Below are 57,671 nucleotides of genomic sequence, written 5' to 3' on the forward strand. Positions count from 1 at the left end.
CCTGGTGCCTGCCGAAGTCGTACACATCGTCACGGCAGTGATCGCCCGCATGAAGCTGGAGGCACTGCAGCGCTACCGCAAGCTGCACCACGGCAAGACCCTGCCCACCGTGCTGGTGATGGAAGAGGCACACACTTTCATCAAGCGCTACAAGGACGACGCGGAAAACCAAAACTCGGCCGCCATTTGCTGCCAGGTGTTCGAGAAGATCGCCCGCGAAGGGCGCAAGTTCGGGCTGGGACTGGTGCTGTCCTCACAGCGTCCAAGCGAGCTATCGCCGACTGTACTGTCCCAGTGCAATAGCTATCTATTGCACCGCATCAGCAACGACCGTGACCAGGAACTGGTACACAAACTGGTGCCCGACAATCTGCGTGGCCTGCTGCGCGATTTGCCCTCGCTACCCTCACGCCACGCTATTTTGCTCGGCTGGGCGTCGGAGCTGCCGGTCCTCGTTCAGATGAACGCGTTGCCCGAGCAACACCGGCCGAAATCGGACGACCCTGATTTCTGGGCGGTGTGGTCAGGCCAGGACAGCGACGGTCAGGCGGTTGAGCGCAGCGTAGATTGGAAAGCGATTGCAGATGACTGGCAGCAGATCGGTGCGTCAGTACAAGAACAGGATTCGGAGAGTAGCGATGAGTAACAACCAAGTCAGCAAGGTCGAACAAGGTGCAGAGAAGTTTTTTTTTCGCGCCTCGTCAGAGAGTTTTTCGAAAGTGCCTGGTGCACCAATAGCCTACTGGACAACAGACCCTTTTCGAGCGACTTACAATTCAAGTGAGTTGCTTGGGTCTGCGGTTCGTATTTGTGCTGGATTGCAGACGGGTGATAACAACAGGTTTCTTAGGTTCTGGCATGAGACGGCGCTTGAAAAGCAGAATCTAGCCAATGGGTCGCGAGACTCGGGAAAGTGGTTTCCTTACAACAAAGGGGGAGAGCTGAGGAAGTGGTATGGAAATCGCGACTACGTTGTTAATTGGGAGTCGGAGGGGAAGGAAATATACGAGTTTCGCCCCCGCTCAGTATTGAGGAATCCTGATTTTTATTTTTTGGAAGGAATTACGTGGTCAGATATTACGACTAGGTCATTTGCTGCCCGTTACACTCCCTCTGGTTGTTTGTTCGATGTTAAAGGGTCTTCCGCATTTCCTTCGGCGGATAAATTGGGGCTAGTGCTTGCGCTGATGAACTCTTGCTTGACTAACAAGTATATGCATGTGCTCAACCCGACAGTTACGTTTCAAGTTGGTGATATCTCTCGTATTCCATTGAGGTATGTGGCATCAGTGGATGGGAAGGTCAAGAAGTTAATAGAGTTCGCGAAGAATGACTGGGATTCCTACGAGACCTCTTGGGACTTCACCAGCCTCCCGTTGCTGCACCACGACCACCGACAGCCCACACTCAAGGCCAGCTACCAAAGCCTCCGCACTCACTGGCTTGAGATGACGTTGGAGATGAAGAGCTTGGAAGAAGAGAACAACCGTATCTTCATTGACGCCTATGGCCTGCATGATGAGCTTGATGAGAAGGTTGATATCAGTGAAATCACGCTCACCTGCAATCCGCACTATCGCTACGGCGGCGACAAGAGCGTGGAGGAGCTTGAAGCCCAGCTGCTGGCCGACACAATGCGAGAGCTGGTGTCTTACGGCGTGGGCTGCATGTTCGGCCGCTACAGTCTCGACAAGCCGGGGCTGATCCTGGCCAACCAGGGTGAAACCCTGATGGACTATTTGGCCAAGGTGCCGCAGCCCAGCTTTCCGGCCGAAGACGACACCGTCATCCCGCTGCTAGATGGTGACTGGTTCCCAGACGACATCACCCTACGTTTTCGTCAGTTCCTGCGCGTGGCATTTGGCGATGTGTCCTACGAGGACAACTTGGCTTTCATCGAGCAAGCGCTCAATGTCAAGGGCAAGCGCAACTACAGCCTGCGCGACTACTTCTTGGGTGAGTTCTATGCAGATCATGTGAAACGCTACAAGAAACGCCCCATCTACTGGCTGTTTAGCAGCCCGAAGGGGACGTTCAGCGCACTGGTTTATTTGCACCGTTACCGCCCGGACACTGTCAGTGTGGTGCTCAACTATCTGCGTGATTTTCGCAAAAAGCTCACCTCGCGTCTGGATTATCTGCAGCAGGTGGCCATCAGCACTTCCGTCAGCCAAAGCGAAAAGACCAAGGCCAACAAGGAAGCTGAGATCATCAAAAAACAGCTCATTGAGCTGGACGACTACGAGCGCGATACGCTCTATCCGTTGGCGACCGAACAGGTCGAACTGTATCTAGACGATGGAGTTAAGTTCAACTACCTCAAGCTGGGCGGAGCCCTAAAGAAGATCGTCGGGTTAGACGCCAAGGCTGAGGATTGATCCGCTCATGAGTAATACCAAGATCATCCAGGCGCTGACCAACCTGTTCGAGAAGCAGCGCATCGTATTCTGGTACGACAATCGCCTGGAGTTCCGTGCGGATTTCGAATCACTAGAGCTACCTGGTATCGAGAAAATCGAGCTGGCCAATAACGAGTTCGGTGTTAAGTACCGCATCCTGCGCGAGCAGCCCGAGCAGAAGTTTCTGCTTTATCGGGAAGGTGCCGAACCAGCCTATCTGGATAACTGGTTGCTTGATGTGCAGCTGGCCAGTGGCAATACTTTCCGCACGGATCAGCTTGCCCTGTGGCTGGCTGAGCTGGAGTTGGGGCCGGACTGCTATCCGGTGCTGGAGGAGCATGCAGCCTTCTTCACTGCGGCCAAGCGGCGTGAGCAGTTGCATAAGCTGCTGCAACCAGGCGACTCGCAGAGCATGCTACGTTTCAAGATGCTTGCTGTCTGCGCTGGCGCAAAGGGTGAGCCGCGACTGGATGTGATTGTTGAAGAGCTGCTGGCTGAGCTCGCCAATGTTGAAAATGCGTGCATCAAGCTCATTGAAACAAGCGGCCTGGATAGCTTCCTCTGGGAGCAGATGAAGCGCGCCTACGGTTATGTGTCGGAGCAGCCGGGACTGCACGATTTCGTGATCGAGCTTTTCAAGGCTTGCTTCATGATGGGCACGGATCCTGAGTACAAGGCGCGCTTGTCAGCCGAGTCTTTGGTTTTTCTCCGACGCTGGAAAGACAGTCGTTCACATGAGAGCAGCTTCGAGCTGCTTTCTGCTCAGTGTGCAGAGATACTACAGATTGGTGACAAGCTGCATAAGCTTGATTACCGGATCCTCCTGGAGCTCGACTACTTCGAGCTGATCGACCGCAAGATCCTCAGTGAGCTTGTTCGCGCGACGGTAGCTCGGACGGCGACAGCTGCCGATGTTGAGCAGTCTGTTCGTCAGCGACGCCAGAGTCATTGGTTCAGCCATTTCGAGGATGTCTATCTGGCGCTGGACCATGCCGCGCAGTTTCTGCAAACATTGGATGCAGCAAAGCTGGAAATGACCTCCTTGGCCGATGGCGTGGCGAAATATGCGAAGAGCTGGTATCGGCTGGATCAGCTGTATCGCAAATTCGTCCATCACGCGCGCAAGTCTGGCCAGGCTTCCTTGCTGGAGGAGCTCAGCACCCAGATCGAAAACCAGTACACTAACAACTATCTGGCGCGTCTCAATGATCGTTGGCAGCAGTTTGTGGACTCTGCTCCGAGCTGGACGGCTGCTCCGATCATGCTGCAGCGGAATTTCTTCAGCCGCTGCGTAAAATCCTTCCTGGAGCGCAAGACCAAGGTCTGCGTGCTGATCTCGGATGCCTTCCGTTATGAAGTGGGTGAAGAGCTGCAGAGCCTGATTCGCCGTGAAGACCGCTTTGAGGCCGAGTTGGAGCCGGCGCTTTCCATGTTGCCGAGCTTCACGCAGCTTGGTATGGCCGCACTGCTTCCTAACCAGGCATTGCAGCTGGCTGAAAATGACAGCGGTGATGCGATAGTGGATGGTCAGAGCGCTCAGGGCTCGGCCAATCGCGGCAAGATCCTTGCCGCTGCGGTGACGAGTTCTGCTGTTGTGTTGGCCAAAGACCTGCTGGCTATGAATCAGGCGGATTCACGGGCACTGCTGCGTGATAACGATGTGGTTTACGTATACCACAACCTGATCGACAAGACTGGCGATACGCGAGATACCGAGGAGCGGGTGTTTGCTGCGGCAGAAGAGACATTGTCCGAGCTTGTCCGCCTGGTGAAGAAGCTGACCAACGCCAATGCCAGCAACCTTTTGGTCACCGCAGACCATGGTTTCATCTACCAGCACCGACCGCTGGAAGAGAGCGATTTTCTCAGCAATGTGCCGGATGGTGATGAGGTGCTCTATCGCGACCGGCGTTTTGTCCTTGGGCGCGGTCTGCGTAGTCAAGCAGGTTTCCGGACATTCACCCCTGAACAGCTGGGGCTTGAAGGATCGCTGGATGTACAGATCCCTAAGTCGATCAATCGCTTGCGTCTCAAAGGTTCTGGCAGCCGGTTCGTGCATGGTGGTGCCACGTTGCAAGAGGTGGTGATCCCGGTTGTGCGCATCAACAAAAAGCGCCAGAGCGATGTTGGAAGTGTGGAAGTAGAGTTTATCGGAGGCGGGAGCAGAAGCATCACGACTGGCCAATTGGCTGTTGTGCTGTATCAGTCCGAGGCGGTCACTGAGAAGAAACAAGCTCGCCGGTTGCGTGCTGGGCTGTACACCTTGGACGGTGAGTTAATCTCCGACTCGCATGAACTGACGTTCGATTTCGCGTCCGAAAATCCGCGTGAGCGAGAGCTGTCGGTGCGCTTCATCCTGAGCCGGAAAGCTGATGAAGCAAACAACCAGCAGGTTGAGCTGCGGCTCGAAGAGCAGATTGAAGGCACCTCACATGTAACCCAGTACAAGGTCACTCGGTATACGATTCGTCGTTCGTTCACCAGTGAATTCGATTTTTAAGCGGGAGCCCTCATGAGTCAGCTCGATGAGAAGATCAACCAGCATTTTGCGGGCTTAGTCGTTCGCAAGGATCTGGTCAAAGCTGTTAAGGGCAACGCCATCGTGCCGTCTTATGTACTGGAGTACCTGCTGGGCCAGTACTGCGCAACGAATGATGAGTCGACGATTCAAACCGGTATCGAGACGGTTAAGGAAATCCTGCGCAAGCACTATGTGCATCGCAACGAAGCGGGGTTGGTACGTTCGATCATCAAGGAGAAGGGGCGTCACAAGGTCATCGACCGGGTCAGCGTTTCTCTCAACGACAAAGACGATGTGTACGAGGCTGAGTTTGCTAACCTCGGGGTAAAAAAGGTGCTGATCGACTCCAGCACGGTGAAGGCACATCAGAAGCTGTTGGTTGGAGGGGTGTGGTGCATCGCTGATCTTGAGTATGACTACACAGAGGATAAATCCGCCTCTCCCTGGGTGCTGGCCTCGCTCAAGCCTATCCAGATCTCCCGTTTCGATTTCGACGGTTATCTGGAGGCCCGCAAGCAGTTCACGACGGATGAGTGGATTGATCTGCTTATTCAGAGCATCGGCTTCAATCCCCAGATGTTCGGCAAGCGCAACAAGCTCTTGCAACTGATCCGACTGATTCCATTCTGCGAGCGGAACTACAACCTGATTGAGCTAGGGCCGAAGGGCACCGGTAAGTCGCACGTTTACTCCGAGTTCTCCCCTCACGGGATCCTGATCTCCGGTGGCGAGGTAACGGTGCCTAAGCTGTTCGTCCACAACGGCACAGGCAAGCTCGGCCTAGTGGGCTACTGGGATGTGGTGGCCTTCGACGAGTTCGCCGGCAAGCAGAAGCGGGTGGACAAGGCACTGGTCGACATCATGAAGAACTACATGGCCAACAAGTCGTTCTCGCGGGGAGTGGAAACCCTTGGGGCCGAGGCCAGCATGGTGTTCGTGGGCAACACCGATCACACAGTGCCGTACATGCTCAAGCACAGCGACCTGTTCGATCCGCTGCCGGAGAAGTTCCACGACTCGGCCTTCCTCGACCGTCTTCACAGCTACATTCCGGGCTGGGAGGTGGACGTGATCCGTGGGGAGATGTTCTCCACGAACTACGGCTTTGTAGTGGATTACCTTGCCGAAATTCTTCGCTCCTTGCGTAGCCATGACTTCTCGGATCGCTACAAAGGTCTGTTCACGTTGTCGGATGAAATCTCCACACGTGATCGTGACGGCATCAATAAAACCTTCTCCGGTCTGATGAAGATCCTCTTCCCACAGGGTGAGGCGACTGAGTCGGAGGTCGAAGATGTACTGCGCTGTGCCATCGAAGGGCGCAAGCGAGTCAAGGATCAGCTGCTGCGCATAGACACCACCTACCCAGCTGTGCGTTTTGCTTATCAAGGAAAAGATGGCGTGGAGAGGCTGGTCAGCGCCCTTGAGGAAGGGGAGTACCCGAACCAATACCACCGGCGAGTGGCGAGTGAAGTCTCGGAGTCGGATCTGCTCGATATTGATAAGGTCCTTCCCAGCGAGCCGGATAACGATGCAGCCAGTCCTCAGCCCATTCAACAACTTGCTGTTTCGGCGAGCAAAGAGCTAGAGCTGAAGCCTCAGCATCTGGTTATTCAGGAGAATCAGCGCGGCGTTACCTTCGATAAGTTGTTTGGGCCCTATTTAAAAGGGGCCAAGCGGATCATCGTTATAGATCCGTACCTGCGGATGTTCCATCAACTGCGCAACCTCATGGAGCTGCTGGAGACGATCAGCAAGCAGCTGATCCCAGGTGAGGAAGTGGCTGTACATGTGGTCACCGTGGCGGATGAGTTCAACGGTGATCGTCAAACCGAAAGTCTGCAGAAAATTGCCGACGCCTGTGCGGGGGTGGGTATTCAGTTCAGTTGGGCGTATGACACGACAGGGACTAAGCATGATCGTGACATCACTACCGACACTGGCTGGAAAATTATTCTTGGACGTGGGTTGGACATCTTCCAGCGCTTCGAGCTGAACGATGCGTTTAGCTTTGCCAATCGTTTACAGCAACATCGCCAATGCAAGGAGTTCAGCGCGACGTTCGTCAGGGTTGGGGATGCCGGAGAGTGAGAGGCCGTGGTTGCGTCTCCGTAGATCAGCAGCTCTTAGGGGCGTGGCACGGGACAGGCCCAGTGATTCGGTATGACTGCAGCGTTGTCACATCAAGACAAAAAAAACTTCCTGTTCGGAGTGTTTACCCCTGGGGATCCCCAGGGGCAACCTTCATATGCCGCATTGGTTAGAGGTCACCTCGTTCGGCCAAGGATACGCAACCTTCATGGCCCACCACCACATGATCCAATATCCGGGTGCCGACCATGTTCAGAGCGTTCTTGAGGGTGGTGGTCAGGGTGCGATCAGCTTGACTGGGCTCAGGATCGCCGGAGGGATGATTGTGAACCATAATGACGGCCGCAGCGTTGTGTTCCAATGCGATTTTGACCACTTCTCGTGGGTACACGCAAGCCCCGTCCAGCGTGCCTCTGAACAGTTCTCTAAAGCCTATAACCCGGTGTTTGGAATCGAGTAGCAGGAGGGCGAAAACTTCGTGCTCGTGGTACTGCAGTAGTGTTTGTAGATGGTTGAAGACCTGCTTCGGCTCAGTCAGTGCGCGGCCTTTAGACAGGCGACTCATGGCCAGTTGCTGCGCCATCTGCAGGATATCGGCCTCGGTGACGGGTGATTCCATGACGTAGGTTCCGCTCGCCTCACCGGCTTTGAGCTTGTGATATTTCATGACGGTACTCCTGTGTGAATTGGGAAGCATGCTGGGGAGGTTGAGATGAGCGTTACTGGACTGAAGGCCTAGTGCTGTGCTGGATAGTCTGAGCCTCTAGCTTCTGAGCCAGTGAGGGCTTTGAAGGGGCTGGCGGTTGGAGCTCGGCGTTGTTAGGTTGGTTTTCAGCAGTGGGAAAGAACTCCTCGACGATGGCGTCGGTGTCCTCCTCGCTGTATTCAAAGGCGCCATTGATAAGGCCCTGTCGGGCCGCGTGATCCAAGGCGCTTTGGTCAAAGCCCGTGGCTTGTCGGTTTTCATCCAGTTGTTTGGCGGCGAGCAAGGCCTCTTCTAAGGTCAGTCCACTGCGCACCGTGATGTCGACGTAGAAGATCGGTGTGCCGTGGCTCTGACGAGTGGATTTGCCACGCAGACGCAGCTCTAGGGGGAGACATGCCAAGCGATTGCCAGAGATGGCTTGCAGGTAATGCAGGCGCGCTGTCAAGGTGCGGATGCTGTTGAATCCAGTGGTCCGGAAGACAAAACTGCCCAGTGGGTCGTCATCGCCAATCACCACGTTCAGCCGACCGTAAGGCTTACAGGCATTGCCTTGGGCCATTGGGCAGCCATCGGGTGAAGGGCAGGGCAGCGACTGGATGCCGTCCTTGGTCAAACGCTTGCACGTTTCACCGTTGCCGACGCATAACGGTCTGCCGGTGGTACGGTCGAACAGGCTGTAGTCCGCGCGAAAGTTGAGGTCCGGTTCGTTGAACAGCAATCGGATCGGAATGCTGCGCAGCTTGCCATCCAGGCCATTGCGCAGTTCCTCATTGAGTGGATGCAGTAACCAGCCGTCACGGCTCTGGACTTGCGAGGTGATGGTGAACTGATCATCTTTCTCGGGCAGGCGCTTGCCGTTTTTCTCGACGATCTTACCGATGGAAATGCGCCCGAGTACCGGCGGAGTGATGGCTAAACCTTTGAGCATGGTGGTGCTCCTTGATCTGAAAATAAAAAAGCCACCGGGACGTGAACGGTCCGGGTGGCTAGGGTGAGCAGGTTGTTTCAGGCGAGCAGGAAGCGACGAGTGCCTGCTTTGGCCTTGGGGTAGCGAGCCTGCAGGTAGGGCTTGTCTTTGAGTATCTGTTCGACATCCAGACCAATGCTGTCCTTGGATTTCTTCCAGCTGATGTAGCCCTCAGCAAACTCTGCACGGGTGGCTTCCCCCATGGCCTGCTGCAGAATTTGCTTGAGCTGCGCCTCACGCGTTTCCTCCTGAGCAATGTTCTGACGAACTGACTTGAGCTCCAGGAAGGTGCTGGTCAGCGCCGGGTGCTGGCTGAAGTCCAAGGTCTGTCCGTTATCCTCGGGATAGAGGCAGCGCAATGCCGCTTCCGCAGATGCTGTGCCATCGGCCGGTGGCGGGGTGTCACTGATGACGTAATCCCAGAACAGCCGTTCCAGATCAATCAGCCGAGCAATCAGCGCCTCGTCGCGTGTGATGCGATGGATTTCCAGATGCTGGCCACCGAGCAGCACCGCCACATCAGCGGCCTGCTTGCCTGTGACTGCAAGCTGGTGCATGACTTGCAACTGCACATATTCGGGCACGCCCTCTTTCCAGAGGCGCGCCCCGTTTATGCCGGCAGTTTTGCATTCGAGGATTTGCACCTCTGGAGCACCGATTACCTCGCGGTCGATATTGGCGAGCATCCACGGGAGCGCCGGATCGGGATGCTGTAGTACAGCGTTGATCCGTCGAACCTTGTTCTGGCTGCGTTTGCTGTAGTGCCAGGCCACGATGGGTTCCAGCACATTGCCCCAGTACAGCGGGCTTTCCTCATCGTGAGGATCGGCCTTCGGTAGCCCAGCATCGCGACCGGTCTTCTCTAGCCACAGCTCCAACTGCGACTTGTAGGGGTTCAGACCTACTGCAGCGGCGGCATCCGAACTGCCGATGCCTTGCTTGCGGATCTGCAACCAGTCCTCGCGGGGCAGCTCCATGGTGTTGACCAGGCGCAGGGCAGGGCGTTTCTTACGGGTGCTACTATTCAATGACGTTGCTTTCATCGTCTTTACCTGTTGGCATAAAAACGCCCGACCAGCACAAGGCTGACCGGGCGCGAGGATTGATGTGAGTGAGGGTTAGGCGGCGAGTTGCAGAGCGGCATCCAGGGCGCGTTGCTTGATCTGCGCCCCCTGACCGAACCATGCCGAGTCCAGGCGGTACTCGTTACTGCGGGCACGGCGTTCGTGGTCGACATACTCGGTCACGGCATTCAGCAGGCCCCAAGCGGTGCCGCGTGCCGACTCTAGCTGACTGCCTCGACCACGCCCTTCGTACAACTCCTGCACCTTGCGCAGGGCTCGCTCATTGGGGAGTTGCTCCGGCAGAGCACCGGTTGGGCTGGTCTCACACATCACGTTCATGAAGAAACCCAGCGCCTCATGCCACTGCACCTTGCGTTCAGCCAAAGCCCTCATGCGATACATAAATTCGTCCCAGCCAGAGACGGCGATGCCCAGTTGCTTCTTCACCGTCTTCGGTTCAAAGCGAGTGTTGTGGGGCACCTTGATGGCGCGGCTGCTGCCGTCCAAGGCGATGGTCAGGGTGTTGTTGCACACCACACGCACGGTGGTTGGCGTTGCTGTGGTAGCCAGAGTGCCGTCACAGGAGGTGGCGAGCAGGAGGTAGCCGTTGACCTGGTCGTTACCCTTGAGCGTTGCGCCTTGCCCGGTGCGCGCCAGCGCCCAGAACTTGCGACCACCCTTGAGCACGCCGGCCGTTTCCAACTCGTAGCCGGAGACCTCGGTGAGATCGCGGTAGAACTCCAGCACCTCTCTCGGCTGCACGGTGTGGTAACGTTGCGAGACCACCGACAGAGGGGCCTTGGTGTCGGAGCGGTAGAGCACTTTCTGCTCGGGGAAGGAATGGATGGTGCCCAGGTGGCCGATGGCGTCAGACTTAAAATGGACCGGGCTTTCCTGAATCTCCCAGTCCATGCCGGCTTCACGCTGCCAGACCTCAATAGGTTGTTTGCGGGGCAGGTTGTTGCCCAGGCCATGCCAGGGAGTAGCGCCAGCGTAGGCCATGGTTTCAACGAGATGAGCCATGAGAATGATTCCTTGCGGATGAAGGGGAAAGAGCGTCGCTTCATCAACGAGCGACGCCTGTTCACAAAGGCTTAACGGCTGGCGCTGAAGCTGTAACCGCACTCCAGACATTGGTAATTGGCCAGCACCTTGTCGTCGATCTGCTCGCCCAGCGTGGCCCCGGCGATGCCGCCAGCGACCCCGCCAAACAGGCCACCCAAAATCGCCCCGGCGATGCTGCCGATAGCAATGCCCACCGGCCCACCGACTACACCCAGTACCGCGCCGGCTTCCGCACCTGACAGGGCACCGGCGGCGCCACTGGCTGCACCGCCTGCGGCACCAATCAAACCTCCCGTTTGTTTACCGATATTTTTAGTGATGACGCGTCCAGAGTTACAGCTTGGGCAAGGTGTATACATACGCAGATCCTCTCAAGTGATGAGCGTGCCGAGGTAGAAGCTGGCACGCCAAATCCCCCAGCAGCAGTCGATACTGCGGGGTGTTCATTGAGGTGATATAGGTTTGAAATATTTTTGGATCCAATTTCGATTAATCTAGCGCTGTAGACGTAACCGGATAGTGGTCCCTCAGGCTTTGAGAAGGGCGAGGAAGGTCGATAATTAAATTATGAGGAAGTGGGGCGCTGGCGGTCTTGAGCGAAAACTGATCCAAGTGAACCACAGCACATGGGTCACCATCGGCAACCCTGTGAGGTAGCATCATGTCCGTAGCCTTGGGCTAGGGCTGACGTTGGGTCAACGTATCGAGACGACTTTTTTATCTTGATTTTCTCTGATGGCTGACACCGACAGGTTGCCTGTAGCAGCTTCCTGAATGTGGTCGCTCCACCACGCCATCAGAGGACGTCTGCGTTCTATGTAATCTGCTCGGTTGTACGCGCTACGTACCTCGTCTTTATCGACGTGGGCAAGCGCAACCTCGATCAATTCAGGATCCCAGCCGTGCTCGTTGAGGATGGTGCTCGCCATAGAGCGCATCCCATGGCTTACCAAGCGCCCTTCGAAACCCATGCGCTTTAGCGCCATGTTGGCGGTTTGGCTATTGCAGTGGGTACGAGGGTTTCGGTCTGCGGGAAACACAAATTCCCGATGTCCACTGTAAGGCTTGATCGCTTCTAGGAGTGCAAGAGCCTGGTCCGTGAGTGGGACAATGTGCGCGCGGCGCTTCTTCATGCGCTCCGCAGGAATCGTCCAAATCTTCTTCTCGAAGTCGATATCTGCCCAGCGGGTGGTTGCTGCCTCGACTGGCCGGGTCATGGTGTGGAGCTGCCACTCAATCAGGCAGCGGGTAGTTCTTTTTATGCTGGCATTGGCGATTGCCACCATGAGCTCTTTCAGCTCATCGGGGGGTAGTGCCGCCATGTTTTTCTTTTTCGGTTTCTTGAAGACGGAGCGGATACCGCTGAGCGGGTTCGCGTGAATCAGTCCCGAGTTGACCCCGTAGGTCATGATCTCGTTGAGCCGCTGCGTCAGCCGCTTCACGGTTTCAAGGCTGCCCTTGGTTTCGAGTGGCCGGAGCAGGTTGATGACTTGAGGTGCGCTGATGGCTGAGATCGGTGTGGCGCCCAAGTCCGGGAATATGTGCAATGTTAACGAGCGCCAGATGTCCTCAGCGTAGGCCGGCGTCACAGCATCCTTCTTCAGTTCATACCAGGACGTCGCCACATTCTGGAATGTGTGCTCAGTCGCAGCTTGTTTAGCTTGCAGCACAGCGTCCCGTTTCTCTTTAGGGTCGATGCCGTGGGCAAGGGCTTCCCTCGCTTCAACGGAACCCTTGCGTGCTTGCGCTAACGAGACTTCGGGGAAGGTTCCTAGTCCCATGTTGATCCGCTTCTTCGTCACGGGGTGTCGATAGTTGAAGTTCCACAGCTTAGAGCCATTGCTTCTCACTCGCATTTGAAGCCCGCCGCCATCAAATAGGACGTAGTCCTTTTCAGCAGGCTTGGCAGATTTGACTTTGAGTTCAGAGAGGCGGGTAGCTTGTGCGCACATTGGCATTCCAGACTTGATTTCGGCATTCCAAAAATTAGCACCTACGGGCTTGGAATGCCATTTGGAATGCCAAAAGGCGTAGCTGCTCATGGACGTCCGTGGACGCCGATGGCGTTGAAAGCCTTGTATTTACTGGCTTTCAGGCACAAAAAAAGACGTCCGTGGACGTCTTTAGATGTGAATTTGGTGGAGCCGGGGGGATTTGAACCCCCGTCCGCCAGTACTCCGCTGTCGGTACTACATGCGTAGCCGTGTCTATTGAGTTAACCCTCAGCGACCCGACGGGCAGGGTGCTTTGGGCGAGTTGTGTAAGTTTTAGCCGCTTCGTCCACAACGTACTGCACGGCGATTCTGTTCTATATGACAATCATTTTGGGTTTACAGACATCCCCTGATGATTGCTGGGCCCGAAGGCACCAGGAGTGCATGTCAGCTGCAATTAAGCAGCGAGAGCAGCACCGTATTGGTCGTCATTGGCAACTATAAGAAGTTGCAACAGTGGATTTACGAGTTCTGTTACCAACTCGGCATGCACCTAAAGTTTCGCAACCGGCGTCGAATCCTAAACGGCCCCGTGCTTGTAACTCATTGTTTCTTGGTGAGTGACAAGCCTGTGCAGTGTACGCCAAACGGTCACGGAAGGCCAACCCGAAGGTTGGCCTTGAGCGTTCGGGCTATTGGCCGCCTTTGGCCATGTTCTTCAGGTCTTGAATGGCCTTGGCGGATATTTCGATACATTTTTTATCGTCGCCGGCTGCCTGGGCGGCCTTGGCTTGTGATTCGGCGGTGTTGATTTCGCCACTTTTCCCGGTGCTGTCCGTGGCCAGTGTGGCTTTGCCGTCGTTGATTTGCTGCAGGTTGATCTGGCATAGGTCCTTTTCGTTACCGGCTGCAAAAACAGGGGAGGCCAGCATCGCAGCGGTAATGAACAAGCCAGCAAGAGCGGAACGCTTCATAGGGTATCTCCTTGCGAAAAAGGGCTCGACGCTGCTGGCGTTTGACCGCGGCCAGCGACATCACGGTTGAGCCTCGTGCGTCGAGGCCTATGCAGATGACTGCGCCGGCGCGCAGGGGTTCGGTTTTTTTGCAGGTTCAATGGGCGCGAGGCCGGGTTACCCGGTCTACCAGGTAGACGAGCCCGTGATAATCGATGCCGCCGTGCTGGCTCAGGCCGATCTCGCAGGTGCGGCTGGTGGAGATGCCTTCGCTGCAATATTGCACGGCGTCCTTGAGGGAGCGCAGTGAGTGAGCGTTGAGCTCCGGCGTGGTGAAGCCTTTGTCGCCGGCAAACCCGCAACAGTGGATGCCTTCCGGAATCACCACGGTGCTGGCGCAACGCCGCGCGAGGTCGATCAGCGCCTGGCTTTCTCCCAGGTGCTGGGTGCTGCACGTGACATGGACGGCAATCGGCGCCTCCTGGGGGATGAAGTCGAGGCGATCCATCAGGTAGGTGCGGATGAAACGCACCGGGTCGTAGAGGTCCAGGCGGGTGTCGCCGAGGTCTTGAACCAGGCGCAGGGTGCAGGGGCTGGTGTCGCAATAGATCGGGTCGAGCCCGCCACGGCTGGCGTGGAGCAGGGCGCCGATCAGTTCCTGGCGCTTGTGCTCGGCTTGTTCGGCGTAGCCTTTGGAGGCAAAGGGCTGGCCGCAGCACAGGTTGTCCTGGTTGTCGGGAAAGACGACCTGGTAACCGGCCTTTTCCAGCAGCCCACGGGTTTTGTCGTACAGCGACATTTGCTCTTTATCCCCGGCGGCCGGGCCCATGGCGCGTGAGACGCAGGCTGCCAGGTACACCACCCGTGGCCGCTCATCGGTCACGGCGGGGCTGAAGCGAATGGCTTTTTCCGGTTGCGGCATGGCGGAGGTCCACTGGGGGATTTGCCCTTTGGACAGCCGCGTCAGGGTGGCCGACAGCTTGGCCAGGCGCGGCGCGCCGAGCAGCATGCGTGCGCCGTTGGCGACGTGCAGGGTAAAGCGCGCGCCTTGCATGGCGGTGGCGAAATGGCTGGCCAGCCACTCGGCGGTTTTCGTACGGCTGGCGTCGTGGCTGCGCAGCTTTTTCACCAGGTCACCGGTATTGATTCCCACTGGGCAGCGTTGGGCGCACAGCCCCGTGGCGGCACAGGTGTCGATACCTTGATAGTGGTAGGCCGTTTCCAGTTCTTGTGTGTCAATGCCGGCGCGTTTCTTCGCCTGAATATCGCGCCAGATGACGATGCGTTGGCGCGGGCTCAAGGTCAGGCCTTTCGATGGGCACACCGGCTCGCAGAAGCCACACTCGATGCACTTATCCACAAGCTCGTCCGCCGCCGGCAGCGGCTTGAGGTGCTTGAGGTGGATCTGCGGATCCTCACTGAGCACCACGTCGGGGTTGAGAATGCCGTTGGGGTCGAGCAGGCGTTTGAGCTGCCACATCAGTTGGTAGGCATCGCTGCCCCATTCCAGCTCGACGAACGGCGCCATATTACGACCCGTGCCGTGCTCGGCTTTCAGCGAACCGCCAAACTCCACGGCCACCAGTTGAGCTACGTCGTCCATGAATACCTGGTAGCGTGCGACTTCTTCCGCGCTGTTGAAGCCTTGCGTGAATACGAAGTGCAGATTGCCTTCCAAGGCGTGTCCGAAAAGGATCGCTTCGTCGTAGTGATGTTTGTCGAACAGGTCGATCAAGCGATTCACGCCGATGGCCAGTTGTTCCACCGGGAAGGTCACGTCTTCGATGATCACGGTGGTGCCGGTTTTACGCACGGCACCGACGGCAGGGAAGGTGTCTTTGCGGATGGCCCACAGACGGGCGTTTTCCTGCGGGTCTTCGGTGAAGTCGACCTGTTTCTCCATCGGGAACGGGGCGAGGGACGCCATGATCAACGCCAGTTGCTCGTGCAGCAATGAAGATGACGCCGCACGGGATTCGATCAACAGAGCGCAGGCCCCTTCCGATAGGTGCTGTACGAAAGCGGGCATGCCCGGCTTGTTCTGCACCGAGCGCAGGCTGCGTCGGTCCAGCAGCTCGACGGCCGAGACCGGCTGGGTCTTGAGCACGGTGACGGCGTTGCAGCAGGTCTCGACATCCGGGAACACGATCAGCGCCGACGCTTTGTGCGGGTGATCAACGACGGTGTCGTAGGTGACCGCGCTGATGAACCCCAGCGTGCCTTCGGAGCCTACGAGCAAGTGGCTGAGGATCTCCAGCGGGTCGTCGAAATCCACCAGGGCATTGAGTGACAGGCCGGTGGTGTTTTTCAGACGGTATTTGTGGCGGATCCTGGCCGCGAGTTCAACGTTTGCCCGCGTCTCTCGGCCCAATGTCGCCAGGCGTTCAAGCAGGGCGCCGTGCTGTTCGCGAAAGCTATTGACGCTGGCGGCATCTTCGGTGTCCAGCCGACTGCCATCGGCCAGGACCAGACGAATGCCCGCCAGGGTGTGGTAAGTGTTCTGCGCCGTGCCGCAGCACATGCCGCTGGCGTTATTGGCGACGATCCCGCCAATCTTGCAGGCATTGATCGATGCGGGGTCGGGCCCGATCTTGCGCCCGAACGGGGCCAGCCAGGCGTTGGCCTGGGCACCGATCACGCCGGGTTGCAGGCGAATCTGCGTGCCTTGCCCGCGAATCTCGCGACCGTTCCAGTTGTCTCCCAGCACGATCAGCACCGAATCGCTGATGGCCTGTCCCGAGAGGCTGGTGCCCGCTGCGCGGAAGGTCACGGGTACGTGGTCCCGCTGGGCCAGTTTTAGCAGCCCGACCACTTCGTCTTCTGACTCCACGCGGATCACCAGTTGTGGGATCAGTCGGTAAAAGCTGGCGTCGGTGCCGAAAGCCAGGGTGGAAAGAGGGTCGTCGAAGCGTCGATCGTTCGGGATCAGTTGTGTGACATCAGCAAGGAAAGCGGCAGGCAGGCTCATTGGTCCTCCAGGATCAGTACCACAAGGTCCTTCGGACCATGGGCACCGTAAGCCAAGACTTGTTCGATGTCGGCGGTCTTCGACGGGCCGGACACCAGCAGCGCATTGGTGGGCATGCCCTGGGCCCAGGCGAATTGTTGCTGCACCTGATAAAAATTGTCGTGAATCTCACTGGCCTTGAGCAGCGCGAAGTGGACCGGCGGCACCAGGCTCATCAAGCGCGGTTCTTCCCGCGTCGGCCACAGAATCAGGCTACCGGTGGCGGCGATTGCTCCGAGGGTAGTCGTCAGGCTGGCGGATGTCTCGTTGAACAGCTCGGCTTTCCACGCTTCGATGGGTCGATCGTAGGCCTTGAGCAACGGCAACCGTGGGTTGTTTGCCCAGTGTTCGGTAATGCGGCGGCCGTGGGGCGTGGTGGGCGCGATCAGCAGATTGGGCAGCTTGCGCGCCGTCAGCAGGTTCGCCAGCAGAGCTGGCCAGTCGGCAGCCGTGGTCAGGTGGACCTCGGTGTGCACGGCTTCCATCAGCTTGCGCAGTTGCGCGATGCGTTGCTCGGGTGGGTAGGTGTAGGCGTCTGTCACCAAGGCTTCGTCGAAGTTGTCGGGCACTGGTGTGGTGCCCGTCAGACTCTGGCGCAGCTTGCCGAGAATAGTGTGCTTGGCGCTCATCAACGCGCTCCCTGTTTGGCCAAATGCTCGCGTGCCAGCTCATGCAGCGAGCGAGCGGCGGGTTTCGGTGCGCTGTGGTGTTGTGTCCATGGCCCGAGCTGGTTGGGGGTCAGGGCGCGCAGGCGGGTGACGCCAAAGGTGAACAGGCGATACAGCGTCGGCGAACGGTTGAGCCGGGCCCAGGCGTTCCAGGCAAATCGTTCCTTGCGCGAGTATTGGCTGCCTTGGCCGCGCAGGGTCGGGTGGGCGCCGCCTGGGGCTTTTACGTTCTCTTCCCGCAGGCGGCGCAGCAGTGTCGGGATGGGGATCTTAACCGGGCACACCTCACCGCAGGCGCCGCACAGTGACGAGGCGCTGGGATGGTCCGGTACCTTGGCCAGACCGACCATGTGGGGGGTGATGATTTTTCCGATAGGGCCTGGGTAAACCTCGCCATAGGTATGGCCACCGATTCGGGTGTACACCGGGCAATGATTCATACAAGCGCCGCAGCGAATGCAGTTGAGGGTCTGGCGCAATTCGCTGTCGGCAAACGCCTGGCTGCGGCCATTATCCAACAGCACCAGGTGCACTTCTTCAGGGCCGTCTCGTTCATCGGCTTTGCGCGGGCCGGAGATCATGTTGACGTAGGTGGTGATCGGTTGGCCGAGGGCGGATCGAGTCAGCAAGGACAGCAGCGGTACTACGTCCCGCAGGTTTTCCACGACTTTCTCGATGCCGGTCACGGCGATATGCACCGGCGGCACGCTGGTCGACATCCGGCCGTTGCCTTCGTTTTCCACCAGCAGCAGGGTGCCGGTTTCGGCTACGGCGAAGTTGACGCCGGACACGCCGATGTCGGCCTCGAAGAACTTTTCCCGCAGGACGCGACGACCGATCTGAATCAGTTGGTCCACATCTTCGGTGTGCTCCACGCCCAGTTTGTCGTGGAACAGCGAGGCGACCTGACCCGCGTTCTTATGGATGGCGGGCATGATGATATGGGACGGTTTCTCGTGGTCGAGTTGAACAATGAACTCGCCCATGTCGGACTCCAGACACTCGACGCCTTGGGCGGCGAGCACATGGTTCATGTCCATCTCTTCGCTGACCATGGACTTGCCCTTAATCACCTGGGTCGCGCCCCGCCGGCGGATGATCGACAGCACAATGTCGTTCGCCTCTTCGACCGTTTCGGCCCAATGCACGGTGACGCCGTTGCGGGTCAGATTGGCTTCCAACTGCTCAAGCAGGTCCGGCAGTTTCGATAAGGCGCGCGCGCGTATGGCGTTGCCCAGGCTGCGCAGGTGTTCGCGCTCGTGTGCATCGCTGAAGGATGTCGCTCGCTTGGTCATCAGCGAATCCATCGCGTTGCGAAAGTTGTTTCGTAGTTGTGTGTCAGCCAAGGCCGTATGGGCACGGCCACGAAAATCGTCTGATAGTTCGACGGCAGGGATTCGCGCGGCAGTATTCATCGCGAGCCTCCGGTTCGTTGCCATAAAAAACTGGCCAGGTGTTGCCCGCGCAGGGCGGCCTGTTGCTTTTCCAGGGCACCATTGATGTTCATCAGGCAGCCACAATCGGCACTCAGGACTTGATGCGCGCCGGATGCCTGCAATGCGCGGGTTTTGTCGGCCACCATCGCGCCGGAAATGTCTGGCATGCGCACACTGAACGTCCCGCCAAAACCACAGCATTCGCTTTCATGGCTGTGCTCCACGCGCTCGACATTGCGCAGTTGGGACAGTAGCTCACGACCATGCAGGTGGGTGTTCATTTCCCGGCGCGCGGAACAGGAGGTGTGCAGCGCTACTTTTATCGGTGCGCCGCTGTCGTGGAGTTGTACCTTGCACACAAACAGCAGGAATTCGGCAAGTTCGTAAGTGCGAGCGGCGAGGGCTTGCACCTGTTTCAGTGTATCGGGCTCATCCTTGAACAGGTCGGCATAGTGCTCGCGCAACATGCCGGCACAGGAGCCGGAGGGCACCACCACGGGGTAGTCCTCGGCGAATAATGCCAGCTGTGCGCGTGCGACTTGCCTGGCCTGTTCGGTGTAGCCCGAGGTGTAGGCCGGTTGCCCGCAGCAGCTTTGATCCTGCGGATAGTCGACACGAATGCCCTCGCGTTCCAGCAAGTGAATCGCGTCCATGCCGGCTTCGGGATAGAACAGGTCGACGACGCAGGTGCCGAACAGGTAGACCCGCTCTGGCCTCGCGTCGGGGTACTGGCGCGGCGGCGCCGGAGGTGGAGCCACGCGGGTGGCATTGGGTACGGCGTTGTAAAAAAGCTCGCTCATCAGGCGTGTTCTCCGGGTGGTCCCGGTTATCCGTCGGTCGGGGCGCCGACGGGTTGTGGAGTGTTGACGCCGGAAACGCTGCCCGGCGTCGGTGAGGGGCGTTAGTGCACCAGCATGCCGGTGAACCAGTAGGCCTGGACCAGGGTGATCAGCCCGACAATCGTGGCGAAAAACAGACTGTGTTTGAGGGTGAAACGGAACAGGTCGGATTCCTTGCCTACCAGGCCGGTGGCGGCGCAGGCCACGGCGATCGATTGTGGCGAGATCATCTTGCCGGTCACGCCGCCGCTGGTGTTGGCGGCGACCAGCAGGGTGTCGTTGACACCGATCTGGTGTGCGGTGGTGGCTTGCAGCGAGCTGAACAGCGCGTTGGACGAAGTATCGGAGCCGGTCAGGAAAACGCCCAGCCAGCCGAGGAACGGTGAAAAGAAGGGGAAGGCCGCGCCGGTGCCGGCCAATACCAGCGCCATGGTCGACGACATGCCGGAGTAGTTGGTGACGAAAGCGAACGCCAGCACCATGCCGATGGAGAGGATCGGCCAGCGCAGCTCGAAGAAGGTTTCTTTTAAAGTGGTAAGACCAGTTTTGATGTTGATGTTCAGCACCCACATCGAGATCAGTGCGGAGAAGAAAATCGCGGTGCCGGTGGCGGAAATCGGGTCCAGCTTGAACACCGCCGGAATGGCGGTGGGGTTGACCACGATGGGCGCGACTTTGATCACCAGTTGGTCAAGGTGAGGGATCGCGAAGTTGAACACCCAGCTGTACATCGAGCCACCTGCGACGAACATCGCCTTGAAGGGCTTGAGGGTCCAGATCGTGACCAATACGGTGAGGATCAGGAAGGGCGACCAGGCCTTGAAAATCTGCCCGAGGCTGTAGGGCGAAGCCTGTGTGTTGCGTGGTTGGCCAAAGCCGCCGAGGCTGGCGGTGATGGCCGCGCTGGAGGTGGCACCGGCAATCTGCGCGCCAGCGGTGCGCTTGGGTTGCCAGACTTTGAGGAACAGGGTCAGGGCGATCAGGCTCGCGAGGGCGGAAGTGATGTCCGGCAGTTCCGGGCCGATGAAGTTGGAGGTGAAGTATTGCGTGACGGCGAAGCTCAGGCCCGCGACCAGCGCTGCCGGCCAGGTTTCGCGAACGCCGCGCAGGCCGTCCATCATGAATACCAGCCAGAACGGCACGAACAGCGACAGCAAAGGCAACTGGCGGCCGGTCATGGCGCCGATCTTGAACGCATCGATGCCAGTGACTTGGCCTGCCACGATGATCGGAATGCCCAGTGCGCCGAATGCCACCGGTGCGGTGTTGGCGATCAGGCACAGGCCGGCGGCGTACAGGGGGTTGAAGCCCAGGCCCACTAGCAGTGCGGCGGTGATGGCCACGGGAGCGCCGAAACCTGCCGCGCCTTCCAGGAACGCGCCGAAGCAGAAGCCGATCAGCAGGACTTGCAGGCGCTGGTCGTCGGTGATGGACAGGACCGAACTGCGGATGATCTCGAACTGACCGCTCTTTACCGTGAGTTTGTAGAGGAATACGGCGGCGACGATGATCCATGCAATGGGCCACAAGCCATAGGCAAAACCGTAGCCGGCGGCGGCCAGCGCCATGTCTGCCGGCATCTGGAAGGCGAAGATCGCGACCAGGATCGACAGCGCCAGGGTGATGCTGCCGGCGACGTGGCCTTTGAGGCGAAACACAGCCAGTGCCAGGAAGAAAAATACGATCGGAATGACGGCGGCCAGTGCGGACAGGCCAAGGCTGCCGAGTGGGCTGTAGAGCTGTTGCCAGGTTTGCATGTGGGAGGGCCCCTAATTGTTGTTGGTCAGGCACTTTTTGATTAGCTTGGGTAATTGGTAATACCAATTTACAGTCGCCGTCGGCTAGATTAAAAGCCTTGATCGGGGTGTGTCAATTTGCCGCCCGCGAAACTTTGGTCGTAAGGAGGTGAAAGGGGTGTGCTGATCGGGTGTAACGAGGGCGTTCTGATAGGTGCCGCCGACGCGGCGATAGGCCAGAATAGAGGGCCCGTCGCATGGTCGGGATCGTGGAGAGTGAGTTATGGGGTTTGATCAGGTGCGTCAGCGCCGTTTGTCTGACGATATCGTCGAGCAGCTTGAGGGCATGATCCTCGAGGGCACGTTGAAGTCTGGCGAGCGCTTGCCGGCCGAGCGTGTGTTGGCCGAACAGTTTGGTGTGTCTCGCCCGTCATTGCGTGAGGCGATCCAGAAGCTGGCGGCCAAGGGGCTGCTGATCAGTCGCCAGGGTGGCGGCAACTATGTGGCGGAATCGTTGGGCTCGACGTTCAGCGACCCGCTGCTGCATCTGTTGGAAAACAACCCGGAGGCCCAGCGCGACTTGCTTGAATTTCGCCAGACGCTCGAAGCGTCCTGTGCTTATTACGCGGCGTTGCGCGCGACTGAGGTTGATCGCGAGCGGCTGACAGCTGCCTTCGAGGCGCTGCAGGACTGCTATGCCCGTGCTGATGAAGTAAGTCGGTTGGAGGAGGGCGCTGCCGATGCGAGGTTTCATCTGGCCATTGCGGAAGCCAGCCACAACGCGGTGTTGCTGCACACTATTCGCGGCTTGTTCGACCTGCTCAAGCGCAATGTGGTGACCAACATTGGTGGCATGTACCAGCAGCGTACGGAAACTCGCGACATGCTGATCAGTCAGCACCGGGATTTGTACTTGGCGATTATCGAAGGGCGAGCCGAGCAGGCGCGCGAAGTCTCGACACGTCACCTGCTGTATGTGCAGGAAGTGTTGGAGGAAGTGCGTCAGGAGGTTCAGCGCGTGGCACGTGCGGAGCGGCGCAAAGGTCTGTAGCCAGGGCTGGGTCCGAGGCTACAGGGCGGCGAGGATTATTCTTCCTTGCCCTTGTTGCGCACGGCGCGATGCAGCTCGCGATTGGAGTCGCGTTCGCGCTCGGTGTCGCGCTTGTCGTATTCCTTCTTGCCCTTGCCCAGCGCGATCTCGCACTTGACCAGGTGCTTGCTCCAGTACCAGGACAGGCAGACGCAGGCGTAGCCTTTCTGTTGTACGGAAGCGGCGAGCTTGTCCAGTTCGCGGGCGTTGAGCAGCAGCTTGCGCGTGCGCACCGGATCGGCAATCACGTGGGTGCTTGCAGTGGTCAGCGGGGTGATATGGCTGCCAAGCAGCCACGCCTCGCCATCCTTGAGCAGCACATAGCTGTCGACCAACTGCAGCTTGTTGGCGCGCAGACTTTTTACTTCCCAGCCGGCCAGGACCAGACCAGCCTCGAAACGATGCTCGATGAAGTAATCGTGTCGCGCCTTTTTGTTTTGCGCGATGGTCCCTGTGGGGTGTTTCTTTTGTTTAGCCATAGGGGCGGCATTATAGGCAGTTGCGAGCGTGTCGGCTACGGTCAACCTGCGTGCTTGAGCGTGTTGGATGAATCCCGGACAATGCAGGCAGTTCTTTGGTTTTTTTCTTGCGCGAATTGGCTGTTCTTTCGCGATGTTTGCCTCAGCAGTGGAAATAACGCACACATGACGACGCATATTCAACGTTCGGCATTACTGCCCTATCCGGCACAGGCGCTCTATGACCTGGTCAACGACGTGGCGCGTTACCCGGAGTTCCTGCCTTGGTGTTCGGCTGCCGAGGTGTTGGAGAGCAGTGACGAGCACATGGTGGCCAGTGTCGGCGTAGCGAAAGGTGGGCTCAGCCAGCATTTCGTCACGCGTAATGTGCTGGTACCGGGGAAATCCATTGAAATGAATTTGCAGGAGGGGCCTTTTACCCAACTGCATGGTGTGTGGGTGTTCAAGGCGCTGACGGACAAAGCCTGCAAGATCAGCCTGGACCTGTCATTTGATTACGCAGGACCGATTGTGCGGGCAACGTTGGGGCCTCTGTTCAATCAGGCGGCTAACACGCTTGTGGATGCCTTCTGTCAGCGGGCCAAGCAACTGCATGGTTGAAATTGAAGTGGTGTACGCCGCCGAGGATCGCCAAGTGTTGCTCGCGTTGGCGGTGCCTGCGGCGACGAGTTTGAGAGCGGCAGTGCGCTTATCCGGTATGGCGGCGCAGTTTCCGGGAGTGGACCTGGAGGGTTGTCCTTTGGGGATTTTCGGCAAGGTGGTCGCAGACGCGAATACGCGTGCCGTGCAAGCAGGCGACCGCATTGAAATCTATCGACCTCTGCTCGCAGACCCCAAAGAGGTGCGCAGGCTGCGTGCGGCCAGGGCGGCACTGGCCAGGCAACAGTCTTCATGACATTGCCTTGCGATAGATAGCAAAAAGCCCGGCATGCCGGGCTTTTTGTTGTACGTCGTTTTTATTGCGGGCTGGCGTCCAGAGGTTCTGGCGTTGGCACCGGTACGGTTTTCACGCCGTCGACGTCTTTCTGGATCTGATCGAGCAACGAGCCTGGCTTGGCAGGTTCTTCTGGTTTCGGCTTGTCGGTGTTCTGCGCAGGCGCGGTCACGCTATTGCCGTTGTCCTTGCCGAGCAGAGCTTCATCACGGCTGACGCCAGGCATGAAATCACCGGACAGGCTGACGAGCTGGTCATTGCCATTGAAAATGACGCTGACACGTTCCTGTTGGCGTTCACCGCCACCTGGTTGAATGCTGTAGAGATAATCCCAGCGATCGGCATGGAAAGTGTCGGTCAGCAGGGGGTTACCCATGATAAACCGTACTTGCCGTCGGGTCATTCCCGGACGCAACTGGTCTATCATATCCTGCGTGACGACATTGCCCTGCTGGATGTCGATTTTGTAAACCCCGGGGAATGAACAACCGGCGAGTGCGAGCAGTCCCACAAAGGTGAAACTGGTTAGCAAGAGCTTGGTGTTTTGCATCGGTGGGCGACTTCCACTATCTTGGCTGGGACAACGTAAACGCCGATCATACCCGTATTAAGAGAAGCTGCGAAGCAGCATCCGCGAGAAAGCTAACCATGGTTGAAAATAGCGAACTACGCAAAGCCGGTCTCAAAGTGACTCTGCCACGAGTCAAGATTCTACAAATGCTCGATTCTGCTGAGCAGCGCCACATGAGTGCCGAGGACGTTTACAAGGCGCTGATGGAGTCTAACGAGGACGTCGGCCTGGCCACGGTTTACCGTGTGCTGACCCAGTTTGAAGCCGCAGGACTGGTGGTTCGCCATAATTTCGACGGCGGTCATGCGGTGTTCGAATTGGCTGATGGTGGTCATCACGATCACATGGTTGACTTGGATACCAACGAGGTTATCGAGTTCACCAGTCCGGAAATCGAAGCTCTGCAGCACAAGATCGCTGAGGAGCACGGCTTCGATTTGGTTGACCACAATCTGGTCCTGTACATCCGTAAGAAAAAGTAAAAAGCACTGCAGATTCACTTTGCAGAACGATCGAAGGCGACCTCAGGGTCGCCTTCGTGCTTTCTACTATAAAGAAGCCGTTTCAGCTCAAGCCTTCGCCGCCACGACCATTTTCTTCGCGTGCGCCAAAGACTCCTTGGTCAAGTCGATGCCGCCCAGCATCCGTGCCACCTCTTCTACGCGTTCCGATTTGTTCAGCTTGGACACGGCTGTGTGGGTTGCGTCGCTGTTCCTGACCTTGTGTACAAACAGATGCTGATGCCCTTGGGCTGCCACTTGCGGCAAGTGAGTTACCGTGAGCACCTGGCCTCGATCCCCGAGGCGGCGCAGTAGCTGGCCGACGATCTCTGCCGTCGGACCGCCGATGCCCACGTCCACTTCGTCGAATACCAATGTGGGCACGCGTGAGGTCTGTGCGGTGATCACCTGGATGGCCAGACTGATACGTGAAAGCTCGCCGCCAGACGCTACTTTCGCCAAGGCCTTGAGCGGTTGCCCGGGGTTCGCGCTGACCAGCAGCTCCACTTGCTCAAGGCCGTGGGGTTGTAGCTCATCACTGGTGTTGGCATGTAACTCGATGCTGAAGCGACCGCCAGGCATGCCCAGGCGCTGGATTTCCTGCTCTACAGCACTGGCGAGGCTGGTGGCCGCCTGCTGGCGCAAATCGCTCAGTTCGCGAGCCTTTTCCTGGTAATGGCGGGCGAAGGCAGTGAGTTCATCGCTCAGGCGCTCGATAGATTCGTCGTTGGCGTTCAGCGTTTCGATTTCATCCAGCAGTTTCTGCTGCATCGTGGCCACTTCGGTGGGTTGGATACGGTGTTTGCGCGCCAGGGTGTAGATGGTGTCCAGGCGTTCTTCTATTTCCTGCAGGCGTGCCGGGTCAGCGTCGAAGTGGTCCAGGAAGCGGTTGAGTTCGCCAACGGCTTCTTCTACCTGAATCTGTGCGCTGGTCAACAGGGTCGTGGCTTCAGTGAGTGCGCCAGAAGCACTGTTTACGCTGGAAAGGCGATTGAGGCTGGCGGTCAGGGCGTTCAGCACGTTGCCTGAGTCGCTTTCGCTGCATTGCTCGACCACTTGGCGACAAATGCCCAGCAAGGTCTCGGCGTTGGTCAGGTTTTTATGTTCCTGTTCCAGTTGCTCCAGTTCGGTCTCACCCAGCCCCAGGCTTTCCAGCTCTTCCAGCTGATAACTCAATAACTGGTGGCGCGCGCGTTGCTCATCGCCGGAGTTGGACAGGCGCTCCAGCTCTTGTCGGGTCTGTCGCCAGCGTTGTGCGGCCAGTTGCACCTGTCGCGCCAGGTCGGTGGCGCCTGCGTATTCGTCGAGCAGGCGGCGATGGGTGTCGGTCTTCAGCAGGGATTGGTGTTCGTGCTGGCTGTGAATGTCGATCAGTAGTTCGCCCAAGGCTTTCAGGTCGCCAAGGGGGCAGGGGGTTCCATTGATATAGCCGCGAGAGCGTCCTTCGGCAGTGATGACACGACGCAGGATGCAGGGCCCTTCGTTATTCAGGTCGCGCTCGGCCAGCCAGGCTTCGGCCTCGGGGATGTCCGAAAGGTCGAAGGTCGCCAGGATGTCGGCCTTGTCCGCGCCTGGGCGTACGACACCGCTGTCGGCGCGATCACCGAGGGTCAGCCCCAGGGCATCGAGCATGATCGACTTGCCGGCGCCGGTCTCGCCCGTGATGACGCTCATCCCGCGATCCAGTTCAAGATCCAGGTGTTCGACGATGGCGTAGTTGTGTACGGACAGGTGCACGAGCATGAAGGCCGCTCCCAGGCTTTAGGTCTGGTTATTTATACAGTGTTTTGTTTGGGGCTGACAATCCTGGCGCTTAGCTCGATTTGCTTGAGTGAACATTGTTTTTAGCGCGATCAGGCATTGAGAGACGGGAAATGAGGAGCGACTGCTGAAAGGCTTTTGGTCATCGGCATGCCCTTGAACCTGAAAATTGTGGCCCCATATACCGGAACAGAAGCGCGAGATGAGTTCGCGCATGATTTTGAGAGGAGAAATCTATGGCTGACGAACAGACGCAGGATACGCAAACTCCAGACGCCAATCAGGCTGCCGGCGACGAACTGGCGACCCGTGTGCAAGTGCTCGAAGAGCAATTGGCTGCTGCGCAGGACCAGTCTTTGCGTGTCGCCGCCGATCTGCAGAACGTCCGTCGCCGTGCCGAGCAGGATGTGGAAAAGGCCCATAAGTTCGCGCTGGAAAAATTCGCAGGCGATCTGCTGCCGATCATCGATAGCCTGGAGCGCGGGCTTGAGTTGTCCAGTCCGGATGATGAAAACATCCGTCCGATGCGCGAAGGGATCGAGCTGACCCTGAAAATGTTCCAGGACACCCTGAAGCGTTATCAGCTGGAAGCTATCGATCCACAAGGCGGCGAGCCGTTCAACGCTGAGCATCACCAGGCAATGGCCATGCAGGAAAGCCATGACCTTGAGCCGAACAGTGTTCTGAAGGTGTTCCAGAAGGGTTACCAGCTCAACGGTCGTTTGTTGCGCCCGGCGATGGTGGTGGTGAGCAAGGCGCCTGCGCCCGTTACACCTTCTATTGATGAGCAGGCTTGAAATCCGCCGCAACGCCCTCATCTATAAGTCAAGCGTTTAAGTGCTACCGCAGTTGGCCCCAACCGCTGCGGCAACCAAATCTAAAGTTTCGGGAGAGTTAACATGGGCAAAATTATCGGTATCGACCTGGGGACCACCAACTCCTGCGTCTCCGTGCTGGAAAACGGCGTAGCCAAAGTGATCGAGAACGCCGAAGGCGCGCGTACCACTCCGTCGATCATTGCATACGCCAATGATGGCGAGACCCTGGTTGGCCAGTCGGCCAAGCGTCAGGCGGTGACCAACCCGCACAACACTCTGTACGCGGTAAAGCGTCTGATCGGTCGCAAGTTCGACGAAGAAGTCGTACAGAAAGACATCAAGATGGTGCCGTACAAAATCGTCAAGGCTGACAACGGTGACGCCTGGGTTCAAGTGAACGACAAAAAAATGTCGGCACCGCAAATCTCGGCCGAAGTCTTGAAAAAGATGAAAAAGACTGCCGAAGATTACCTCGGCGAAGCCGTGACCGAAGCGGTAATCACCGTTCCGGCCTACTTCAACGACAGTCAGCGCCAGGCGACCAAAGATGCCGGTCGCATCGCGGGCCTGGACGTAAAACGTATCATCAACGAACCGACCGCAGCGGCTCTGGCCTACGGTATGGATAAGGCCAAGGGCGATCACACCGTGATCGTTTATGACCTGGGCGGCGGCACCTTTGACGTTTCCGTGATCGAGATCGCTGAAGTCGATGGCGAGCACCAGTTCGAAGTGTTGGCCACCAACGGTGACACGTTCCTGGGTGGTGAAGACTTTGACATCCGTCTGATCGACTACCTCGTTGACGAGTTCAAGAAAGAAAGCGGCATGAACCTCAAGGGTGACCCGCTGGCAATGCAGCGTCTGAAAGAGGCTGCCGAAAAAGCCAAGATCGAGCTGTCGTCCAGCAACGCAACCGACGTGAACCTGCCTTACATCACGGCAGACGCCACCGGTCCTAAGCACTTGAACGTGAAGATCTCTCGCGCCAAGTTGGAAGCGCTGGTCGAAGACCTGGTTCAGCGCACCATCGAGCCGTGCCGCATCGCTCTGAAAGATGCCGGTATCGACGTGGGTGCTATCAATGATGTGATCCTGGTCGGCGGTCAGACCCGTATGCCGCTGGTACAGCAGAAAGTGACCGAGTTCTTCGGCAAGGAAGCACGTAAAGACGTGAACCCTGACGAAGCAGTTGCCATGGGTGCTGCCATCCAGGGTGCGGTACTGGCTGGTGATGTGAAAGACGTGCTGCTGCTGGACGTGAGCCCGCTGACCCTGGGTATCGAAACCATGGGCGGCGTGATGACCGCGCTGATCGAGAAAAACACCACGATTCCTACCAAGAAATCGCAAGTGTTCTCGACCGCCGATGACAACCAGGGCGCCGTGACCATTCACGTGCTGCAGGGTGAGCGTAAGCAAGCTGCGCAGAACAAGTCCCTGGGCAAGTTCGACCTGTCCGAGATTCCACCGGCTCCACGTGGTGTGCCGCAAATCGAAGTGACCTTTGACATCGACGCCAACGGCATTCTGCACGTTGGTGCGAAAGACAAGGCTACCGGCAAAGAGCAGAAGATCACCATCAAGGCCAACTCCGGTCTGTCTGATGAAGAAATTCAACAGATGATTCGTGATGCTGAAGCCAACTCTGAAGAGGACAAGAAGTTCGAAGAGCTGGCGGCTGCCCGTAACCAGGGTGATGCCTTGGTTCACTCGACGCGCAAAATGGTCGCTGATGCAGGCGACAAGGTGACCGCTGAAGAGAAAGCTGCCATCGAAGCTGCTGTGGTTGCCCTGGAAGCTGCCGTTAAAGGCGACGACAAGGCTGCCATCGAAGCGAAGGTTGAAGAGCTGTCGAAAGTCTCAGCGCCGGTTGCCCAGAAAATGTACGCCGAACAAGGTCAGCCAGCTGACGGTGCTGCGCAGCACGCAGAGCCTGAAGCCAAGCACGACGACGTTGTCGATGCCGAGTTCGAAGAAGTAAAAGAAGACCAGAAGAAGTAACTTGGTCGCCCGGTTGACCGCTATCAAGCGGTGACTGGTAGGATGTCGCCGCGCGGGAGCTTGCTCCCGCGTTGGCGTGTCTGGGGTATGCGAATTTTTACAGCATGCGACAGCGTTCGGATGCTGGCGGTGTGATCGGGAATGCTCCTGCTTTCCGAGCAGTAAATACCGCACTTTTGGCCGGGTCCCTGGCTAAAAAGTAGTAATGACCAGGATCGTTGAATTGACGTGAGTTGGGTCCGGGCCTGTATTGGGGCTCAACGAGTTTGGCAAGGCTCAGGAGGGTCTGGCTGAACGTCCTATAAGAGTGCAAAGACTTATGGCAAAGCGTGACTATTACGAAGTGTTGGGTGTGGAGCGCGGTTCCAGCGAGGCGGACCTGAAAAAGGCTTACCGTCGCCTGGCGATGAAGCACCACCCGGACCGTAATCCGGATAGCAAAGAATCCGAAGAGCTGTTCAAAGAGGCCAACGAGGCCTACGAATGTCTGTCTGACCCTAACAAGCGTGCGGCCTACGACCAGTATGGCCATGCAGGTGTCGACCCGAGCATGGGCGGCGGCGGTGGCGGTTTTGGTGGTCAGAATTTCTCCGATATCTTCGGTGATGTGTTCAGCGACTTTTTCGGTGGTGGCCGTGGTGGTCAGCGTGGTGGTGCCCAGCGTGGCAGCGACTTGCGCTACACCCTGGAGTTGAATCTGGAAGAAGCCGTGCGCGGTACCAGCGTCAACATCCGTGTGCCGACGCTGGTCAACTGCAAGCCGTGCGATGGTTCGGGGGCCAAGAAAGGTTCGTCGCCGATCACCTGTCCGACTTGCGGCGGTATTGGTCAGGTCCGCATGCAGCAGGGTTTCTTCTCGGTGCAGCAGACCTGTCCGCGTTGCCATGGCCAGGGCAAGATCATTTCCGATCCGTGCGACTCCTGCCACGGCGAAGGGCGTGTCGAAGAGTACAAGACGCTGGCGGTGAAGGTGCCGGCCGGCGTGGATACCGGTGACCGCATTCGCCTGTCCGGCGAGGGCGAGGCGGGTACTCAGGGTGGACCTACGGGCGACCTGTATGTGGTGATCAATGTGCGCGAGCACTCGATCTTCCAGCGTGACGGCAAGCACCTGTTCTGCGAAGTGCCGATCAGTTTTGTCGACGCAGCCCTGGGTGGGGAGCTGGAGATTCCGACTCTCGACGGCCGGGTCAAGCTGAAGATTCCCGAGGGGACCCAGACCGGCAAGCAGTTCCGTATTCGTGGCAAGGGCGTTGCGCCGGTGCGCGGTGGTGGGGCGGGCGACCTGATGTGTCGTGTGGCGGTGGAAACGCCGGTCAATCTCAATCGCCGCCAGCGTGAACTGCTTGAAGAGTTCCGTAGCTCGCTGGAAGGCGATGACTCCCATTCGCCGAAGACTACTGGCTTTTTCGACGGCGTGAAGCGCTTCTTTGGCGACCTCTAAGGAATGAATATGCGACGTATAGCCGTGATGGGCGCTGCAGGGCGCATGGGCAAGACGCTGGTCGAGGCTGTGCAGCAGCGTTCTCCGGCTTCCGGGCTGACGGCGGCGATCGTTCGTCCTGGCAGTACCTTGATTGGTGCGGATGCCGGTGAGTTGGCTTCGCTGGGGCGCATTGGCGTTTCGTTGTCGGGCAGTCTCGAGCAGGTGGCTGAAGAGTTCGATGTGCTGATCGACTTCACCCTGCCAGAGGTTATGCTGAAAAACCTGGCCTTCTGCCGCAAGGCGGGCAAGGCCATGGTGATCGGTACCACGGGTTTGACGGCGGAGCAGAAGCAGTTGTTGGTCGAGGCGGGCAAGGATATTCCAATCGTCTTCGCGGCCAACTTCAGCGTGGGTGTGAATCTGTCGCTCAAGCTGCTGGATCTGGCGGCGCGTGTGCTGGGGGATGAGGCGGACATCGAGATCATCGAGACCCATCACCGGCACAAGATCGATGCGCCGTCGGGTACTGCGCTGCGCATGGGTGAGACCATCGCCGATGCGTTGGGTCGCGACTTGTCGAAGGTCGCGGTGTACGGTCGTGAAGGGCATACCGGTGCACGTGCGCGTGACACCATCGGTTTTGCGACTGTGCGCGGTGGCGACGTGGTGGGGGATCACACGGTGCTGTTCGCAACCGAGGGCGAGCGCTTGGAAATCACCCATAAGGCTTCCAGCCGCATGACGTTCGCCAAGGGGGCGGTACGTGCTGCGCTCTGGCTGGACGGTCGCGAACCGGGGCTGTATGACATGCGTGACGTGCTGGATCTGCACTAATCAGTCGCTAAAATGGGGCCTCGGGCTTATACTTTGGCCCCGTTTTCAACCGCTAAGCGACGTCCTGTCGCATTCCTCTGCCTTTAAGGCTCTTTAGCGGTGGACCAAAAAAGCCTTTTTCTGTAAGCTACAGCTTTAGTGTGTCCACTAAAAGCGCGCAGAATAATTCAGTGAACAAGCGGGGTGACGTGTCCATACGTCACTCCGCTTTTTTACAACCTGCGATCGCCCTTTCAGGCTTTATTTACGGGAGGTCTTCTTGACTAAGCCAGCCATACTCGCCCTTGCTGATGGCAGCATTTTTCGCGGCGAAGCCATTGGAGCCGACGGTCAGACCGTTGGAGAGGTGGTGTTTAACACCGCAATGACCGGCTATCAGGAAATCCTTACCGATCCTTCCTACGCCCAACAGATCGTTACCTTGACTTACCCGCACATCGGCAATACCGGCACTACACCGGAAGACGTCGAGTCTGACCGTGTCTGGTCGGCCGGCCTGGTGATTCGTGACTTGCCACTGGTGGCGAGCAACTGGCGTAACACGTTGTCGCTGTCGGACTACCTGAAGGCCAACAATGTCGTAGCCATCGCTGGCATCGACACCCGTCGCCTGACTCGTATCCTGCGCGAGAAAGGCTCGCAGAACGGCTGCATCCTGGCCGGTGACAACATCACCGAAGAAGCCGCGATTGCCGCAGCGCAAGGCTTCCCGGGTCTGAAGGGCATGGACCTGGCGAAAGTCGTCAGTGTCAAAGAGAAATACGAGTGGCGCTCCACGGTCTGGGACTTGAAGACCGACAGCCACCAAACCATCGAAGCCGCCGAGTTGCCCTACCATGTTGTGGCCTACGACTACGGCGTCAAGTACAACATCCTGCGCATGCTGGTCGAGCGCGGCTGCCGCGTGACCGTGGTGCCTGCACAAACCCCGGCCAGCGACGTGCTGGCACTGCAACCGGACGGCGTGTTCCTGTCCAACGGCCCGGGCGACCCTGAGCCTTGCGACTACGCGATCCAGGCCATCAAAGACGTGCTGGAAACCGACATTCCGGTGTTCGGCATCTGCCTGGGTCACCAGCTGTTGGCTTTGGCCTCCGGCGCCAAGACCCTGAAAATGGGCCATGGCCACCACGGTGCCAACCACCCGGTGCAAGACCTGGACACTGGCGTTGTAATGATCACCAGCCAGAACCACGGTTTTGCCGTGGATGAAGCGACCTTGCCGGGCAATGTCCGGGCGATTCACAAGTCGCTGTTCGACGGTTCCCTGCAAGGCATCGAGCGTACCGACAAGAGCGCGTTCAGCTTCCAGGGCCACCCTGAAGCCAGCCCGGGCCCGAACGACGTTGCGCCGCTGTTCGACCGTTTCATCAATGAGATGGCCAAGCGACGCTGAGTGAGCGGCCCGAGGGCGGCCCCGCAATGCGGTGGCCCCTTCAGGCTCTGCAAAGATTGTTCAAGACGGCTTGCCGACTGACCTGCGGATTTGAGTGACAAACCCATGCCAAAACGTACAGACATAAAAAGCATCCTGATTCTCGGCGCTGGCCCGATCGTGATCGGCCAGGCCTGCGAATTCGACTACTCCGGCGCCCAGGCCTGTAAAGCCCTGCGCGAAGAGGGCTACCGCGTCATCCTGGTGAACTCCAACCCGGCCACCATCATGACCGACCCGGCCATGGCCGACGCTACCTACATCGAGCCGATCAAGTGGCAGACCGTTGCCAAGATCATCGAAAAAGAGCGTCCGGACGCACTTCTGCCGACCATGGGCGGCCAAACCGCACTGAACTGCGCCCTGGACCTGGAACGCGAAGGCGTTCTGGAAAAATTCGGCGTAGAGATGATCGGCGCCAACGCCGACACCATCGACAAGGCTGAAGACCGTTCGCGTTTCGACAAGGCCATGAAGTCCATCGGCCTGGCGTGCCCGCGTTCCGGTATCGCTCATAGCATGGAAGAAGCCAATGCGGTCCTGGAGACCCTGGGCTTCCCTTGCATCATCCGTCCGTCCTTCACCATGGGCGGCACCGGTGGTGGTATTGCGTACAATCGTGAAGAGTTCGAAGAAATCTGCGCTCGTGGCCTGGACTTGTCGCCGACCAAAGAGCTGCTGATCGACGAGTCACTGATCGGTTGGAAAGAGTATGAAATGGAAGTTGTCCGCGACAAAAAGGACAACTGCATCATCGTCTGCTCCATCGAAAACTTCGACCCGATGGGCGTGCACACCGGCGACTCGATCACCGTGGCGCCAGCACAGACCCTGACCGACAAGGAATACCAGATCCTGCGTAACGCCTCCCTGGCGGTACTGCGCGAGATCGGCGTGGAAACCGGCGGTTCCAACGTTCAGTTCGGTATTTGCCCGAACACCGGCCGCATGGTCGTGATCGAGATGAACCCGCGTGTATCCCGCTCCTCGGCCCTGGCGTCGAAAGCCACCGGTTTCCCGATCGCCAAAGTCGCGGCCAAGCTGGCTGTGGGTTACACCCTGGATGAGCTGTCGAACGACATCACCGGCGGCAAGACTCCGGCATCCTTTGAACCGTCCATCGACTACGTAGTGACCAAGCTGCCTCGCTTTGCCTTCGAGAAGTTCGCTCAGGCAGATGCCCGCTTGACCACCCAGATGAAGTCGGTGGGTGAAGTGATGGCCATCGGCCGGACTTTCCAGGAGTCCCTGCAGAAAGCCCTGCGTGGCCTGGAAGTGGGCGTGTGCGGCCTGGACGAGAAGCTCGACCTGAGCAACCCGGACAGCATGAGCGTGCTCAAGCGTGAACTGACCGTACCGGGTGCCGAGCGTATCTGGTACGTAGCGGATGCGTTCCGTGCAGGCCTGAGTGTCGAAGACATTTTCGGCATGAACATGATCGACCCTTGGTTCCTGGTGCAGATCGAAGATCTGATCAAGGAAGAAGAGAAGGTCAAGACTCTGGGGCTGGCCAGCATCGACCGCGACATGATGTTCCGCCTCAAGCGCAAGGGCTTCTCCGATCAGCGTCTGGCCAAGTTGCTGGGCGTCACCGAGAAAAACCTGCGCACCCACCGCCACAAGCTCGAAGTGTTCCCGGTCTACAAGCGCGTTGACACCTGCGCGGCCGAGTTCGCCACCGACACCGCTTACCTGTATTCCACCTACGAGGAAGAGTGCGAAGCAGCGCCGTCCGGTCGCGACAAGATCATCATCCTGGGTGGTGGTCCCAACCGTATCGGCCAGGGTATCGAGTTCGACTACTGCTGTGTGCACGCCGCGCTGGCCCTGCGTGACGACGGGTACGAGACCATCATGGTCAACTGCAACCCGGAAACGGTTTCCACCGACTACGACACCTCCGACCGTCTGTACTTCGAGCCGGTGACCCTGGAAGACGTGCTGGAAATCGTGCGTGTCGAGAAGCCAAAAGGCGTGATCGTGCAGTACGGTGGCCAGACCCCGCTGAAACTGGCGCGTGCCCTGGAAGCGGCCGGCGTGCCGATCATCGGCACCAGCCCGGACGCCATCGACCGTGCGGAGGACCGTGAGCGCTTCCAGCAAATGGTCGAGCGCCTGAATCTGCGTCAGCCACCCAACGCCACCGTGCGTAGTGAAGATGAAGCCATCCGTGCCGCCAGCAAGATCGGCTATCCGTTGGTGGTGCGTCCGTCCTATGTGCTGGGTGGTCGGGCGATGGAAATCGTCTACCAGGAAGAAGAACTCAAGCGTTACCTGCGTGATGCGGTGAAAGTGTCCAACGACAGCCCGGTGCTGCTGGATCACTTCCTCAACTGCGCCATCGAAATGGACGTGGACGCGGTTTGCGACGGCACCGACGTGGTGATCGGCGCGATCATGCAGCACATTGAACAGGCAGGTGTTCACTCCGGTGACTCCGCTTGCTCGCTGCCGCCTTACTCGCTGCCGGCGCACATCCAGGACGAGATGCGTGAGCAGGTCAAGAAGATGGCGCTCGAACTGGGCGTGGTCGGCTTGATGAACGTGCAGTTGGCGTTGCAGGGCGAGCAGATCTACGTGATCGAAGTGAACCCGCGTGCCTCGCGTACCGTACCGTTTGTGTCCAAGTGCATCGGCGTTTCCCTGGCGATGATCGCGGCGCGCGTCATGGCCGGTAAAACCTTGAAAGAATTGGGCTTCACCAAGGAAATCATTCCGAACTTCTACAGCGTGAAAGAGGCGGTGTTCCCCTTCGCCAAATTCCCTGGTGTGGACCCGATCCTGGGCCCGGAAATGAAGTCCACCGGTGAAGTGATGGGTGTGGGCGACACCTTCGGCGAGGCATTCGCCAAGGCCCAGATGGGCGCCAGCGAAGTGCTGCCGACCGGCGGTACCGCGTTCATCAGCGTGCGTGACGACGACAAACCACTGGTTGCAGGCGTGGCGCGTGATCTGATCAACTTGGGTTTCGAAGTCGTGGCCACCGCCGGGACCGCCAAGCTGATCGAGGCTGCCGGCTTGAAAGTGCGTCGCGTGAACAAGGTGACGGAAGGCCGTCCACACGTGGTCGACATGATCAAGAATGACGAAGTCACCCTGATCATCAATACCACCGAAGGTCGCCAGTCGATCGCGGATTCCTACTCCATTCGCCGTAACGCCCTGCAGCACAAGATCTACTGCACCACCACCATTGCTGCTGGCGAAGCTATCTGCGAAGCGCTCAAGTTCGGTCCGGAAAAGACCGTGCGTCGCTTGCAGGATCTACACGCAGGATTGAAGGCATGACCAAATACCCAATGACCGTCCAGGGCTTCAAGGCCCTGGAAGAGGAGCACGCCCATCTGACCAAGGTCGTCCGTCCGAAGCTGAGCCAGGACATCGGTACGGCCCGCGAGTTGGGTGACTTGAAGGAAAACGCCGAATACCATGCTGCTCGCGAGCAGCAGGGTATGGTCGAGGCGCGTATTCGTGACATCGAAGGCCGTCTGCAGAACTCGGTGGTGATTGACGTCACCACTATTCCCAAGACAGGCAAGGTGATTTTCGGTACGACCGTGGAAATTGCCAATGTCGAGACGGATGAAAGCGTGACTTACCACATCGTGGGTGAGGACGAGGCTGACATCAAACAAGGCAAGATCTCTGTAGGTTCGCCGATTGCCCGCGCCTTGATCGCCAAGGAAGAGGGTGATGTGGTGGCCGTCAAGACGCCAAGTGGCGTGATCGAGTACGAGATTGTCGAAGTTCGTCACATCTGAAAGACGGCGCCCGTTACGTGCGGGCGCCATGCTTTGGCAGTTCGCCCAGATGCTTTGGGTGGGCGGCCTTTGGCTATTGCATATGGGTGTACTGCCGACGTTGGGCTTGATTGGCCTTGCGCCGTTGCTGATCGATGAGATCGGCGGATTATTAAGTGCGCTGCTGGTGGGATTTGCGGCGGCGTGCGTGACGCTTCAAGCGCTTGTGCTGGTCAAGGCCGAGGGTTTGGGCAGTTTGTGGCGGGATATGCGCGGCCAGTTGCTGCTGATGGCACTGTATGCGTGCGCAATGTTTTGCCTGGTGCGTCTGTTTTGGCCCGAGGCGTTGCGCTGGCAGTTGTTCAGCTATCTTGTGTTGGGCCTTTCAGGTCTGCTGCTGGTCTTGCAGCCGGCGCCGGGATGGAGTGGCAGGGCGTGCGAGGCACGCCCGTGACCCTTTTCTTCACTTGAAGCGATGAACGTTCGACAGTTGTTTGTTAACGTCGAAGTTGCGGCGGTACAGCAGTGCCATCTTGCCGATGATCTGCACCAGATCAGCCTTGCCAGCCTTGCCCAATTCCGCGATGGCGGCCAGGCGGGCTTCGCGGTCGAGGATGTTGACCTTGACCTTGATCAGTTCATGATCGCTGAGTGCGCGTTCGAATTCGGCTAAAACACCTTCAGTCAGACCATTGTCAGCCACAATCAGAACTGGTTTCAGATGGTGGCCAATGGATTTGTACTGTTTCTTCTGCTCTGGAGTGAGCGGCATAATCTGACCTCTGCGTCTGATCTTGTAAAAAGCGGCGGCCAGTTTACCCGAGCGAGTCCGGGACCGCCCACTTAATCACGACCGGTTTTATTTTCGAGGTGGCCCGTGGCCCGTTCCAAAACCAGCCTTAACTGGCTAAAAGAACATTTCAACGACCCTTACGTCAAAAAGGCACAGAAGGACGGCTATCGTTCGCGCGCCAGCTATAAGCTGCTTGAGCTGCAGGACAAAGACAAGTTGTTCCGTCCCGGTATGAGCGTGATTGACCTGGGCGCGGCCCCGGGTGGCTGGTCGCAGGTGGCCAGTCGTCTGATTGGTGGGCAAGGCCGGTTGATCGCATCCGATATCCTCGAGATGGACAGCATCCCGGATGTGACCTTCGTTCATGGCGACTTTACCGAGGATGCCGTACTGGCGCAGATCCTGGAGGCCGTAGGAAATTCTCAGGTAGACCTTGTGATTTCCGACATGGCCCCCAATATGAGTGGATTACCGGCTGTCGATATGCCGCGAGCCATGTTCCTCTGCGAGTTGGCATTGGATCTGGCGGGTCGGGTACTGCGCCCGGGTGGAGATTTCCTGGTCAAGGTCTTCCAGGGTGAGGGCTTCGACGAGTACCACAAGAACATCCGCAAACTGTTCGACAAGGTGCAGATGCGCAAGCCGGACTCCTCACGGGACCGCTCGCGCGAACAATACTTGTTGGCACGGGGTTTCCGGGGCATCGAAGGTGCTGCCAGCGATGAGCGTCTTTGAGAGTTTGAGGGAGGCCGATAGGTTTTTTTATATCGCTTTCGTCACGAAGCTTTACGAATATTGTGTAGTCAAAGTTTCACAAAGGGTTACAGACGGCGCCTGCCAGAGTTGTAGGTAATGTAGTAAGTTAGGCCGGTGAATATCATGCGAAGCGCGCGCCAGTAGCGGAGCTTGCTTCAGAGGGTAGTTAATTGAACGATATGGCAAAGAATCTGATCCTGTGGTTGATCATCGCAGCTGTCCTGGTGACGGTGATGAACAACTTCTCCAGCCCTAACGAACCACAGACCCTCAACTATTCCGACTTCATCCAGCAAGTCAAGGATGGCAAAGTCGAGCGCGTGGCGGTTGACGGCTTCGTTATCACCGGCAAACGCAACGACGGCGACAGCTTCAAGACCATTCGTCCGAATATTCCGGATAACGGCCTGATCGGCGATCTGGTGGATAACCACGTGGTTGTCGAGGGCAAGCAGCCTGAACAGCAGAGTATCTGGACCCAGTTGCTGGTCGCCAGCTTCCCGATTCTGGTGATCATTGCCGTGTTCATGTTCTTCATGCGCCAGATGCAAGGGGGCGCGGGAGGCAAGGGCGGCCCGATGAGCTTTGGCAAGAGCAAGGCGCGTCTGCTTTCTGAAGATCAAGTGAAAACCACCCTGGCCGACGTGGCGGGTTGCGACGAGGCGAAGGAAGAGGTCGGGGAACTGGTCGAATTCCTGCGCGACCCGGGCAAGTTCCAGCGTCTGGGTGGCCGCATTCCACGTGGCGTGCTCATGGTAGGGCCCCCGGGTACCGGTAAAACCCTGCTGGCCAAGGCGATTGCCGGTGAAGCGAAAGTGCCGTTCTTCACCATTTCCGGCTCTGACTTCGTCGAAATGTTCGTCGGTGTCGGCGCAAGCCGTGTTCGAGACATGTTCGAGCAGGCCAAGAAACACGCTCCATGCATCATCTTCATCGATGAAATCGACGCCGTTGGCCGTCATCGTGGCGCTGGCATGGGTGGTGGTCACGATGAGCGCGAGCAAACGCTCAACCAGTTGCTGGTAGAGATGGACGGCTTTGAGATGAATGACGGGATCATCGTCATTGCGGCCACCAACCGTCCGGATGTGCTCGACCCTGCGCTGCTGCGTCCAGGCCGCTTCGACCGTCAGGTGGTGGTGGGCTTGCCGGATATCCGTGGTCGCGAGCAGATCCTGAAAGTACACATGCGCAAAGTGCCTATGGGCGATGACGTGGCTCCGGCCGTGATCGCCCGTGGTACCCCGGGTTTCTCCGGTGCTGACCTTGCCAACCTGGTGAACGAGGCTTCGTTGTTCGCCGCGCGTGTCGGCAAGCGTATTGTCGAGATGAAAGAGTTCGAGCTGGCCAAAGACAAGATCATGATGGGCGCCGAGCGCAAATCCATGGTCATGTCCGAGAAAGAGAAGCAGAACACCGCGTATCACGAGGCGGGCCACGCCATTGTAGGGCGCGTTGTGCCTGAGCATGATCCGGTCTACAAGGTGTCGATCATCCCGCGTGGTCGAGCGCTGGGTGTCACCATGTTCCTGCCGGAAGAGGATCGTTACAGCCTCTCCAAGCGTGCACTGATCAGTCAGATTTGCTCGCTGTACGGTGGTCGGATCGCGGAGGAAATGACACTGGGCTTCGATGGTGTGACCACGGGCGCTTCCAACGACATCATGCGTGCGAGCCAGATTGCGCGGAACATGGTGACCAAGTGGGGGTTGTCGGAAAAACTCGGTCCCTTGATGTATGCCGAAGAAGAAGGCGAAGTGTTCCTGGGGCGTGGCGGCGGTGGTCAGAACGCCAGCTTCTCCGGTGAGACGGCCAAGCTGATCGACTCTGAGGTGCGTAGCATCATCGACCAGTGCTATGGCACCGCGAAGCAGATCCTGACGGATAATCGCGACAAGCTGGATGCCATGGCGGATGCGCTAATGAAGTACGAGACAATTGACTCGGATCAGATCGACGACATCATGGCGGGTCGCGAGCCTCGTGAGCCTCGCGATTGGGAAGGCGGTTCGGGGACTTCTGGCACCCCGCCAGTGGTTCGAAACGAGCGCCCTGAAGCCCCGATCGGCGGTCCTGCAGCTGACCACTAAGGTTTGAAATGACTTCTGCGTTGTCCTCGACCCGATTGCCTTGCGGCAATCGGGTTCTTGATTTGGCCCATACACATGTCATGGGCATTCTGAATGTAACCCCCGATTCCTTTTCCGATGGCGGCCGCTTCAGTCAGCTTGACGCAGCTTTGCGCCATGCCGAGGCGATGGCGGCGGCTGGTGCGACGCTGATCGACGTGGGAGGGGAGTCCACCCGTCCAGGTGCCCGCGTTGTCTCTCCCCTGGAGGAACTTGAGCGGGTTGCGCCTATTGTCGAGAAAATGGCTCGAGAGCTGGATGTGATCATCTCGGTGGATACCTCGACGCCGGCCGTGATGCGCGAAACCGCACGCCTTGGTGCTGGCTTGATCAATGATGTGCGCTCCCTGCAGCGCGACGGCGCCCTGGATGCGGCTGCGGCCACGGGGTTGCCGGTGTGCCTGATGCACATGTTGGGCGAGCCCGGCAATATGCAGGACAGCCCGCACTATGATGATCTTGTGGGCGAGGTCTCGGGCTTTCTGGCCGATCGCATCAGTCAGTGCGCTGCGGCAGGAATTCCTGCTGACCGGATCATCCTTGATCCGGGGTTTGGCTTTGCCAAGACCCTTCAGCACAACCTGAGCCTGTTCAAGCATATGGAAGCACTGCATGCCCTTGGTCGGCCCTTGTTGGTCGGTGTTTCACGCAAGAGCATGATAGGGCTGGCGTTGAATCGCCCGGTGGGCGAGCGGTTATACGGCGGCCTGGCGCTGGCGGCGCTGGCCATGGCCAAGGGCGCGCGTATCCTGCGTGTCCATGACGTCGCTGAAACCGTGGATGTGGTACGCATGATTGCCGCTGTAGAATCGGCCGAATAAGAATGATGGAGCACTTATGACTAAAAAATACTTTGGCACCGACGGTATTCGTGGTCGGGTCGGCGAGTTTCCGATTACTCCAGATTTCATGCTCAAGCTCGGCTGGGCGGCAGGCATGGCGTTCCGCAGTATGGGCGCGTGTCGCATCCTGGTCGGTAAGGACACCCGTATTTCGGGTTACATGTTTGAGTCGGCGTTGGAGGCAGGTCTGTCCGCCGCTGGTGCGGATGTGATGCTGCTCGGGCCAATGCCGACGCCGGCGATCGCTTACCTGACGCGTACCTTTCACGCTGAGGCCGGTATTGTGATCAGTGCTTCGCATAACCCGCATGACGACAATGGCATCAAGTTTTTCTCCGGCCAGGGCACCAAGCTGCCGGACGAGATCGAGCTGATGATCGAAGAGTTGCTGGATGCGCCGATGACGGTGGTCGACTCCAGCAAGCTGGGCAAGGTTTCGCGTATCAACGATGCTTCGGGTCGCTATATCGAGTTCTGCAAAAGCAGTGTGCCGACCAGTACCAACTTTGCCGGTTTGAAGATCGTCGTCGACTGCGCGCACGGCGCGACCTACAAGGTGGCGCCGAGTGTATTCAAGGAGTTGGGGGCGGATGTGACGGTGCTGTCGGCCCAGCCCAATGGCTTGAACATCAACGAAAACTGCGGCTCCACCCATATGGAGCAACTGCAGGCCGCCGTCCTGGCCGAGCATGCCGACCTGGGTATCGCGTTCGACGGTGATGGTGATCGCGTGCTGATGGTGGACCATACAGGCACTATCGTCGACGGCGATGACCTGTTGTTCATCATTGCGCGTGATCTGCACGAGCGTAACAAGCTGCAAGGCGGTGTCGTCGGTACGCTGATGAGTAATCTGGGGCTTGAGCTGGCCCTGGCCGATCTGGGAATTCCTTTTGTTCGTGCCAACGTGGGCGACCGTTATGTGATTGCCGAGCTGCTGGAGCGTAACTGGCAGGTGGGCGGTGAAAACTCCGGGCATGTCGTGTGCTTCCAGCACACCACCACAGGTGATGCGATCATTGCCGCGTTGCAGGTTCTGCTTTCGTTGCGTCGTCGTGAAGAGAGCCTGGCCCAGGCGCGCCAAGCTTTGCGTAAATGCCCGCAAGTGCTGCTCAACGTGCGTTTTGCCGGCGGCGAAAATCCGATCGATCACCCTGCTGTCAAAGAAGCTTGTGAGCGTGTGACGCTCGCTATGGCGGGCCGTGGGCGAGTGCTGTTGCGCAAGTCCGGCACAGAGCCTCTGGTGCGTGTCATGGTCGAAGGTGACGATGAAAATCAGGTTCGCGGCCATGCCGAAGACCTGGCAAAACTGGTAACTGATGTTTGCGCCTGAATTCGGCTTGCCAGTGATGATGTGGTTGGGTAACATCTGCGCCCACTTTGACCGACGAGGTACAGCATGCGTCGCACTATGGTAGCTGGTAACTGGAAGATGCACGGTACCCGCGCCAGTGTCGCTGAGCTGATCAATGGCCTTCGTCACCTGGCTTTGCCTAGCGGTGTCGATGTCGCGGTTTTTCCGCCTTGCTTGCATATCACCCAAGTGGTTGATGGCTTGAAAGGCAAGTCGATTCAAGTCGGCGCGCAGAATTCTGCGGTGGAAGCGATGCAGGGTGCGTTGACCGGTGAGATTGCGCCGAGTCAGTTGGTTGATGCGGGCTGTTCCTATGTGCTGGTTGGGCACTCCGAACGCCGTCAGATGATGGGCGAACGTGATGGGACGCTCAACCGCAAGTTTGCAGCAGCACAGGCTTGTGGCCTGATTCCAGTGTTGTGCATAGGGGAGACCCTGGAGCAGCGTGAGTCGGGCAAGACTCTTGAGGTTGTCTCGCGTCAGCTGGGCAGCATCATCGAGGAGCTGGGTGTAGGTGCTTTTGCGAAAGCAGTCATTGCATACGAGCCGGTCTGGGCCATTGGCACCGGGCTGACTGCTACACCGCAACAAGCGCAGGATGTGCACGCCGCCATCCGCGCGCAGTTGGCGGCAGAGAATTCTGAGGTCGCACAAGGTGTGCGTCTTCTATACGGCGGCAGCGTGAAGGCGGCCAATGCGGTCGAACTGTTCGGCATGCCGGATATCGATGGGGGGCTCATTGGTGGAGCTTCCCTGAATGCAGATGAGTTCGGTGCGATCTGTCGCGCCGCGGGAAACTGAAAAAATGCTGGAAACAGTCGTAGTCGTTTTTCATCTGTTGGCTGCCCTGGGCGTAGTTGCCCTGGTTTTGTTGCAACAGGGTAAAGGTGCGGATGCTGGTGCGTCTTTCGGTGCAGGTGCTTCAAATACTGTGTTCGGAAGCCAAGGTTCCTCTACCTTTCTTAGTAAGTTTACTGCTATACTTGCCGCCGGTTTCTTCATAACCAGCTTGGGGTTAGGTTACTTTGCTAAAGAGAAGGCTCATGTGCTGACTCAAGTAGGTTTGCCAAACCCAGCGGTGCTGGAAGTACCAAAAGCAAAACCGGCTTCTGATGATGTCCCGGTGCTTCAAGAGCAAAAGTCGGCTACTCCAGCGACTGACGTACCTCCAGCTCAAGAGCAGAAGTAAGAAGGGTTGTAAACGCTGTATTGCCGAGGTGGTGGAATTGGTAGACACGCAACCTTGAGGTGGTTGTGCCCATAGGGTGTAGGGGTTCGAGTCCCCTTCTCGGTACCAATTAGTCAGGAGAGCCCGCAATTGCGGGCTTTCTTGCAGGTGGAAGGTTACATTGACCCTGCAAGGGATCGGTCGTATACTTCCGCCCCAGCTTTGTCGCGGGGTGGAGCAGTCTGGTAGCTCGTCGGGCTCATAACCCGAAGGTCGTCGGTTCAAATCCGGCCCCCGCAACCAGTTTTAGCGGAGCCCCTTTTAAGGGGCTTTTTGTTAGCTGGACACTTTCAACGCCGCTGTTCGACGGCGTTTCAAGGATGGGCGTTTCGCCCATTTTTTTATTTTGCACAGCATGCACATACATGCACGAGGGGGTTCAGGTGTCGAGCAAGCTAGAAGAGTTGCAGGCCTTGTTGGCCCCGGTGGTCGTGGCCCTAGGCTATGAATGCTGGGGTATTGAGTTTTCGGCTCAAGGTCGCCACTCAATGTTGCGCGTTTATATCGATAAAGAGGGCGGCGTGCTGGTGGACGATTGCGCCATTGTCAGCCGTCAGATCAGCGGTGTGCTGGATGTTGAAGATCCAATCTCCGTTGAATACACCCTCGAAGTTTCCTCGCCAGGCATGGAACGCCCACTGTTCACTATTGATCAGTTTGCAAAATTTGCCGGTGAACAAGTGAAGATCAAGCTGCGATCTCCCTTTGAAGGGCGGCGCAACTTTCAGGGCCTTCTGCGCGGTGTAGAAGAACAGGATGTCGTGGTGCAGGTAGAAGACCATGAGTTCCTGTTGCCGATCGATATGATCGACAAGGCCAATATTATTCCCAGTTTTGACTGAGACGCGGATCCCGCGGATCCAATGGCTTGCGAAAGGCGAGGCGTACGATGAGCAAAGAAGTACTGCTGGTTGTTGAGTCGGTATCCAATGAAAAGGGCGTACCGGCAAGCGTGATTTTTGAAGCGCTGGAGCTGGCCCTGGCCACTGCTACCAAAAAGCGTTTTGAAGACGAAGTTGATCTGCGTGTGGAAATCAACCGCCACACCGGTGCCTATGAGACGTTCCGTCGCTGGACGGTCGTCGAAGAAAACGATCTTGATGATCCGGCCATCGAAACCTGGCCAAGCAAGGTTGCGCAAACGCACCCGGGCGCCAGCGTGGGTGATGTCGTCGAAGAAAAGATCGAGTCGATCGAATTCGGCCGCATTGCTGCACAGACCGCCAAGCAGGTCATCGTGCAAAAGGTTCGCGAAGCCGAGCGTGCCCAAGTCGTTGACGCCTATCGCGAGCGCTTGGGTGAAATCATCTCCGGTACCGTGAAGAAGGTCACCCGCGACAACGTGATCGTTGACCTTGGCAACAACGCCGAAGCGTTGCTGGCCCGCGAAGACATCATCTCCCGTGAGACCTTCCGTGTCGGCGTGCGTCTGCGCGCGCTGCTCAAGGAAATCCGCACCGAAAATCGCGGCCCTCAGCTGATCCTGTCGCGTACCGCGCCGGAAATGCTGATCGAGCTGTTCCGTATCGAAGTGCCGGAAATCGCCGAAGGCCTGATCGAAGTCATGGCAGCGTCGCGCGATCCGGGCTCTCGCGCCAAGATCGCTGTTCGCTCCAAAGACAAACGCATCGACCCGCAAGGCGCGTGCATCGGTATGCGCGGCTCGCGTGTCCAGGCCGTGTCGGGTGAGTTGGGTGGCGAGCGTGTCGATATCGTGCTGTGGGACGATAACCCGGCGCAGTTCGTGATCAACGCGATGTCGCCGGCTGAAGTGGCGGCAATCATCGTTGACGAGGATGCCCATGCCATGGACATCGCCGTCGGCGCAGACAACCTGGCTCAAGCCATTGGTCGTGGTGGTCAGAACGTGCGTCTGGCTAGCCAACTGACCGGCTGGACCCTGAACGTGATGACCGAATCGGACATCCAGGCTAAGCAGCAAGCTGAAACCGGCGACATCCTGCGCAACTTCATCGACGAGTTGGAAGTCGACGAAGAGTTGGCACAGGTGCTGGTAGATGAAGGTTTCACCAGCCTGGAAGAGATTGCCTACGTACCGTTGGAAGAAATGCTCAACATCGACGGCTTTGACGAAGACATCGTCAACGAGCTTCGCGCTCGTGCCAAGGATCGTTTGTTGACTAAAGCCATCGCTACTGAGGAAAAGCTGGCAGACGCCCATCCGGCCGAAGACCTGCTCTCGCTTGAGGGTATGGACAAGGATTTGGCGATGGAACTGGCGGTGCGCGGCGTAATTACCCGCGAAGACCTGGCCGAGCAGTCTATTGACGACCTGCTCGACATCGACGGCATTGACGATGATCGTGCCGGCAAGTTGATCATGGCCGCCCGAGCCCATTGGTTCGAGTAATTAGGCGCGGCCTGAGGAGAGAAGTGCATGACGCAAGTCACGGTGAAACAACTGGCCGATGAGGTCAAAACACCGGTAGAGCGCCTGTTGCAGCAGATGCGTGAGGCAGGTCTGCCGCACACCGCCGCCGATGAAGGTGTGAGCGACAGTGAGAAGCAGTCTTTGCTGACTCACTTGAAGAGCAGCCACAAGGCGAAAGTGGAAGAACCGCGCAAGATTACATTGCAGCGCAAAACCACCAGCACCCTGCGGGTTGCTGGTAGCAAGAGCATCAGCGTTGAAGTACGCAAGAAGAAAGTCTTCGTACAGCGCAGCCCGGAAGAAATCGAAGCCGAGCGCAAACGCGAACTGGATGAGCGTCGCGCAGTAGAAAATGCTGCCCGTCAGAAGGCTGAAGAAGAAGCCAAGCGTCGCGCCGAAGAAGAAGCGCGTCGCCAGCCTGCTGCTGCGCAACCTGCCGTCACCGAAGCAGTTGCTGCTCCTGCCGTTGCCGCGCCTGTCGAGCCTGTGCGTGAAGCCGCTCCGGTTGCCCCGGCTCCGGCACCTGCTGCCGACCGCAAGCGCGACGAGCCGCGTCGTCCGGACAAACCACGTGCCGACGATAACAGCCGTCGCGGCGGTGGTGGCGATGGCGAGCGCAAAAACGCTCCGCATCGTGCCTCGGTCAAAGAGAAAGCACCTGCTCCTCGCGTTGCCCCACGTACTACCGACGAAGAAAGCGATGGCTTCCGTCGTGGTGGTCGCGGCAAGGCCAAGCTGAAGAAGCGCAACGCCCACGGTTTCCAGAGCCCGACCGGCCCTGTCGTGCGTGAAGTGAAGATCGGCGAGACCATCACTGTGGGCGACCTCGCCCAGCAGATGTCGGTCAAGGCTGCTGAAATCATCAAGTTCATGTTCAAGCTGGGTACACCGGCCACCATCAACCAGGTACTGGATCAGGAAACTGCCCAGCTTGTGGCTGAAGAGTTGGGCCACAAAGTGACCCTGGTCAGTGACACCGCCCTGGAAGATTCCTTGGCCGAGTCCCTGAAGTTTGAAGGTGAGGCTGTCTCCCGTGCACCGGTTGTGACCGTAATGGGTCACGTTGACCACGGTAAGACCTCCCTGCTCGACTACATCCGTCGTGCCAAGGTTGCTGCTGGCGAAGCCGGTGGTATCACCCAGCACATCGGCGCATACCACGTTGAAACCGACCGTGGCATGGTGACGTTCCTCGATACCCCGGGTCACGCTGCGTTTACCGCCATGCGTGCCCGTGGTGCCAAGGCGACCGACATCGTGATCCTAGTGGTTGCAGCGGACGACGGCGTGATGCCGCAAACCATCGAGGCTGTCCAGCACGCTCAGGCGGCTGGCGTTCCTCTGGTGGTTGCAGTGAACAAGATCGACAAGCCGGGTGCCGACCTCGATCGCATCCGCAGCGAACTGTCGGTTCACGGCGTGACATCGGAAGATTGGGGTGGCGACACGCCTTTCGTACCAGTCTCGGCGAAGATGGGTACCGGCGTTGACGAACTGCTCGAAGCTGTTTTGCTGCAGGCTGAAGTGCTGGAACTGACCGCCACCCCATCGGCCCCAGGTCGTGGTGTCGTGGTTGAATCCCGTCTCGACAAGGGCCGTGGCCCGGTTGCGACCGTTCTGGTTCAAGACGGTACCCTGCGCCAAGGCGACATGGTGCTGGTCGGTTCGAACTACGGCCGTGTACGTGCGATGCTCGACGAGAACGGCAAGCCTATCAAGGAAGCTGGTCCTGCGATTCCGGTCGAGATTCTCGGCCTGGACGGTACGCCGGACGCTGGCGACGAGATGAGTGTGGTGGCCGACGAGAAGAAGGCCCGTGAAGTTGCTCTGTTCCGTCAAGGCAAGTTCCGTGAGGTCAAGCTGGCCCGTGCTCACGCCGGCAAGCTGGAAAACATCTTCGAGTCCATGGGCCAGGAAGAGAAGAAGACGCTTAATATCGTCCTCAAGTCTGACGTTCGTGGTTCTCTGGAGGCGTTGCAAGGCGCCCTGAATGGCCTGGGTAACGACGAAGTGCAAGTGCGCGTGGTCGGTGGCGGTGTCGGTGGTATCACCGAGTCCGACGCCAACCTGGCATTGGCTTCCAACGCTGTACTGTTCGGCTTCAACGTGCGTGCCGATGCCGGCGCTCGCAAGATCGTCGAGCAGGAAGGTCTGGACATGCGTTACTACAACGTCATCTACGACATCATCGAAGACGTCAAGAAAGCCCTCACCGGCATGCTTGGCAGCGACGTCCGGGAGAACATCCTGGGTATCGCCGAAGTACGTGACGTGTTCCGTTCGCCGAAGTTCGGTGCGATTGCCGGCTGCATGGTGACTGAAGGTACCGTGTACCGTAACCGTCCGATCCGCGTACTGCGTGAAGACATCGTTATCTTCGAAGGCGAGCTGGAATCCCTGCGCCGCTTCAAGGATGACGCGTCCGAAGTGCGTAACGGCATGGAGTGCGGTATCGGCGTCAAGAGCTACAACGACGTCAAGGTCGGTGACAAGATCGAAGTCTTCGAGAAGGTTCAGGTTGCTCGCAGCCTCTGACTCACGGACTTCAAGGGCCACAGCGCGTGTGGGCATGTACATGCCCTGCGCGGTGTCCGGACTCTAAACGCAACGCCCGGTCTGGCTTTTGTCAGGCCGGGCGTTTGCCGCTTTCAGACCCCACGGCTTTCGCCGTGTGGCAGTAACAGGTAACAAGACATGGCAAAAGAATACAGCCGTACCCAGCGTATCGGCGATCAGATGCAGCGTGAGCTGGCACAGTTGATTCGTCGTGAAGTCAAAGACCCGCGCGTCGGCCTTGTCACCATCACCGCTGTTGACGTCAGCCGCGATGTGGGCCACGCCAAGATCTTCATCACCGTGATGGGGCAGGAAAACGGCGATGACATCGCCCAGACCATCAAAGTGCTCAACTCGGCAGCAGGTTTCCTGCGCATGCAACTGGCCCGTGAGATGAAGCTGCGCAGCGTTCCGCAGTTGCATTTCCACTACGACGAAAGCGTTGCGCGTGGCGCACACCTGTCTGCGTTGATCGAGCGCGCGGTGGCTGAAGACAGCCAGCATGCGCCAGCACCTGAAGACGCCAAGGAGTAAGCGGTGGCTCAGGTCAAACGTATCCGTCGTAACGTCAGCGGTATCATCCTGCTGGACAAGCCGCTGGGCTTTACCTCCAACGCGGCCTTGCAAAAGGTTCGCTGGCTGCTCAACGCCGAGAAGGCCGGGCACACCGGCAGTCTCGATCCTCTGGCCACCGGTGTGTTGCCGTTGTGCTTTGGCGAGGCCACCAAGTTCTCCCAATACCTGCTCGACTCCGACAAGGGTTACGAAACCCTGATGCAACTGGGCAAGACCACCACCACGGCCGATGCCGAAGGTGAGGTTTTGCAGGTGCGTGACGTGACCGTTGGTCGAGTTGATATTGAGGCTGCCTTACCCGGTTTTCGTGGAGAAATCAGCCAGATACCGCCGATGTACTCGGCGCTCAAGCGGGATGGGCAGCCTCTTTACAAGTTGGCGCGTGCGGGCGAAGTAGTGGAGCGTGAACCACGTTCTGTTACTATTGCGCGCTTGGAATTGCTCGCCTGTGAAGGCGACACCGCCCGCTTGGCCGTGGACTGCAGCAAAGGCACCTATATTCGTACCCTGGTGGAAGATATTGGTGAAAAGCTCGGTTGCGGCGCGTACGTTGCAGAACTGCGACGCACCCAGGCCGGACCTTTCAGCCTGGCCCAGACGGTCACACTGGAAGAGTTGGAAGCGGTACATGCCGAAGGCGGCAATGAAGCAGTCGATCGCTTCCTGATGCCATCGGACAGCGGTTTGCAGGATTGGCCCTTGCTGCACTTCTCGGAGCACAGCGCGTTCTACTGGCTCAACGGCCAGCCGGTACGTGCCCCGGATGCACCGAAGTTCGGCATGGTGCGGGTACAGGATCACAATGGTCGCTTCATCGGGATCGGTGAAGTGAGCGAAGACGGGCGTATCGCGCCACGTCGACTGATTCGGTCAGAATGACCGGAACCAGTTTGTGCTAAAAGCGCAGTAGCTTTTACGCAAACTGGGACGAGGGTGGCTGTTAACAGGCACGGTCACTTCCTCATTTTTAGATACAGGGATTTGTCCCTGGCCTGTTGAGACCGCCCCTTGGGGGGTCTCCTGAAAGAAGGATTGCCTCATGGCTCTCGACGTTCAAGAAAAAGCACAAATCGTTGCTGACTACCAGCAGGCTGTTGGTGACACTGGTTCGCCAGAAGTGCAAGTTGCACTGCTGACCCACAACATCAACAAGCTGCAAGGTCACTTCAAGGCCAACGGTAAAGATCACCACTCCCGTCGTGGTCTGATCCGCATGGTAAACCAGCGTCGTAAGCTGCTGGACTACCTGAAAGGCAAGGATCTGGGTCGTTATCAGACTCTGATCGGTCGCCTGGGTCTGCGTCGCTAATAAGCGATTGCGCTAGAGGTTGGTTGTCTGCCGTGCGTCAGTGGGATTTCCGCTGGCGCATGGTAGGCTCCCAGCCTCAAGTTTTATCTGGACACACGTTTTACCCCTGGACGAGCGTTGGGCCGACTCCCGGCATTGCCCAAGAATTTCGCAAGAAGACAAGTTCCCCCAAGAGCCACAAAGAAGGTAGGACACCGTGAACCCGGTTATCAAAAAATTCCAGTTCGGTCAGTCGACCGTTACCCTCGAGACAGGCCGTATTGCCCGTCAAGCCTCTGGCGCAGTGCTGGTTACCGTTGACGATGACGTCACCGTTCTGGTGACCGTTGTTGGCGCCAAGACCGCTGACCCAAGCAAAGGCTTCTTCCCACTGTCCGTTCACTACCAGGAAAAGACTTACGCTGCCGGTAAGATTCCTGGCGGTTTCTTCAAGCGCGAAGGCCGTCCTTCCGAGAAAGAAACCCTGACTTCCCGACTGATCGACCGTCCGATCCGTCCGCTGTTCCCAGAAGGCTTCATGAACGAAGTGCAGGTTGTCTGCACCGTGGTTTCCACCAGCAAGAAGACCGATCCGGACATCGCTGCGATGATCGGTACCTCGGCTGCGCTGGCCATCTCCGGCATTCCTTTCGATGGCCCGATCGGCGCTGCCCGCGTTGCGTTCCATGAAAGCACCGGTTACCTGCTGAACCCGACTTACGAACAACTGGCCGCTTCCAGCCTGGACATGGTCGTTGCCGGTACCGAAGAAGCCGTACTGATGGTGGAATCGGAAGCCAAAGAGCTGACCGAAGACCAGATGCTGGGCGCTGTACTGTTCGCCCACGACGAATTCCAGTCGGTCATCAAGGCTGTCAAAGAGCTGGCCGCTGAAGCTGCCAAGCCAACCTGGACCTGGGCTCCACAAGCTGAAGCCACCGAACTGCTGGGCGCTATCCGCTCCGAGTTCGGCGCTGCCATCTCCGAGGCCTACACCATCACCGTCAAGGCCGACCGTTACGCGCGCCTGGGCGAGCTGAAGGATCAGGTTGTAGCCAAGCTGTCCGGTGAAGAAGGCCAGCCTTCCGCCGGTGACGTCAAAGCTGCATTCGGTGAAATCGAATACCGCACCGTTCGCGAAAACATCGTCAACGGCAAGCCGCGTATCGACGGTCGCGACACCCGCACTGTGCGCCCGCTGAACATCGAAGTCGGCGTTCTGCCGAAAACCCACGGTTCGGCACTGTTCACCCGTGGCGAAACCCAGGCCCTGGTCGTTGCGACCCTGGGTACTGCCCGTGACGCCCAACTGCTGGACACCTTGGAAGGCGAGAAAAAAGACCCCTTCATGCTGCACTACAACTTCCCTCCGTTCTCGGTGGGCGAGTGTGGTCGTATGGGCGGTGCGGGTCGTCGCGAAATCGGTCACGGCCGCCTGGCTCGTCGTTCGGTTCAGGCCATGCTGCCGGCGGCTGATGTGTTCCCTTACACCATTCGTGTCGTATCGGAAATCACCGAGTCCAACGGTTCCAGCTCCATGGCTTCGGTCTGCGGTGCTTCCCTGGCACTGATGGACGCTGGTGTACCGATGAAGGCGCCGGTGGCTGGTATCGCCATGGGCCTGGTGAAAGAAGGCGAGAAATTCGCTGTTCTGACCGACATTCTGGGTGACGAAGACCACCTGGGCGACATGGACTTCAAGGTAGCCGGTACCGCCAAAGGCGTGACCGCGCTGCAGATGGACATCAAGATCAAAGGCATCACCGAAGAAATCATGGAGATCGCCCTGGGCCAAGCCCTGGAAGCTCGCCTGAACATCCTCGGCCAGATGAACCAGATCATTGGTCAATCGCGTACCGAACTGTCGGCCAACGCTCCGACCATGATCGCGATGAAGATCGACACCGACAAGATCCGTGACGTCATCGGTAAAGGCGGCGCGACCATCCGTGCCATCTGTGAAGAGACCAAGGCTTCGATCGACATCGAAGACGACGGCTCGATCAAGATCTTCGGCGAAACCAAAGAAGCCGCAGAAGCCGCGCGTCAGCGCGTTCTGGGCATCACTGCCGAAGCCGAGATCGGCAAGATCTACGTTGGCAAGGTTGAGCGCATCGTCGACTTCGGCGCGTTCGTGAACATCCTGCCGGGCAAGGACGGTCTGGTTCACATCTCCATGCTGAGCGATGCTCGTGTTGAGAAAGTGACCGACATCCTGAAAGAAGGCCAGGAAGTGGAAGTGCTGGTACTGGACGTGGACAACCGCGGTCGTATCAAGCTGTCCATCAAGGACGTAGCAGCAGCCAAGGCGTCGGGCGTTTAATCACTCCCGTCTTCACGCTGAGAAAAAGGATCCTTCGGGATCCTTTTTTTTGGCGACAGGAAAGTGAAGCGAAATCAGCCGTTTACCCGGCGATAAAAACTGCAAGTTGCATGCAGGCAGGATGGCTTTCATGCAAGTTGCACGATTCTGAAAAATGCATAAATTTTTAACTTGTTGATTTAAAACAGTTTTATGGGTCGGTAAGACTTGGCACAGCGCCTGCAACATTAAGAGTAACCCTGCAGCATCAATCAAGTAGTCACGCTGCAGACTTTCGAAAAAACAGGAGTTACTCGTATGAAGAAGTTCGCTATCGCTGCTGCAACTGCCACCGCGCTGACCCTGACCATGGCTAACGTTGCGTTCGCCCAGACTTCACAGGCTCCAATGGTTGTCGCCGCGGGTGAAGTGACCAAGGCCAAGGAAGCGACCTCCGACACCTGGATCACCACCAAAGTGAAAAGTGACCTGGTTACCGAGAAAGGCATTCCTGGCACCGACATCAAAGTCGAAACCAACAAAGGCGTAGTGTCCCTGTCTTCGACCGTAGCCATTACCGAAGCACAGAAAACCACCGCGGTGAACATCACCAAGAAAATCAAAGGCGTTAAAGCTGTATCGGCCGATGGTCTGAAAGCAGAGTAACGCAGCATTTTCGTTTGAACTGAATAGCGGCGGCTAAGGGTGAGCTAGATATCCACCCGATGCACCTCTGGAGTTCATGCGACCGACCACAAGGATGTGGTCATTACAGGCCCCGGCACTTGTGTCGGGGCCTGTTCTATTTCAGGGCGCATAAAATCGTCATCGTGGCCAGAATTCAATGTGGGAGAGGGCAAGCCCGCTCCCACATTTGGATTTGTGTTGTTATTCGGCGTCCAGATGCATCGGTGTGACGACCCGGCCATCCTTCTCGGCCTGACCCAGGTTCGCGTCAATGAAGTACACCCGGTCATCTTCCAACTGACCTTTGTCCACCAGATAGTCCTTGATCGTGCTTGCGCGGTCCTGGCCCAGTTGGCGCAGCAGGACGTCACTGGAGCTCCAGAACTTGATCACGCCCTCACGCAGCTTCGCAGAGCGTTCGTCGTTGCTCAGATCCTTCCACTCGGCAGGCGGCTGCTGCTTCAGACGAGTACGATAGATGCCTTCCAGCAAGGGCGCTTTCTCTTTCTCCGGTACGACCAGCAGCGATGCCTGGGCCGGGACTTTGTCGCCACGGCGTTGCAGGATCTTGTAGTAGTTGTACTGGTATTCACGCTCCAGGCGTTGTGCTGCCAGAAATGGACCGTCGCTGCTGGCGGCGGCGGTGCCTTCAATTTCCAGGCGCAGGGCCGGACGTTCTTTCAATGCCTTGGCCAGGCTGTTCAAGGCGCCTTCGGCATCCTTGCTCAAATCGCTGGAGCCGGCGGCGAAAGACACATTCCCCAGGTCTTCCGCGCCACCGCCACTGATCAGCCCACCAATGAATTTGAAGGGCGCGGCGGCCGCGCGTACCACCAGGTTGCGCAGGGTTTGCCACACAATCGGCATCACGCTGAATTGCGGGTTGTTCAGGTCACCGGTCACTGGCAGCTCGATGGAGATCTTGCCGTCAACGTCCTTCAGCAGGGCTATCGCCAGGCGAATCGGCAAGTCCACGGCATCGGCACTGTCGACTTTCTCGCCCAGCTGCAATTGTTCGACCACTACTTTGTTTTCAGCCTTCAACTGGCCCTTGGTGATCACATAGTGCAGGTCGAGGTTGAGGCGGCCCTTGCGGATACGGAACCCCGCGAACTTGCCGGAGTAGGGCGTCAGGGTGGTCAGTTCGACGCGTTTGAAGCTGGTGGCGATATCCAGCGCGGCCATCGGATCGAACGGGTTCACGCTGCCCTTGATGGTGACCGGCGCATAACGGTCCACCTTGCCCTTGATGTCGACGCTGGCCGGTTTGGCCTGGCGGCTGTCGATGGTACCGATCTGCCCGTTGAGCTGTTGAATCGCCGTCGCAAAGTTGGGCGTGAGGCTGAAGTCGGCAAAGTTGGCCGAACCGTCGTTGATCGCAATCTGGCCGATGCGGATGCCCAGTGGTTTTTCCTTGCTTGCCGATTTGCTCGCCGACTTGGCACCGCTGTCGGCGGGTTGCGGGATCAGCAAGTCATCGACGTTGGTGGTGCGGTCGTCGTTGATCATGAAGCGCGCATAGGGTTGCAGCAGGTTGACCTTGTCGATCGACAGGCTCTCGCCGTGCTGGTAATTCAAGCCTTCGACCACCAGGCGCTGCCATTTGACGAAGTCACGGGTCTTGAGGGTATCCAGGGTGTGCAACTGGTCCACCTGGGCCCGGCCAGTCACTTGCAGTGCCAGGGGCTCGGTACTTTTCAGGTTCACATCCAGGTTGCTGCCCAGCATGCCGCTGCGCAGTTCAAGGCGAATGAACGGGCTGATATAGGACTGAGCGACCCGCAGGTCGATGTCCTGAGTATCCACTTTCAGCTTGGCACTGACCGGGTTGAGATTGACCTCGCCGGTTGCCTGGATCTTGCCCTGCTTGCCCAGGCCGCTATCGACTTTCAAGGTGAAGGGGATCTGGTTGAGGCTATCGAAGTTCTGCACGTCGACGTTCAGCGGGCCCAACTCCAGTGCGACCGCCGGCTTGGCCTGTCGGTCCGCCAGATGCACCTGGTAATTGCGCAGTTGCACGTCCTTGAGCAGTACTTGCCAGGGTTTGGCAGGGGCCTTGGGTTCGGCCTTGGGAGAGTCGGCGGTGGCCGGCGCAGTGGAGGGTTCGGGTTTCCGGTCCGGCTTGCTTGGTTGGCCGGCAAACAGTTTCTGCCAATCCAACTGGCCATCCGCCTCACGCGCGGCCCAGGTTTCCAGCTTGTTGCTACGGATTTTTCCGACCACCACTTGCTGCTTGGCCAGGTCTATCGTCGTTTCGCTGACGTCCAGGCGCTCCAGGCGCACCAACGGGCGGCCATCCGGCGCCTTTATGGCGAAGGGAGCAATGCTGGCGCTGGTGTCGGTGAGGTTCAGCGCGGTCTCTTTGGCCAGGCTGAATTTATAAGCCGTACTGAAGTTGAGCACACCGTCTTCAAGCACCAGTGGCAGGGCGTCGCGCACGTAGGGCCACCAGGCTTTCATCTTGCCATCGGTGACTTTCAGCGTGCCTTCGGAGGTGATCGGCACTAGGCTGAAGTTACCTTTCCAGTCGATTTGCCCGCCTTCCGGCCCGGCGGCGACCAAGGTCATATCGGCATTGTCTTCGGGCAAGGTGCTGAGGTTCTTCAGCTCGAAGTCGAGTTTGTCGTAAAGGAATTCGATGGGCTCGCTGGGGCGCAAGTCTTCAAAGTGCACATAACCGCTGGCCAGCTTGATGCTATCGATGCGCAGCGGGAAGGGTTTGGCGTCGGGATCGGCCGGGGTCGGCTCGCTGGGCGGGAGTTTGAACAGTTGCGCCAGGTTCAGCTGGCCGGACTTGTCGAACAGCACTTCGGTCTTGGGTTTGTCCAGTTGCACATCTGCCAAGTGCAGGGCACGGGTCCACAGGCTATCGAGTTGCAGGTTGGCATAGAGGCGCTCAAAGCCCAGTTGTTCCTTGCCCGGCTCGCCGATTTTCAGGCCCCACAGGGTCAGTTCCAGGCTGAACGGGTTGAGTTCGATCCGTTCGATGCGCGCCGGCACCGTGGCGTAGTTGGCCAGTTGTTGGTTGGCAATGCGAAGGGCGATGCCAGGGAGAATCAGGAAGCCCAGCAGGCTGTACAAGGCAAGGGCGGTCAGCAAGGCGCCAGCGGCGCGAATCAATCCTTTGGGCATGGGGCGGCGCCATCTATGTCAAACAAGAATGCCTTGGAGTATGGCACGGCTTTTCGGTTCCGAAGAGTCGGGCCTTTGGGAAACATCCTACAGTTGCAGTATCAGCGTCTTCAGGGGGGGCTGATGATCTTGGGAGGGGAAATCCGCGCCCGGCGTCATGATGCTCCAGTCCCGTACCGGGCGGCCGGCTTTTTCCGCGCAGCGCAGCACCTGGTCGCGCCAATCGTCCATGCCGACCTTTGCCAGATTGTTGCAGCAGATCAACACGCCGTTGTCTGCGGTCGCCAGAAGGGCTGGCTTGAGCAGGCTCTGGTAGTCGCGCAGCAAGTCGACGGTGCCGAACGCACTCTTGGCCCAGGCCGGCGGGTCCAGCAGGACCAGGTCATATTGACGTTGCTCCAGGCGTGGATAGCTCGGCAGTTTTTGCCCGCGACGCTGGGTAATCGGCAAGCCGGCCAATTGGCGGATGGCCGGGAAGTAATCGGATTGCACAAAGTGCATCTCGGGCAATTGCGGGTTCAGAGCGCCGTTCTCGCGCCCGACCGCCAGGTTACCCTCGGCGAAGTCCAGGTTGCATACCTCGCGGGCCCCGCCGGCGGCGGCGCTCAAGCCCACGCCGCAGGTGTAGGCGAACAGGTTGAGCACACTTTTGCCGGCA

Annotated in this window: 48 protein-coding genes, 2 tRNA genes and 1 other RNA gene (2 of these 51 cut by a window edge); 32 read left to right on the forward strand and 19 right to left on the reverse strand. The window is 58.2% G+C overall.

From position 1 onward, the window contains the following. The 4 genes in view from ACW9IN_RS10110 to brxL are tightly spaced (at most 12 nt apart) and all read left to right on the forward strand, a layout consistent with a single transcriptional unit that may run on beyond the window. On the forward strand, positions 1–646 hold the final stretch of the coding sequence (locus ACW9IN_RS10110) for an ATP-binding protein (protein ID WP_196706090.1). 1,463 nt of this gene lie to the left of the window's left edge; only the last 646 of its 2,109 coding nucleotides appear in the window; the start codon falls outside the window, past its left edge; it ends in the stop codon at positions 644–646. Beyond that, positions 639–2,378 (forward strand): BREX-1 system adenine-specific DNA-methyltransferase PglX, encoded by a 1,740-nt coding sequence (gene pglX / locus ACW9IN_RS10115; protein WP_265535078.1) that lies wholly within the window; start codon positions 639–641, stop codon positions 2,376–2,378. The genes ACW9IN_RS10110 and pglX overlap by 8 nt, the downstream gene beginning before the upstream one ends. A 7-nt stretch (positions 2,379–2,385) precedes the next feature. Then, complete coding sequence (gene pglZ / locus ACW9IN_RS10120) at positions 2,386–4,899, forward strand: BREX-1 system phosphatase PglZ type A (RefSeq protein ID WP_265535077.1); 2,514 nt, start codon at positions 2,386–2,388, stop codon at positions 4,897–4,899. 12 nt (positions 4,900–4,911) lie between these two features. Beyond that, positions 4,912–7,011 carry a BREX system Lon protease-like protein BrxL gene (brxL, locus tag ACW9IN_RS10125; RefSeq protein WP_196706093.1) on the forward strand — a complete coding sequence of 700 codons (2,100 nt, stop codon included), beginning with the start codon at positions 4,912–4,914 and terminating at the stop codon, positions 7,009–7,011. A gap of 169 nt (positions 7,012–7,180) precedes the next feature. On the opposite strand, the gene radC is transcribed toward brxL, so the two are convergent. From radC to ACW9IN_RS10190, 13 genes are all read right to left on the reverse strand, one after another. Then, on the reverse strand, positions 7,181–7,678 hold the full coding sequence (gene radC / locus ACW9IN_RS10130) for a RadC family protein (protein WP_196706094.1): 498 nt from the start codon (positions 7,676–7,678) through the stop codon (positions 7,181–7,183). 52 nt (positions 7,679–7,730) lie between these two features. Then, complete coding sequence (locus ACW9IN_RS10135) at positions 7,731–8,645, reverse strand: recombination directionality factor (protein WP_457365744.1); 915 nt, start codon at positions 8,643–8,645, stop codon at positions 7,731–7,733. A gap of 77 nt (positions 8,646–8,722) precedes the next feature. After that, complete coding sequence (locus ACW9IN_RS10140; protein WP_265534029.1) at positions 8,723–9,727, reverse strand: YqaJ viral recombinase family nuclease; 1,005 nt, start codon at positions 9,725–9,727, stop codon at positions 8,723–8,725. Positions 9,728–9,802: 75 nt separating this feature from the next. Continuing rightward, complete coding sequence (locus tag ACW9IN_RS10145; protein WP_103518024.1) at positions 9,803–10,771, reverse strand: DUF932 domain-containing protein; 969 nt, start codon at positions 10,769–10,771, stop codon at positions 9,803–9,805. A gap of 71 nt (positions 10,772–10,842) precedes the next feature. Next, positions 10,843–11,172 (reverse strand): hypothetical protein, encoded by a 330-nt coding sequence (locus ACW9IN_RS10150; RefSeq protein ID WP_043935923.1) that lies wholly within the window; start codon positions 11,170–11,172, stop codon positions 10,843–10,845. A gap of 336 nt (positions 11,173–11,508) precedes the next feature. Next, positions 11,509–12,765, reverse strand: a complete 1,257-nt coding sequence (locus ACW9IN_RS10155) for an integrase domain-containing protein (protein ID WP_197884438.1) — start codon at positions 12,763–12,765, stop codon at positions 11,509–11,511. Between the two features lie 184 nt (positions 12,766–12,949). Next, positions 12,950–13,339, reverse strand: a transfer-messenger RNA (tmRNA) gene (gene ssrA, locus ACW9IN_RS10160). Positions 13,340–13,439: 100 nt separating this feature from the next. Further along, complete coding sequence (locus tag ACW9IN_RS10165; protein WP_457365745.1) at positions 13,440–13,721, reverse strand: hypothetical protein; 282 nt, start codon at positions 13,719–13,721, stop codon at positions 13,440–13,442. Positions 13,722–13,857: 136 nt separating this feature from the next. After that, entirely contained in the window at positions 13,858–16,668 is a 2,811-nt protein-coding gene (locus ACW9IN_RS10170; protein ID WP_457365746.1) for an FAD-binding and (Fe-S)-binding domain-containing protein, read from the reverse strand. After that, positions 16,665–17,336 carry a LutC/YkgG family protein gene (locus ACW9IN_RS10175; protein ID WP_457365747.1) on the reverse strand — a complete coding sequence of 224 codons (672 nt, stop codon included), beginning with the start codon at positions 17,334–17,336 and terminating at the stop codon, positions 16,665–16,667. The genes ACW9IN_RS10170 and ACW9IN_RS10175 overlap by 4 nt, the downstream gene beginning before the upstream one ends. After that, entirely contained in the window at positions 17,336–18,790 is a 1,455-nt protein-coding gene (locus ACW9IN_RS10180) for a LutB/LldF family L-lactate oxidation iron-sulfur protein (protein WP_457365748.1), read from the reverse strand. Before ACW9IN_RS10180 ends, ACW9IN_RS10175 begins: the two co-directional genes overlap by 1 nt. Continuing rightward, positions 18,787–19,611: a (Fe-S)-binding protein gene (locus ACW9IN_RS10185; RefSeq protein ID WP_457365749.1), complete on the reverse strand. Its 825-nt coding sequence runs from the start codon at positions 19,609–19,611 to the stop codon at positions 18,787–18,789. Before ACW9IN_RS10185 ends, ACW9IN_RS10180 begins: the two co-directional genes overlap by 4 nt. A gap of 101 nt (positions 19,612–19,712) precedes the next feature. Continuing rightward, positions 19,713–21,407 carry a lactate permease LctP family transporter gene (locus ACW9IN_RS10190; protein WP_457365750.1) on the reverse strand — a complete coding sequence of 565 codons (1,695 nt, stop codon included), beginning with the start codon at positions 21,405–21,407 and terminating at the stop codon, positions 19,713–19,715. Between the two features lie 262 nt (positions 21,408–21,669). Here ACW9IN_RS10190 and ACW9IN_RS10195 point away from each other — a divergent pair, with 262 nt between their 5' ends. Beyond that, positions 21,670–22,437, forward strand: coding sequence for an FCD domain-containing protein (locus ACW9IN_RS10195; RefSeq protein WP_457365751.1), 768 nt, complete (start codon positions 21,670–21,672; stop codon positions 22,435–22,437). A gap of 35 nt (positions 22,438–22,472) precedes the next feature. On the opposite strand, the gene smpB is transcribed toward ACW9IN_RS10195, so the two are convergent. Further along, a complete protein-coding gene (gene smpB / locus ACW9IN_RS10200) occupies positions 22,473–22,955 on the reverse strand; it encodes an SsrA-binding protein SmpB (RefSeq protein ID WP_457365752.1) in 483 nt (160 codons plus the stop codon). A gap of 165 nt (positions 22,956–23,120) precedes the next feature. Between smpB and ACW9IN_RS10205 the strand changes: the two genes are divergently transcribed. Together ACW9IN_RS10205 and ACW9IN_RS10210 are read left to right on the forward strand one after the other, a co-directional pair. After that, on the forward strand, positions 23,121–23,555 hold the full coding sequence (locus tag ACW9IN_RS10205) for a type II toxin-antitoxin system RatA family toxin (RefSeq protein WP_016973780.1): 435 nt from the start codon (positions 23,121–23,123) through the stop codon (positions 23,553–23,555). Further along, positions 23,548–23,850 carry an RnfH family protein gene (locus ACW9IN_RS10210; protein WP_457365753.1) on the forward strand — a complete coding sequence of 101 codons (303 nt, stop codon included), beginning with the start codon at positions 23,548–23,550 and terminating at the stop codon, positions 23,848–23,850. Before ACW9IN_RS10205 ends, ACW9IN_RS10210 begins: the two co-directional genes overlap by 8 nt. A 61-nt stretch (positions 23,851–23,911) precedes the next feature. Here the strand turns inward: ACW9IN_RS10210 and ACW9IN_RS10215 are convergent, their stop codons facing one another. Next, positions 23,912–24,439: an outer membrane protein assembly factor BamE gene (locus tag ACW9IN_RS10215; RefSeq protein ID WP_457365754.1), complete on the reverse strand. Its 528-nt coding sequence runs from the start codon at positions 24,437–24,439 to the stop codon at positions 23,912–23,914. A gap of 98 nt (positions 24,440–24,537) precedes the next feature. Between ACW9IN_RS10215 and fur the strand changes: the two genes are divergently transcribed. After that, complete coding sequence (fur, locus tag ACW9IN_RS10220; protein WP_003194220.1) at positions 24,538–24,942, forward strand: ferric iron uptake transcriptional regulator; 405 nt, start codon at positions 24,538–24,540, stop codon at positions 24,940–24,942. 87 nt (positions 24,943–25,029) lie between these two features. On the opposite strand, the gene recN is transcribed toward fur, so the two are convergent. Further along, positions 25,030–26,703: a DNA repair protein RecN gene (gene recN, locus ACW9IN_RS10225; protein ID WP_457365755.1), complete on the reverse strand. Its 1,674-nt coding sequence runs from the start codon at positions 26,701–26,703 to the stop codon at positions 25,030–25,032. A gap of 254 nt (positions 26,704–26,957) precedes the next feature. Here recN and grpE point away from each other — a divergent pair, with 254 nt between their 5' ends. From grpE to ACW9IN_RS10265, 8 genes are all read left to right on the forward strand, one after another. Continuing rightward, positions 26,958–27,518, forward strand: a complete 561-nt coding sequence (gene grpE / locus ACW9IN_RS10230; RefSeq protein WP_457365756.1) for a nucleotide exchange factor GrpE — start codon at positions 26,958–26,960, stop codon at positions 27,516–27,518. A 102-nt stretch (positions 27,519–27,620) separates the two neighbouring features. Continuing rightward, positions 27,621–29,543 (forward strand): molecular chaperone DnaK, encoded by a 1,923-nt coding sequence (gene dnaK / locus ACW9IN_RS10235; protein WP_457365757.1) that lies wholly within the window; start codon positions 27,621–27,623, stop codon positions 29,541–29,543. Positions 29,544–29,862: 319 nt separating this feature from the next. Then, on the forward strand, positions 29,863–30,987 hold the full coding sequence (gene dnaJ, locus ACW9IN_RS10240) for a molecular chaperone DnaJ (RefSeq protein WP_457365758.1): 1,125 nt from the start codon (positions 29,863–29,865) through the stop codon (positions 30,985–30,987). Positions 30,988–30,996: 9 nt separating this feature from the next. Further along, on the forward strand, positions 30,997–31,803 hold the full coding sequence (dapB, locus tag ACW9IN_RS10245; protein WP_457365759.1) for a 4-hydroxy-tetrahydrodipicolinate reductase: 807 nt from the start codon (positions 30,997–30,999) through the stop codon (positions 31,801–31,803). Positions 31,804–32,062: 259 nt separating this feature from the next. Further along, the gene (gene carA, locus ACW9IN_RS10250) at positions 32,063–33,199 is read left to right on the forward strand and encodes a glutamine-hydrolyzing carbamoyl-phosphate synthase small subunit (protein ID WP_457365760.1); all 1,137 of its coding nucleotides are present in this window, start codon (positions 32,063–32,065) and stop codon (positions 33,197–33,199) included. Between the two features lie 105 nt (positions 33,200–33,304). Next, positions 33,305–36,526 (forward strand): carbamoyl-phosphate synthase large subunit, encoded by a 3,222-nt coding sequence (gene carB, locus ACW9IN_RS10255; RefSeq protein ID WP_457365761.1) that lies wholly within the window; start codon positions 33,305–33,307, stop codon positions 36,524–36,526. Continuing rightward, the gene (gene greA, locus ACW9IN_RS10260) at positions 36,523–36,999 is read left to right on the forward strand and encodes a transcription elongation factor GreA (protein WP_457365762.1); all 477 of its coding nucleotides are present in this window, start codon (positions 36,523–36,525) and stop codon (positions 36,997–36,999) included. The genes carB and greA overlap by 4 nt, the downstream gene beginning before the upstream one ends. Positions 37,000–37,027: 28 nt before the next feature. Beyond that, positions 37,028–37,432, forward strand: coding sequence for an MFS transporter (locus tag ACW9IN_RS10265; protein ID WP_457365798.1), 405 nt, complete (start codon positions 37,028–37,030; stop codon positions 37,430–37,432). A gap of 9 nt (positions 37,433–37,441) precedes the next feature. On the opposite strand, the gene yhbY is transcribed toward ACW9IN_RS10265, so the two are convergent. Next, positions 37,442–37,750, reverse strand: a complete 309-nt coding sequence (gene yhbY, locus ACW9IN_RS10270; protein ID WP_457365763.1) for a ribosome assembly RNA-binding protein YhbY — start codon at positions 37,748–37,750, stop codon at positions 37,442–37,444. Positions 37,751–37,855: 105 nt separating this feature from the next. On the opposite strand from yhbY, the gene rlmE reads away from it, so the two are divergent. The 16 genes from rlmE (at position 37,856) to ACW9IN_RS10350 (ending at position 53,860) form a co-directional block, all read left to right on the forward strand. Then, positions 37,856–38,506, forward strand: a complete 651-nt coding sequence (gene rlmE / locus ACW9IN_RS10275; RefSeq protein ID WP_457365764.1) for a 23S rRNA (uridine(2552)-2'-O)-methyltransferase RlmE — start codon at positions 37,856–37,858, stop codon at positions 38,504–38,506. 200 nt (positions 38,507–38,706) lie between these two features. Next, complete coding sequence (ftsH, locus tag ACW9IN_RS10280; protein WP_457365765.1) at positions 38,707–40,617, forward strand: ATP-dependent zinc metalloprotease FtsH; 1,911 nt, start codon at positions 38,707–38,709, stop codon at positions 40,615–40,617. Positions 40,618–40,625: 8 nt separating this feature from the next. Then, positions 40,626–41,477: a dihydropteroate synthase gene (gene folP / locus ACW9IN_RS10285; protein WP_457365766.1), complete on the forward strand. Its 852-nt coding sequence runs from the start codon at positions 40,626–40,628 to the stop codon at positions 41,475–41,477. Between the two features lie 16 nt (positions 41,478–41,493). Next, complete coding sequence (glmM, locus tag ACW9IN_RS10290) at positions 41,494–42,831, forward strand: phosphoglucosamine mutase (RefSeq protein ID WP_457365767.1); 1,338 nt, start codon at positions 41,494–41,496, stop codon at positions 42,829–42,831. 66 nt (positions 42,832–42,897) lie between these two features. Continuing rightward, positions 42,898–43,653: a triose-phosphate isomerase gene (gene tpiA, locus ACW9IN_RS10295; protein ID WP_058427650.1), complete on the forward strand. Its 756-nt coding sequence runs from the start codon at positions 42,898–42,900 to the stop codon at positions 43,651–43,653. Positions 43,654–43,657: 4 nt separating this feature from the next. Continuing rightward, positions 43,658–44,041, forward strand: a complete 384-nt coding sequence (secG, locus tag ACW9IN_RS10300) for a preprotein translocase subunit SecG (protein ID WP_010206600.1) — start codon at positions 43,658–43,660, stop codon at positions 44,039–44,041. A gap of 22 nt (positions 44,042–44,063) precedes the next feature. After that, positions 44,064–44,149: transfer RNA gene (locus ACW9IN_RS10305), tRNA-Leu, on the forward strand. 97 nt (positions 44,150–44,246) lie between these two features. After that, positions 44,247–44,323, forward strand: a tRNA-Met gene (locus tag ACW9IN_RS10310). A gap of 140 nt (positions 44,324–44,463) precedes the next feature. After that, positions 44,464–44,922 carry a ribosome maturation factor RimP gene (gene rimP / locus ACW9IN_RS10315; RefSeq protein ID WP_003235029.1) on the forward strand — a complete coding sequence of 153 codons (459 nt, stop codon included), beginning with the start codon at positions 44,464–44,466 and terminating at the stop codon, positions 44,920–44,922. A 47-nt stretch (positions 44,923–44,969) separates the two neighbouring features. Next, the gene (gene nusA / locus ACW9IN_RS10320; RefSeq protein ID WP_457365768.1) at positions 44,970–46,451 is read left to right on the forward strand and encodes a transcription termination factor NusA; all 1,482 of its coding nucleotides are present in this window, start codon (positions 44,970–44,972) and stop codon (positions 46,449–46,451) included. Positions 46,452–46,478: 27 nt separating this feature from the next. Beyond that, positions 46,479–49,007: a translation initiation factor IF-2 gene (gene infB / locus ACW9IN_RS10325; protein ID WP_457365769.1), complete on the forward strand. Its 2,529-nt coding sequence runs from the start codon at positions 46,479–46,481 to the stop codon at positions 49,005–49,007. Between the two features lie 159 nt (positions 49,008–49,166). Continuing rightward, positions 49,167–49,562: a 30S ribosome-binding factor RbfA gene (rbfA, locus tag ACW9IN_RS10330; RefSeq protein WP_457365770.1), complete on the forward strand. Its 396-nt coding sequence runs from the start codon at positions 49,167–49,169 to the stop codon at positions 49,560–49,562. A 3-nt stretch (positions 49,563–49,565) separates the two neighbouring features. Beyond that, a complete protein-coding gene (gene truB / locus ACW9IN_RS10335; RefSeq protein ID WP_457365771.1) occupies positions 49,566–50,483 on the forward strand; it encodes a tRNA pseudouridine(55) synthase TruB in 918 nt (305 codons plus the stop codon). Positions 50,484–50,643: 160 nt separating this feature from the next. Further along, positions 50,644–50,913 carry a 30S ribosomal protein S15 gene (gene rpsO / locus ACW9IN_RS10340; protein WP_003177875.1) on the forward strand — a complete coding sequence of 90 codons (270 nt, stop codon included), beginning with the start codon at positions 50,644–50,646 and terminating at the stop codon, positions 50,911–50,913. A gap of 196 nt (positions 50,914–51,109) precedes the next feature. Next, positions 51,110–53,215, forward strand: coding sequence for a polyribonucleotide nucleotidyltransferase (pnp, locus tag ACW9IN_RS10345; RefSeq protein WP_457365772.1), 2,106 nt, complete (start codon positions 51,110–51,112; stop codon positions 53,213–53,215). 297 nt (positions 53,216–53,512) lie between these two features. Then, positions 53,513–53,860, forward strand: a complete 348-nt coding sequence (locus ACW9IN_RS10350) for a BON domain-containing protein (protein ID WP_457345780.1) — start codon at positions 53,513–53,515, stop codon at positions 53,858–53,860. A gap of 222 nt (positions 53,861–54,082) precedes the next feature. On the opposite strand, the gene ACW9IN_RS10355 is transcribed toward ACW9IN_RS10350, so the two are convergent. Both ACW9IN_RS10355 and ACW9IN_RS10360 read right to left on the reverse strand, forming a co-directional pair. Next, a complete protein-coding gene (locus ACW9IN_RS10355; RefSeq protein WP_457365773.1) occupies positions 54,083–57,013 on the reverse strand; it encodes a DUF748 domain-containing protein in 2,931 nt (976 codons plus the stop codon). Between the two features lie 87 nt (positions 57,014–57,100). Next, positions 57,101–57,671, reverse strand: partial view of a class I SAM-dependent rRNA methyltransferase gene (locus tag ACW9IN_RS10360; protein WP_457365774.1) — the 3' portion only. The gene runs 446 nt beyond the window's last position; the window shows 571 of its 1,017 coding nt (coding positions 447–1,017); its start codon lies off the right edge, out of view; the stop codon is at positions 57,101–57,103.

The organism is Pseudomonas sp. SDO5271_S396 (assembly GCF_054071795.1).

Coding starts and splice junctions, on each gene's coding strand:
- pglX (WP_265535078.1), top strand. CDS start 639: ATGAGTAACAACCAAGTCAGCAAGGTCGAACAAGGTGCAGAGAAGTTT.
- pglZ (WP_265535077.1), top strand. CDS start 2,386: ATGAGTAATACCAAGATCATCCAGGCGCTGACCAACCTGTTCGAGAAG.
- brxL (WP_196706093.1), top strand. CDS start 4,912: ATGAGTCAGCTCGATGAGAAGATCAACCAGCATTTTGCGGGCTTAGTC.
- radC (WP_196706094.1), bottom strand. CDS start 7,678: ATGAAATATCACAAGCTCAAAGCCGGTGAGGCGAGCGGAACCTACGTC.
- ACW9IN_RS10135 (WP_457365744.1), bottom strand. CDS start 8,645: ATGCTCAAAGGTTTAGCCATCACTCCGCCGGTACTCGGGCGCATTTCC.
- ACW9IN_RS10140 (WP_265534029.1), bottom strand. CDS start 9,727: ATGAAAGCAACGTCATTGAATAGTAGCACCCGTAAGAAACGCCCTGCC.
- ACW9IN_RS10145 (WP_103518024.1), bottom strand. CDS start 10,771: ATGGCTCATCTCGTTGAAACCATGGCCTACGCTGGCGCTACTCCCTGG.
- ACW9IN_RS10150 (WP_043935923.1), bottom strand. CDS start 11,172: ATGTATACACCTTGCCCAAGCTGTAACTCTGGACGCGTCATCACTAAA.
- ACW9IN_RS10155 (WP_197884438.1), bottom strand. CDS start 12,765: ATGTGCGCACAAGCTACCCGCCTCTCTGAACTCAAAGTCAAATCTGCC.
- ACW9IN_RS10165 (WP_457365745.1), bottom strand. CDS start 13,721: ATGAAGCGTTCCGCTCTTGCTGGCTTGTTCATTACCGCTGCGATGCTG.
- ACW9IN_RS10170 (WP_457365746.1), bottom strand. CDS start 16,668: ATGAGCCTGCCTGCCGCTTTCCTTGCTGATGTCACACAACTGATCCCG.
- ACW9IN_RS10175 (WP_457365747.1), bottom strand. CDS start 17,336: ATGAGCGCCAAGCACACTATTCTCGGCAAGCTGCGCCAGAGTCTGACG.
- ACW9IN_RS10180 (WP_457365748.1), bottom strand. CDS start 18,790: ATGAATACTGCCGCGCGAATCCCTGCCGTCGAACTATCAGACGATTTT.
- ACW9IN_RS10185 (WP_457365749.1), bottom strand. CDS start 19,611: ATGAGCGAGCTTTTTTACAACGCCGTACCCAATGCCACCCGCGTGGCT.
- ACW9IN_RS10190 (WP_457365750.1), bottom strand. CDS start 21,407: ATGCAAACCTGGCAACAGCTCTACAGCCCACTCGGCAGCCTTGGCCTG.
- ACW9IN_RS10195 (WP_457365751.1), top strand. CDS start 21,670: ATGGGGTTTGATCAGGTGCGTCAGCGCCGTTTGTCTGACGATATCGTC.
- smpB (WP_457365752.1), bottom strand. CDS start 22,955: ATGGCTAAACAAAAGAAACACCCCACAGGGACCATCGCGCAAAACAAA.
- ACW9IN_RS10205 (WP_016973780.1), top strand. CDS start 23,121: ATGACGACGCATATTCAACGTTCGGCATTACTGCCCTATCCGGCACAG.
- ACW9IN_RS10210 (WP_457365753.1), top strand. CDS start 23,548: ATGGTTGAAATTGAAGTGGTGTACGCCGCCGAGGATCGCCAAGTGTTG.
- ACW9IN_RS10215 (WP_457365754.1), bottom strand. CDS start 24,439: ATGCAAAACACCAAGCTCTTGCTAACCAGTTTCACCTTTGTGGGACTG.
- fur (WP_003194220.1), top strand. CDS start 24,538: ATGGTTGAAAATAGCGAACTACGCAAAGCCGGTCTCAAAGTGACTCTG.
- recN (WP_457365755.1), bottom strand. CDS start 26,703: ATGCTCGTGCACCTGTCCGTACACAACTACGCCATCGTCGAACACCTG.
- grpE (WP_457365756.1), top strand. CDS start 26,958: ATGGCTGACGAACAGACGCAGGATACGCAAACTCCAGACGCCAATCAG.
- dnaK (WP_457365757.1), top strand. CDS start 27,621: ATGGGCAAAATTATCGGTATCGACCTGGGGACCACCAACTCCTGCGTC.
- dnaJ (WP_457365758.1), top strand. CDS start 29,863: ATGGCAAAGCGTGACTATTACGAAGTGTTGGGTGTGGAGCGCGGTTCC.
- dapB (WP_457365759.1), top strand. CDS start 30,997: ATGCGACGTATAGCCGTGATGGGCGCTGCAGGGCGCATGGGCAAGACG.
- carB (WP_457365761.1), top strand. CDS start 33,305: ATGCCAAAACGTACAGACATAAAAAGCATCCTGATTCTCGGCGCTGGC.
- greA (WP_457365762.1), top strand. CDS start 36,523: ATGACCAAATACCCAATGACCGTCCAGGGCTTCAAGGCCCTGGAAGAG.
- ACW9IN_RS10265 (WP_457365798.1), top strand. CDS start 37,028: ATGCTTTGGCAGTTCGCCCAGATGCTTTGGGTGGGCGGCCTTTGGCTA.
- yhbY (WP_457365763.1), bottom strand. CDS start 37,750: ATGCCGCTCACTCCAGAGCAGAAGAAACAGTACAAATCCATTGGCCAC.
- ftsH (WP_457365765.1), top strand. CDS start 38,707: ATGGCAAAGAATCTGATCCTGTGGTTGATCATCGCAGCTGTCCTGGTG.
- folP (WP_457365766.1), top strand. CDS start 40,626: ATGACTTCTGCGTTGTCCTCGACCCGATTGCCTTGCGGCAATCGGGTT.
- glmM (WP_457365767.1), top strand. CDS start 41,494: ATGACTAAAAAATACTTTGGCACCGACGGTATTCGTGGTCGGGTCGGC.
- tpiA (WP_058427650.1), top strand. CDS start 42,898: ATGCGTCGCACTATGGTAGCTGGTAACTGGAAGATGCACGGTACCCGC.
- secG (WP_010206600.1), top strand. CDS start 43,658: ATGCTGGAAACAGTCGTAGTCGTTTTTCATCTGTTGGCTGCCCTGGGC.
- nusA (WP_457365768.1), top strand. CDS start 44,970: ATGAGCAAAGAAGTACTGCTGGTTGTTGAGTCGGTATCCAATGAAAAG.
- infB (WP_457365769.1), top strand. CDS start 46,479: ATGACGCAAGTCACGGTGAAACAACTGGCCGATGAGGTCAAAACACCG.
- rbfA (WP_457365770.1), top strand. CDS start 49,167: ATGGCAAAAGAATACAGCCGTACCCAGCGTATCGGCGATCAGATGCAG.
- rpsO (WP_003177875.1), top strand. CDS start 50,644: ATGGCTCTCGACGTTCAAGAAAAAGCACAAATCGTTGCTGACTACCAG.
- ACW9IN_RS10350 (WP_457345780.1), top strand. CDS start 53,513: ATGAAGAAGTTCGCTATCGCTGCTGCAACTGCCACCGCGCTGACCCTG.
- ACW9IN_RS10355 (WP_457365773.1), bottom strand. CDS start 57,013: ATGCCCAAAGGATTGATTCGCGCCGCTGGCGCCTTGCTGACCGCCCTT.